General features: G+C 62.4%; 31 protein-coding genes and 1 tRNA gene (2 of these 32 only partly in view). 17 read left to right on the top strand and 15 right to left on the bottom strand.

Annotated features, from left to right (window positions below):
- From CAG02_RS25615 to CAG02_RS25630, 4 genes are all read left to right on the top strand, one after another.
- Window positions 1-1,309, top strand: partial view of a non-ribosomal peptide synthetase gene (locus CAG02_RS25615; RefSeq protein WP_085711959.1) — the 3' end only. It extends 2,093 nt beyond the left edge of the window; 1,309 of the gene's 3,402 nt are visible here — the last part of the coding sequence; its start codon lies off the left edge, out of view; its stop codon occupies window positions 1,307-1,309.
- Window positions 1,306-9,141 carry a non-ribosomal peptide synthetase gene (locus tag CAG02_RS25620; protein WP_085711960.1) on the top strand — a complete coding sequence of 2,612 codons (7,836 nt, stop codon included), beginning with the start codon at window positions 1,306-1,308 and terminating at the stop codon, window positions 9,139-9,141. Before CAG02_RS25615 ends, CAG02_RS25620 begins: the two co-directional genes overlap by 4 nt.
- 13 nt (window positions 9,142-9,154) lie before the next feature.
- Window positions 9,155-21,481, top strand: coding sequence for a non-ribosomal peptide synthetase (locus tag CAG02_RS25625; RefSeq protein ID WP_085711961.1), 12,327 nt, complete (start codon window positions 9,155-9,157; stop codon window positions 21,479-21,481).
- Window positions 21,482-21,556: 75 nt separating this feature from the next.
- Window positions 21,557-22,513, top strand: a complete 957-nt coding sequence (locus CAG02_RS25630; protein WP_085711962.1) for an alpha/beta hydrolase — start codon at window positions 21,557-21,559, stop codon at window positions 22,511-22,513.
- 67 nt (window positions 22,514-22,580) lie between these two features.
- On the opposite strand, the gene CAG02_RS25635 is transcribed toward CAG02_RS25630, so the two are convergent.
- From CAG02_RS25635 to pvdM, 5 genes are all read right to left on the bottom strand, one after another.
- Window positions 22,581-25,061: a TonB-dependent receptor gene (locus tag CAG02_RS25635; protein ID WP_139831913.1), complete on the bottom strand. Its 2,481-nt coding sequence runs from the start codon at window positions 25,059-25,061 to the stop codon at window positions 22,581-22,583.
- Between the two features lie 113 nt (window positions 25,062-25,174).
- Entirely contained in the window at window positions 25,175-26,824 is a 1,650-nt protein-coding gene (locus CAG02_RS25640) for a cyclic peptide export ABC transporter (protein WP_085711964.1), read from the bottom strand.
- 111 nt (window positions 26,825-26,935) lie between these two features.
- Complete coding sequence (locus tag CAG02_RS25645; protein WP_085711965.1) at window positions 26,936-27,823, bottom strand: formylglycine-generating enzyme family protein; 888 nt, start codon at window positions 27,821-27,823, stop codon at window positions 26,936-26,938.
- Between the two features lie 37 nt (window positions 27,824-27,860).
- Window positions 27,861-29,147, bottom strand: a complete 1,287-nt coding sequence (locus CAG02_RS25650) for an aminotransferase class V-fold PLP-dependent enzyme (RefSeq protein WP_085711966.1) — start codon at window positions 29,145-29,147, stop codon at window positions 27,861-27,863.
- On the bottom strand, window positions 29,144-30,514 hold the full coding sequence (gene pvdM / locus CAG02_RS25655) for a pyoverdine-tailoring dipeptidase-like protein PvdM (protein WP_085711967.1): 1,371 nt from the start codon (window positions 30,512-30,514) through the stop codon (window positions 29,144-29,146). The genes CAG02_RS25650 and pvdM overlap by 4 nt, the downstream gene beginning before the upstream one ends.
- 217 nt (window positions 30,515-30,731) lie before the next feature.
- Here pvdM and CAG02_RS25660 point away from each other — a divergent pair, with 217 nt between their 5' ends.
- Window positions 30,732-32,357: a PvdJ/PvdD/PvdP-like protein gene (locus tag CAG02_RS25660; RefSeq protein WP_085711968.1), complete on the top strand. Its 1,626-nt coding sequence runs from the start codon at window positions 30,732-30,734 to the stop codon at window positions 32,355-32,357.
- 58 nt (window positions 32,358-32,415) lie between these two features.
- On the opposite strand, the gene CAG02_RS25665 is transcribed toward CAG02_RS25660, so the two are convergent.
- Genes CAG02_RS25665 through CAG02_RS25675 form a run of 3 tightly spaced genes read right to left on the bottom strand, consistent with a single transcriptional unit; the run spans window position 32,416 to window position 36,955 of the window.
- Window positions 32,416-33,810, bottom strand: coding sequence for an efflux transporter outer membrane subunit (locus tag CAG02_RS25665; protein ID WP_085711969.1), 1,395 nt, complete (start codon window positions 33,808-33,810; stop codon window positions 32,416-32,418).
- Between the two features lie 7 nt (window positions 33,811-33,817).
- Complete coding sequence (locus tag CAG02_RS25670; protein ID WP_085711970.1) at window positions 33,818-35,791, bottom strand: MacB family efflux pump subunit; 1,974 nt, start codon at window positions 35,789-35,791, stop codon at window positions 33,818-33,820.
- Window positions 35,792-36,955 (bottom strand): efflux RND transporter periplasmic adaptor subunit, encoded by a 1,164-nt coding sequence (locus tag CAG02_RS25675; RefSeq protein WP_085711971.1) that lies wholly within the window; start codon window positions 36,953-36,955, stop codon window positions 35,792-35,794.
- 325 nt (window positions 36,956-37,280) lie between these two features.
- Between CAG02_RS25675 and CAG02_RS25680 the strand changes: the two genes are divergently transcribed.
- The 7 genes from CAG02_RS25680 to CAG02_RS25710 all read left to right on the top strand — a co-directional run bounded on the left by CAG02_RS25680 (window position 37,281) and on the right by CAG02_RS25710 (window position 47,777).
- Entirely contained in the window at window positions 37,281-37,763 is a 483-nt protein-coding gene (locus CAG02_RS25680; RefSeq protein WP_085711972.1) for a sigma-70 family RNA polymerase sigma factor, read from the top strand.
- A gap of 133 nt (window positions 37,764-37,896) precedes the next feature.
- Window positions 37,897-39,234 carry a lysine N(6)-hydroxylase/L-ornithine N(5)-oxygenase family protein gene (locus CAG02_RS25685; RefSeq protein ID WP_085711973.1) on the top strand — a complete coding sequence of 446 codons (1,338 nt, stop codon included), beginning with the start codon at window positions 37,897-37,899 and terminating at the stop codon, window positions 39,232-39,234.
- Window positions 39,235-39,726: 492 nt separating this feature from the next.
- A complete protein-coding gene (mgtA, locus tag CAG02_RS25690; RefSeq protein WP_085711974.1) occupies window positions 39,727-42,426 on the top strand; it encodes a magnesium-translocating P-type ATPase in 2,700 nt (899 codons plus the stop codon).
- Between the two features lie 54 nt (window positions 42,427-42,480).
- The gene (locus CAG02_RS25695; RefSeq protein ID WP_085711975.1) at window positions 42,481-43,197 is read left to right on the top strand and encodes an MgtC/SapB family protein; all 717 of its coding nucleotides are present in this window, start codon (window positions 42,481-42,483) and stop codon (window positions 43,195-43,197) included.
- A gap of 145 nt (window positions 43,198-43,342) precedes the next feature.
- On the top strand, window positions 43,343-43,762 hold the full coding sequence (locus CAG02_RS25700; RefSeq protein ID WP_085711976.1) for a chemotaxis protein CheY: 420 nt from the start codon (window positions 43,343-43,345) through the stop codon (window positions 43,760-43,762).
- Window positions 43,763-43,917: 155 nt separating this feature from the next.
- Window positions 43,918-44,544 (top strand): response regulator transcription factor, encoded by a 627-nt coding sequence (locus CAG02_RS25705; protein ID WP_085711977.1) that lies wholly within the window; start codon window positions 43,918-43,920, stop codon window positions 44,542-44,544.
- Between the two features lie 11 nt (window positions 44,545-44,555).
- Window positions 44,556-47,777 carry an ATP-binding protein gene (locus CAG02_RS25710; RefSeq protein ID WP_139831914.1) on the top strand — a complete coding sequence of 1,074 codons (3,222 nt, stop codon included), beginning with the start codon at window positions 44,556-44,558 and terminating at the stop codon, window positions 47,775-47,777.
- Window positions 47,778-47,781: 4 nt separating this feature from the next.
- Here the strand turns inward: CAG02_RS25710 and dkgB are convergent, their stop codons facing one another.
- A complete protein-coding gene (gene dkgB / locus CAG02_RS25715; protein ID WP_085711978.1) occupies window positions 47,782-48,585 on the bottom strand; it encodes a 2,5-didehydrogluconate reductase DkgB in 804 nt (267 codons plus the stop codon).
- 221 nt (window positions 48,586-48,806) lie between these two features.
- On the opposite strand from dkgB, the gene CAG02_RS25720 reads away from it, so the two are divergent.
- Window positions 48,807-49,673: a pirin family protein gene (locus tag CAG02_RS25720; protein ID WP_085712127.1), complete on the top strand. Its 867-nt coding sequence runs from the start codon at window positions 48,807-48,809 to the stop codon at window positions 49,671-49,673.
- Window positions 49,674-49,819: 146 nt separating this feature from the next.
- Window positions 49,820-51,262 (top strand): mechanosensitive ion channel family protein, encoded by a 1,443-nt coding sequence (locus CAG02_RS25725; RefSeq protein ID WP_085711979.1) that lies wholly within the window; start codon window positions 49,820-49,822, stop codon window positions 51,260-51,262.
- A 6-nt stretch (window positions 51,263-51,268) separates the two neighbouring features.
- Here CAG02_RS25725 and CAG02_RS25730 read toward each other — a convergent pair whose 3' ends face one another.
- Window positions 51,269-51,856, bottom strand: coding sequence for a GNAT family N-acetyltransferase (locus CAG02_RS25730; protein ID WP_085711980.1), 588 nt, complete (start codon window positions 51,854-51,856; stop codon window positions 51,269-51,271).
- 183 nt (window positions 51,857-52,039) lie between these two features.
- Here CAG02_RS25730 and CAG02_RS25735 point away from each other — a divergent pair, with 183 nt between their 5' ends.
- The gene (locus tag CAG02_RS25735; RefSeq protein WP_085711981.1) at window positions 52,040-52,867 is read left to right on the top strand and encodes an arylamine N-acetyltransferase; all 828 of its coding nucleotides are present in this window, start codon (window positions 52,040-52,042) and stop codon (window positions 52,865-52,867) included.
- A gap of 3 nt (window positions 52,868-52,870) precedes the next feature.
- Here CAG02_RS25735 and CAG02_RS25740 read toward each other — a convergent pair whose 3' ends face one another.
- Together CAG02_RS25740 and CAG02_RS25745 are read right to left on the bottom strand one after the other, a co-directional pair.
- Window positions 52,871-53,200, bottom strand: coding sequence for a BrnA antitoxin family protein (locus tag CAG02_RS25740; protein WP_085711982.1), 330 nt, complete (start codon window positions 53,198-53,200; stop codon window positions 52,871-52,873).
- Between the two features lie 3 nt (window positions 53,201-53,203).
- Window positions 53,204-53,488, bottom strand: coding sequence for a BrnT family toxin (locus tag CAG02_RS25745; protein WP_085711983.1), 285 nt, complete (start codon window positions 53,486-53,488; stop codon window positions 53,204-53,206).
- 255 nt (window positions 53,489-53,743) lie between these two features.
- On the opposite strand from CAG02_RS25745, the gene CAG02_RS25750 reads away from it, so the two are divergent.
- A complete protein-coding gene (locus tag CAG02_RS25750) occupies window positions 53,744-55,264 on the top strand; it encodes a nucleobase:cation symporter-2 family protein (RefSeq protein ID WP_085711984.1) in 1,521 nt (506 codons plus the stop codon).
- Between the two features lie 123 nt (window positions 55,265-55,387).
- Here the strand turns inward: CAG02_RS25750 and CAG02_RS25755 are convergent.
- The 3 genes from CAG02_RS25755 to CAG02_RS25765 form a co-directional block, all read right to left on the bottom strand.
- Window positions 55,388-55,463: transfer RNA gene (locus tag CAG02_RS25755), tRNA-Asn, on the bottom strand.
- Window positions 55,464-55,533: 70 nt separating this feature from the next.
- Window positions 55,534-55,734 (bottom strand): hypothetical protein, encoded by a 201-nt coding sequence (locus tag CAG02_RS25760; protein ID WP_065257405.1) that lies wholly within the window; start codon window positions 55,732-55,734, stop codon window positions 55,534-55,536.
- A gap of 110 nt (window positions 55,735-55,844) precedes the next feature.
- Window positions 55,845-57,041, bottom strand: coding sequence for an amino acid aminotransferase (locus CAG02_RS25765; protein ID WP_085711985.1), 1,197 nt, complete (start codon window positions 57,039-57,041; stop codon window positions 55,845-55,847).
- Between the two features lie 336 nt (window positions 57,042-57,377).
- Here CAG02_RS25765 and uvrB point away from each other — a divergent pair, with 336 nt between their 5' ends.
- A protein-coding gene (gene uvrB / locus CAG02_RS25770; RefSeq protein ID WP_085711986.1) for an excinuclease ABC subunit UvrB crosses the window boundary here: on the top strand, window positions 57,378-57,671 show its beginning. 1,722 nt of this gene lie beyond the right edge of the window; only the first 294 of its 2,016 coding nucleotides appear in the window; its start codon is at window positions 57,378-57,380; its stop codon lies off the right edge, out of view.

Below are 57,671 nucleotides of genomic sequence, written 5' to 3' on the forward strand. Positions count from 1 at the left end.
AGGCGACCGGGTGCTGCAGTTCGCGACCAGCAGTTTCGACGGCTTCGTCGAGCAGTTCTTCCCGCCGCTGTGCCACGGTGCCGGTGTGGTGCTGCGCGACGCGCGCCTGTGGGACAGCGCGATATTGCATCAAGCCATCCTCGAACACGGCATCACCCTGGCCGATTTGCCGGCGGCGTACTGGTACTGGCTGGTGCAGGAATACGCGGCCAATCCTCCGGCGCATTTCGGTGCGCTGCGCCAGATTCACGTGGGCGGCGAGGCAATGGCGGTGGACGGTCTGCGTCTGTGGCAACAGGCCGGGCTGGGTCATGTGCGCCTGCTCAACACCTACGGGCCGACCGAGGCCACGGTGGTGTCGACCATCCATGACTGCTCGACGCTGACCGCAGACGCCGTGTCGTGGCGTGGCATTCCGATTGGTCATGGCCTGGCCGCCCGTCGCCTGTACGTGCTGGACGATGATTTGAACCTGCTGCCGCAAGGCGCGGTGGGCGAGCTGTATATCGGCGGCCCGGGCCTGGCGCGGGGTTATCACCGCCAGCCGATGCTGAGCGCCGAACGTTTCATCGCCGATCCGTTTGCCCATGGCGAACGCCTGTATCGCACCGGGGATCGTGCCCGTTTGCGCCCCGACGGTGCCGTGGAATACGTCGGTCGTGTCGACCATCAGGTGAAGATCCGCGGCTTCCGCATCGAGCTGGGCGAGATCGAGTCGCGCCTGCAGCAATGCCCGGGCATCCGCGAGGCGGTGGTGCTGGCCTTGCCGCTGAACGGCAGCCAGCAATTGGTGGCGTATCTGGTGGTCGATCAGGACGTGCTGGAGGGCGTGGCGGGGCAGTCGGCGTTCCGTCAGCAGATCAGGACGGCGCTGCAGGCCAGGCTGCCGGACTACATGGTGCCGGGCCATCTGCTGCTGTTGGCGCAATTGCCGCTGACCCCGAGCGGCAAGCTCGACCGCAAGGCCTTGCCGGCGCCGGACGTGGATCAATTGCAGGTCGACTACCGGGCCCCGCAATCGGACATCGAACAAGCCCTGGCGCAGATCTGGGCGGATGTCCTGCAAGTGCCCCGGGTCGGGCTGGACGATCACTTCTTCGAACTCGGCGGCCATTCGCTGCTGGCGGCGCAAGTGATCGGCCGCATCAAGAAACAACTGAACGTGGTGTTGCCGCTGCGCAACCTGTTCGAACAACCGTTGCTCGGTGATCTGGCTCAGGCGGTGGCACAGCTGGCCGAGGGTGCAACGGATAACGACTGGTCCGACATGGACCTGTTCATGAATGAATTGGAAGGAGAAGAAGTATGAGCGGCAGCATGGCGGAACGCATCGCTAAAAGGTTCGTCGGTTTGCCGCTCGAGCAGCGCCGGCAGTTTCTGGCCAAACTGCGCGAGGAAGGCAAGGACTTCAGCCTGTTGCCGCTGCCGGTCAGTCGTCACGACTGTGCGCAGATCCCGTTGTCGTTCGCCCAGCAGCGTCTGCTGTTTCTCTGGCAGCTCGAACCGCAGAGCGCCGCATACAACATGGCGGCCGGCCTGCGCCTGAAAGGGCGGCTGGACGAGTCGGCGCTGACCCGCTCGCTGGATCACCTGATGGCGCGTCATGAAGTACTGCGCACGGTGTTTCGCACCGACGGTGACCAGCCGCATCAGGTGATTCTCGAATCCCAGGGCGTCGCGCTGGAACGCATCGATTTGACCGGTGTTGCCGCGCAGGAGCGTGAGCAGGCGCTGGCCGAGCAAGTGCAGAAGGTGACGGCGCAGCCGTTCGATCTGCGTCATGGTCCGCTGTTGCGCGCCAGTCTGTTTTGCCTGGCCGACGATGAGTTCGTGCTGGTGGTGAGCATGCACCACATCGTCTCCGACGGCTGGTCGATGGACGTGATGGTCAAGGAATTCGTGCAGTGCTACCAGGCGTTCAGCCTGGAACGCGAGCCGCATTTGCCGGAACTGGCCTTGCAATACGCCGACTACGCCATCTGGCAGCGGCGCTGGCTGGAAGCGGGCGAGGGCGAACGCCAGCTCGATTACTGGCGCGGGCAACTGGGCGAGGAACATCCGCTGCTGGAAGTCGCCCCGGACTTCGCCCGGCCGCTGACTCAAAGCTTTGAAGGCCGGACCCTGAGCTTCGATTTCGGCGCGGACCTGTCGCGTCAGCTCAACGGCTTCGCCCGTGCGCAAGGCATCAGTCTGTTCATGCTGGTGCTCGCCGGTTTTTCGCTGTTCCTGTCGCGTCAGGCCGGGGAGCGTGACATCCGCGTCGGCGTGCCCAATGCCAACCGTAGCCGCGCCGAAGTCGAGGGGCTGATCGGTTTCTTCGTCAACACCCAGGTGCTGCGCTGCGAGGTGGACGAGCGGGGCAGTTTCGAGGACCTGCTGGCGCGGGTGCGCGAGGCATCGTTTGGCGCCCAGGCTCATCAGGAGCTGCCGTTCGAACAACTGGTGGACGAACTGATCGCCGAACGCACCCTGGGACATAACCCGTTGTTCCAGGCCAAGTTCAACCAGAACGTCGGCATGCAGAAACAACGCTCGATGGCGCTGCCGGGCCTGAGCGTGGCGGAATACCCGCTGGACAAGGACGGCACCCACTTCGATCTGGCGCTGGACATCACCGACGATGGCACGCTGATCCACGGGCAGATGACCTACGCCAGCGACCTCTATCGGCACGCGACCGTCGAAGGTTTCGTCCCGGCCTTGCTCGGGTTGTTCGGCGCACTGCTGAAGGCGCCGCAAGCGCCATTGCACACCGTGGCGACCGCGTTGCCGAGCGCTCTCGCGGCACCGCGTGAAGCGGCACCGTCGGTGTTGCAGCACTGGGCGCGCGAAGTTGCGCGCCAGCCGCAGGCAATGGCCGCCCGTGACCTGAACGGCGGGCTGAGTTTTCAGGCACTGGATCAGGCTGCCAATCGTCTTGCGCATCATCTGCTGGCCCAAGGCGCAGTTGTCGGTCAACCGGTGGCGGTGTTGATGGAGCGTTCGCTCGACTGGTTGACCTGCGTGCTGGCGATCTTCAAGGCCGGCGCGGTGTACATGCCGCTGGACGTCAAGGCCCCGACGGCACGCTTGCAGCAGATGCTCGGCGCTGCCAAGGCTCGGGCAGTGGTGTGTGCCGAGGGGGATTTGCGGGTTTCGGAACTGGCGGTCGCCGGTTGTCAGGGGCTGGCGTTCGATGCGACGCAATGGCAACAGCAGCCAGTGACGGCCCCGGTCTGCGCGTTGTCGGCTCAATCCCCGGCCTATGTGATTCACACCTCCGGCTCCACCGGCCAGCCCAAGGGCGTGCTGGTCAATCACGGTGCGTTGGCCAGCTATGTGCGCGGGGTGCTGGAGCGTCTCGAACCGGCACCGGACACCAGCATGGCGCTGGTCTCCACCATTGCGGCGGACCTGGGTTTCACCGTGCTGTTCGGCGCGTTGTGTTCCGGCCGCTTGCTGCATGTGTTGCCGGAAGAACTGGGCTTCGATCCGGATCGTTTCGCCGAGTACATGGCCAGCCATCGGGTGGGCATGCTGAAGATCGTACCGGGGCATCTGGCCGCGTTGCTGCAGGCATCTCGCGCAGCCGACGTGCTGCCGGAGCAGGCGCTGATCGTCGGCGGCGAAGCCTGTTCGCCGGCGCTGGTGGAGCGCGTGCGGCAACTCAAGCCGGGCTGCCGGATCATCAACCACTACGGCCCGAGTGAAACCACTGTGGGCGTGCTGGCCCATGAAGTCGGCTCGCTGGAAACCGGTGTGCGCAGCGTGCCGGTCGGCACGGCGCTGGCCGGGGCTCATGTGTATGTGCTCGACGATGTGCTCAACAGCGTGGCCGATCAGGTTGCGGGCGAGCTGTACATCGGCGGCGACAGTGTTGCCCTCGGCTATCTCGGTCAACCGGGGCTGACGGCCGAGCGTTTCGTGCCTGATCCGTTCGGGCCGGCCGGTGCGCGGGTGTATCGCAGTGGCGACCGGGTGCGCCGCAATCGCCGGCAGGCAGTGGAATTCATCGGTCGCGCCGACGATCAGGTCAAGGTGCGCGGCTATCGGGTGGAGCCGGCGGAAGTCGCCCGGGTGCTGCTCGGTCTGGACGGTGTCAGCGAAGCGGCGGTGCTTGCACTGGCGCTGGATGACGACGCGACGCGCCTGCAACTGGTGGCCTGGTGCGTGCCGGCGGCGGGTGCAGCGTTGAAGCCCGAAAACCTGCGCGAACAACTGCAGGCCTGTCTGCCGGATTACATGGTGCCGGCGCAGATTGTCGTGCTGGAGCAATTGCCGCTGACGGCCAACGGCAAACTGGACAAGCGCGCCTTGCCGGTGCCGGGTGTGGTGACGCAGCGTTATGTTGCGCCGGTGGGCGAGGTCGAGGAAAAGCTCGCGGCAATCTGGGCCGACGTGCTCAAGCTGGAGCGCGTGGGCAGCACCGACAACTTCTTCGAATTGGGCGGGGACTCGATCCTCAGCCTGCAAATCATTGCCCGGGCCAAGCGTCAGGGCATCAAGTTGAGCCCCAAGCAACTGTTTGAGAAACAGACCGTCGGCCAATTGGCAGCGGTGGCCAAACTGATCGAAGCCAAACCTGTCGCGGCAGCGCCGAAGAAAGTCGGCGGGCAACTGGCCTTGTTGCCGATTCAGGCACGCTTCTTTGAAACCCCGATTGCCCGGCGCGAGCACTGGAACCAGTCGCTGATGCTGCAACCGCAGGTGCCGCTCGATGCCGGGCATTTGCAAGCCGCCCTGACGGCCGTGGTCGAGCAGCATGATGCGCTGACCTTGAATTTCCAGGCGTCGGGCGATGTGTGGCAGGCCACCTTCCAGACTCAACGCGACCCGGAGCTGTTGTGGGTGCGCGAGCTGGATAACCCGGAGCAACTGACCGAGCTGGCGGATCTGGCGCAGCGCAGCCTGGATCTGCAACAAGGTCGATTGCTGCGTGCGGTGCTGGCGAATCTGCCGGGCGGTGAGCAACGCTTGTTGCTGGTGATCCATCACCTGGTGGTCGATGGCGTGTCCTGGCGCATCCTGCTGGAGGATCTGCAATCCGCTTACACCGCGCTGGCCGCCGGCCAACCGCTGGTGTGGCCGGGCAAGAGCAGCTCGCTGCAGAACTGGGCCGAGCATCTGCATCGTTACGGGCAGAGTGAAGCGCTGAACGCGGAGCGCGCGTACTGGCTGAAAACCCTGAGCGACGGCGACGCCGAGTTGCCACGGGACTTTGCACAAGATGTGCAGACTCAGGAGCAGGCGCAACGCGTCAGCTCGCGCCTGAGCCAGGCGCTGACTCAAAAATTGCTCAAGGTGGCACCGGCGGCCTATCGCACGCAGATCAATGATCTGTTGCTCACTGCGCTGGCGCGGGTGTTGTGCGACTGGAGCCGGCAGCCGTCGGTGCTGATCCAGCTGGAGGGGCATGGTCGCGAAGACCTGTTCGACGATCTCGATCTGAGCCGTACCGTGGGCTGGTTCAGCAGCCTGTTCCCGGTACGCCTGACGCCACAGGCGACGCCGGGCGAATCCTTGTGCGCGATCAAGGAGCAACTGCGCGCTGTGCCGGGCAAAGGCATCGGCTACGGTGTGCTGCGTTACTTGAGTGACTCGACCGAGCTGCGTTCCCTGGCGCCGCCACGGGTGACGTTCAACTACCTGGGGCAGTTCGACGGCGATTTCAGTGCCGCCGAGGGTGCGCTGTTCGTGCCGTCCGGTGACAGCACCGGGGCCAATCAGGACGCCGCAGCGCCATTGGGCAACTGGCTGAGCATTGACGGTCAGGTGTATGGCGGCGAGCTGGAACTGACCTGGACTTTCGGTGCAGACATGTACCGCGTCGAAACGATGCAGGCGCTGGCCGACGCTTACCGGATCGAGCTGGAGCGCCTGATCGAGCACTGCTGTGACAGCAGCCACGCTGGCGTCACACCGTCGGATTTCAGTCTGGCGACCCTGACTCAGGCGCAACTTTCGGCACTGCCGATCCCGGCCCGGGACATCAGCGACCTGTATCCGTTGTCGCCGATGCAGCAGGGCATTCTGTTCCACAGCCTCAACGATCCCGACAGTCCGGCATACACCAATCAGTTGCGGGTCGACGTGCAGCATCTGCAGATCGAGCGCTTCCGTCAGGCCTGGCAGCAGACCCTCGACGCCCACGACATTCTGCGTACGGCGTTTGTCTGGCCGGGCGATGCCGCTGCGGCGGTGCAAGTGGTTCGCCAGAACGTGCAGATGCCATGGAGCGTGCAGGACTGGCGTGGCCGCAACGATCTCGACAGCGCACTGGAGCAACTGGCCGGTGACGATCTGGCCAACGGTTTCGAGCTGACCGATGCGCCGCTGTTGCGGGTGGCCCTGGTGCGTACGGACGAGTCGACGCATCACCTGATCTACACCTGTCACCACATCCTGATGGATGGCTGGAGTACTTCGCAGTTGTTCGGCGAGGTGTTGCAGCGTTACGCGGGCATGACCCCGGCCAGTGCTCAGGGGCGTTACCGCGATTACATCGAATGGCTGGGCCAGCGTGATCAGCCGGCCAGTCAGGCGTTCTGGAAACAGGCGCTGGCCGAGCTTGAAGAGCCGACGCGATTGGCCAGTGCCGTGCCTGCGCCGCTGGCTGGCGCAGGCGGTTATGCCGATCACCAACATGTGTTCAGCGAGCAACTGACAGCGGATCTGAACCGCTTCGCACGGGAGCAGAAAGTCACCTTCAACACCCTGGTGCAAGCGGCGTGGCTGGTGCTGTTGCAGCGTTATACCGGTCAGGATCACGTGGCCTTCGGGGCCACCGTCGCCGGTCGCCCGACCGATTTGCCCGGCGTCGAGCAGCAGATCGGCCTGTTCATCAATACCTTGCCGGTGGTGGCCGCGCCGTCCGCCGACCTGTCGGTGGAACAGTGGTTGCAGCACGTGCAGGGCCTCAACCTGGCGCTGCGTGAACACGAACACACGCCGCTGTATGACATTCAGCGCTGGGCCGGACTCGGCGCCGGGGCGTTGTTCGACAGCATTCTGGTGTTCGAGAACTATCCGATGGCCGAAGCCCTGCAACAGGGGCCGGACACCGGTCTGGTGTTCTCGGCGATCCGCCGGCAGGAGCAGACCAACTACCCGTTGACGCTGGTGGCGGTCACCGGTCGCGAGCTGAGCCTGGGCGTCAGTTACGATCAGGCCCTGTTCCATGCTGCGACGATCGTCGATCTGAGCCAACAACTCGAACGCCTGCTGTGCCAGTTCCTCGACAACGCCACGCAAGCGCTGGGCGCGTTGCATTTGCTCGACGACTCGCAGCGTGAGCAAGCGATTGCCTGGGGCAAGGCTGACGTCACGGCGCTGGCGCCGCGCACGGTGCTGGAGTTCATCGAAGAACGTGTCGCGCAACGACCCGACGCATCGGCGGTGGTGTATGCCGAACAGCAGATCGACTATCGCGCGCTCGACCAGCGGGCCAATCGTCTGGCGCACAAGCTGCAGGCGCTGGGCGTGGGGGCGGAAGTGCGGGTCGGCGTGTGCATGCGCCGTACCCCGGACATGCTGGTGGCACTGCTGGCGATTCTCAAGGCCGGTGGCGCCTATGTGCCGCTGGACCCGGACTACCCGCAGGAACGTTTGCTGCACATGCTCGACGACAGCCGTGCGGCGGTGCTGCTGACCGAGCCGGCGGCGCAGGCGATGCTGCCCGAGACATTGAGTGCCCGGGTGGTGCTGGTGGAGGCGGGCGAGCAGTGGCTGGCCGGTTATCCTTCCACCGCGCCGGTGGCCGGTATCACCGGGCAGAACCTGGCCTATGTCATCTACACCTCCGGTTCCACCGGCAAGCCGAAAGGCGTCGCCATCAGCCACGCCAACCTCTCGGCGTTGATCCAGTGGTCGCAAGGGGTCTATCGCGAGGAACAATTGCGCGGCGTGCTGGCCTCGACGTCGATCTGCTTCGACCTGTCGGTGTGGGAGATCTTTGTCACCCTGGCCAGTGGCGGCTGCATGGTGCTGGCGGACAACGCGCTGGCCCTGGCGGACTTGCCGGCCCGCGAACGGGTCACGCTGATCAACACGGTGCCGTCGGCGATTGCCGCGCTGCAACGGGCGGGGCAGATTCCAACGTCGGTCACGACCATCAATCTGGCCGGTGAACCGCTGAAGCAGAGCCTGGTGGACACCCTGTATGCGACCACGGCGGTCCGGCAGGTCTACGACCTGTACGGGCCGTCGGAGGACACGACCTATTCGACGTTCACCCTGCGCACCGCGCACGGTCAGGCCAATATCGGCCGGCCGCTGGCCAACACCGTGGCGTACCTGCTCGACACTCAGCTGAACGTATTGCCGGCCGGCGTAGCCGCCGAGCTGTACCTGGGCGGTGCCGGCGTGACCCGGGGCTATCTGATGCGACCGGGCCTGACCGCCGAGCGCTTCGTGCCCAACCCGTATGCCGGCAACGGCGAGCGGCTTTACCGCACGGGCGATCTGGTGCGCGAGGGCGCGGATGACAACATCGAGTACCTCGGACGTGCCGACCATCAGGTGAAGATCCGTGGCTTCCGTATCGAACTCAGCGAGGTCGAAGCGCGCTTGCTCGAGCAGGATGAAGTTCGCGAAGCGGTGGTGCTGGCCCAGGACGGCGCGGCGGGCAAGCTCCTGCACGGTTATGTCGTGGCGGCGCAAGCGGTGAGCGATCCGGCGGCGCTGATCGAACGTCTGCGCGGGGCATTGGCCAGTCGTTTGCCGGCGCACATGGTGCCCGGGTATCTGCATGTGATCGAGGCGGTGCCGTTGACCCCGAACGGCAAGCTCGACCGCAAGGCACTGATGGCCCTGGGCGCGAGCCCGGCGCAGCAGCAATACGAAGCGCCGCAGACGGACCTGCAACGGGAAGTGGCGACGGTCTGGCAGGAGGTGCTGGAAGTCGAACGCGTGGGACTGGCGGACAACTTCTTCCAGCTCGGCGGCCATTCGTTGCTGGCGACGCTGGTGGTGACCCGGATCAAGGAGCGTCTGGGCGACAAGGTTCCGCTCAAGGAGCTGTTCGAAGCCGATACGCTGAAAGCGTTCTGCAACCGGATCGAGGCGCTGCGCGTCGAAATGTCGCCGGTTCAGGATGAATTGGCTAAATCCCTGGAGGCCCTCAAACGTCTATCCCTCGATGATCTGGAAAAACTGATTTCTTGAGAGGGAAAAACGCGTGCAAGAGTTAATCGAGTCGGTAGGACAACTTTCGGCTAAGCAAAGAAAGGCTCTGGCGGTTCTGCTCAAGCAGAAAGGCGTCAACCTCTTTGACATTGCCCCGGTTTTCAAGCGCACGGCCGAAGAGCCGCTGCTGCTGTCCTACGCCCAGCAGCGCCAGTGGTTTCTCTGGCAATGGGCGCCGCACAGCGCGGCCTACAACATTCCCACGGCCCTGCGCTTGCAGGGTCCGCTGGATGTGTCCGCGCTGGAGCGCAGCCTTCAGGCGCTGATCGAACGACACGAAACCTTGCGCACGGTGTTCTCCCAGGAATCCGAGCAACCGCTGCAAACGATCCTGCCGGCAGGGTCGTTTGCACTGGAGACTTACCCGCTGAGCCCTGAGCTGGCGAGCGACCCGGATGCCTCGATCCAGGCGTTCGTCCAGACCCAGAGCCAGAAAACTTTCGATCTGCAGCAAGGCCCGCTGTTGCGCGCGGCCCTGTTGCAGGTCAACCCGAACGACCACGTGCTGGTCCTGACCTTGCACCACATCGTCTCCGACGGCTGGTCGCTGCAAGTGATGATCGAAGAGCTGGTGCAGCTGTATGCCGGTTTCAGCCTCGGTCACGACGCCGGCCTGCCGGCGCTGCCGATTCAATATGCCGACTACGCCTTGTGGCAGCGCCAGTGGATGGAGGCCGGCGAGCAGGCGCGGCAACTGGCCTATTGGCAGGAAAAACTCGGTGGCGAACAGCCGGTGCTGGAACTGCCGCTCGACCGCGCCCGCAGTGTCGATCAGAGCTTTGCCGGGGCCAGCCACAACCTGATTCTCGATGCGCAATTGACCCAAGGCCTGAAAGCCTTCGCGCGGCAGGAAAACGTTACCCTGTTCGTCTTGCTGCTGGCGTCGTTCCAGGCGCTTTTGCACCGTTACAGCGGCCAGTCGGACATCCGTGTCGGCGTGCCGGTGGCCAACCGGGGCCGGGTGGAAATCGAGCGTCTGATCGGCTTCTTCGTCAACACCCAGGTGCTCAAGGCCGACATTGACAGCCAGACCCCGTTCATCGAGTTGCTGCGTCAGGTCAAACAGACCGCGCAGGAAGCCCAGGCCCATCAGGACCTGCCGTTCGAGCAACTGGTGGAAGCGCTGGAGCCGGGCCGAAGCCTGAGCCACAGTCCGCTGTTCCAGGTCATGTTCAACCATCAGGCGGAACGTCGCAGCAGTGTCGAAACACGCCTCAACGGCCTGAGCATCGAGCCGCTGGAATGGCAGAGCCAGACCGCCCAGTTCGACCTGACCCTCAACACCACCGAACAGGCCCACGGCATCGAAGCGGTGCTCAAGTACGCCACCGACCTGTTCGACGCCAGCACCATCGAGCGCCTGGCCCAGCACTGGAACGCGCTGTTGCAGGCCATCGTCGAAGATCCGTCGCGCTGCATCGGCCAGTTGCCGATGCTCGATGACGCGCGTCAGCAGCAGTTGTTGATCCAATGGAACCCGGCCCGGGTCGAGCATCCGGTCGAGCAGTGCATCCATCAGGTGATCGAGGCCCAGGCTGAACGGCATCCCGAGGCGGTCGCCGTGACCTGTGCCGGTCAACGGCTGACCTACGCAGAACTCAACCGTCGGGCCAACCGGTGGGCACATCGTTTGATTGCAAACGGGGTCGGTCCGGATGTGCGAGTCGGTGTCGCCGTCGAGCGTTCGTTGGACATGATCGTTGCCATCGTCGCCGTGCTGAAGGCTGGCGGTGCCTACGTGCCGCTGGACCCGAGCTACCCGCAAGACCGTCTGAGCTACATGATCGAAGACAGTGGCATCGCGCTGCTGCTGACCCAGGGGCACTTGCAGGCACAACTGCCGATTCCGCCGGGACTCGCCTGCCTGGACCTGAGCCAGCCGCCGGAGCAGGGCAACAACGAAAATCCGGTCTGCCGAACCACGCCGGACAACCTGGCGTATGTGATCTACACCTCCGGCTCGACCGGCAAACCCAAAGGCGCATTGCTGCCGCACAGCAACGTCATCCGCCTGTTCAGCGCCACCGACCACTGGTTCGGTTTCGGTCCGGACGACAGCTGGACGCTGTTCCATTCCTACGCGTTCGACTTCTCGGTGTGGGAGATTTTCGGTGCGCTGCTGTATGGCGGCAAACTGGTGGTCGTGCCGCACGACATCACCCGCTCGCCGGAAGATTTCTACACGCTGCTGTGCGATGAAAACGTCACGGTTTTGAATCAGACGCCGTCGGCATTCAAACCGTTGATGCAACTGGCCAGTGAGTCCTCGCGCGACAACGCGTTGCGTTATGTGGTGTTCGGCGGCGAAGCCCTGGAAGTGCAGAACCTGCGCCCATGGTTCGAGCGTTTCGGCGACCGCGCACCGACGTTGGTGAACATGTATGGCATCACCGAAACCACGGTGCACGTGACTTATCGTCCGCTGTCCATGGCCGACCTTGAGCAAAGCCACAGCAGCCCGATTGGCGAGCCGATTGTCGACCTGTCGTGGTACTTGCTCGACAGCGCGCTGAACCTGGTGCCGCAAGGCTGCATCGGTGAGTTGTACATTGCCGGTGCCGGCCTGGCCCGGGGTTACCTGAATCAGCCGGGCATGAGCGCCACGCGTTTTGTTCCTGACCCGTTCAACCCGCAGGCCGGCGAGCGTCTGTACCGCACCGGTGACCTGGCGCGCCTGCGGGGCGACGGGGTGATCGAGTACATCGGTCGTATCGACCATCAGGTGAAGATCCGTGGATTCCGCATCGAGCTGGGGGAAATCGAAACCCAACTGCTCAAGCACCCGGCCGTGCGCGAAGCGGTGGTGCTCGCGGTGGAAGGCCCGAGCGGGCAGCAACTGGCGACCTGGATCGTAGCGAACGAGACGCTGGACGCCGATGCCGAGTCGACGTTGCGCGAGTCGATCAAGGCCCGGCTGCGCGATGACTTGCCCGATTACATGGTGCCGGTGAGCTGGGCATTCCTTGAACGCCTGCCGCTGACCGCCAATGGCAAGCTGGATCGCAAGCAACTGCCGCAGCCGCAGGTCGTTCAGTCCCAGGAAGCCTACACCGCGCCGCGCAATGAGCTGGAGCAGCAACTGGCGGCGATCTGGCAGGACGTGCTGAAGGTCGAGCGTGTCGGCCTCAACGACAACTTCTTCGAACTGGGCGGCGATTCGATCATTTCGATTCAGGTGGTCAGCCGCGCCCGTCAGGCGGGCATTCGCTTCACGCCCAAGGACATCTTCCAGCATCAGACCGTGCAGCGTCTGGCCGCGGTCGCGCAGCAGAGCGACGGTGTGCTCGCGACCCAGGGCGAGGTGCTGGGCGAGGCGGTGCTGACGCCGATCCAGCAGTATTTTTTCCACAACGATATTCCGGCGCGTCATCACTGGAACCAGTCGATCCTGCTGACCCCGGCCTCGCCGCTGGCAGCTGCACCGCTGGAGCAGGCGTTGCAGCATCTGCAACGGCACCATGACGCGTTGCGTCTGCGTTATCGCGACACCGGGGACGGCTGGCAACAGACCCACGCTGCAGCCGAACCGAGCGCGGAACTGCTGCGCACGGTCACCTTGCAGGACAGCGCGGCGTTGCCGGCGCTGTGCCAGGAATTGCAACGCAGCCTCGATCTGCTCGACGGTCCGCTGATCCGTGCGGCGCTGGTGGATTTGCCGGACGCCAGTCAGCGCCTGTTGCTGGTGATCCATCACCTGGTGGTCGACGGGGTGTCCTGGCGGATCGTGCTGGAAGACCTGCAAACCGTTTATCAACAACTGACATCGGGCCAGGCCGTGCGCCTGCCGGCCAAGACCACGGCGTACAAGGACTGGGCCGCGCGCCTGCAAAAGCATGCGCACAGTGCCGGGCTGGAAGCCGAGCTGGATTACTGGCGCGGGCAACTGGAAGGGGCCGCTATCGAGCTGCCGCTGGACAACCCGCAAGGTCAGTCGAGCAACCGTTTCGAGCGCAGCGTCGATACCCGTCTGGATGCCGAGCGCACCCGGCAGTTGCTGCAACAGGCGCCGGCGGTCTATCGCACCCAGGTCAACGACCTGTTGCTGACCGCCCTGGCCAAGGTGCTGTGTGAGTGGACCGGCGCCGACAGTGCCCTGGTGCAACTCGAAGGCCACGGCCGTGAGGACCTGTTCGACGATATCGACCTGAGTCGCACGGTGGGCTGGTTCACCAGCATGTTCCCGGTGCGCCTGACCCCGGGCGCCGGTTTCGAAGCCTCGATCAAAGGTATCAAGGAACAACTGCGGGCGATCCCCGACAAGGGCATCGGTTATGGTCTGTTGCGTTATTTGGGCAGCGCCGAAGCACAAGCCGTACTGGGTGGCGCGGCGCAGCCGAAAGTCACGTTCAACTACCTCGGCCAGTTCGACAACAACTTCGATGAGGGCGCGCTGTGGGTGCCGGCCACCGAAGACAAGGGCGCGGGGCAGGACGAACACGCGCCGATGGCCAACACCCTGAGCATCGACGGCCGGGTTTACCAGGGGCAACTGAGTCTGACCTGGACTTACAGCGGCGACGTGTTCGAAGACTCGACGATTCATGCCCTGGCACGGGCTTACGAAGAGGCGCTGGCCGAGCTGATCGAGCATTGCCTGAGTCCTTCGAGCGGCGGCCTCACACCGTCCGACGTGCCGCTGGCCGGGTTGTCCCAGACGCATCTGGACAGCCTGCCGATCACTGCCCAGCGGATCGAAGACATCTATCCGCTGGCGCCGATGCAGCAGGGGATTCTGTTCCACAGTCTCTACGACGCCGATGCCAGCGCTTATGTCTATCAGATGCTGCTGGACATCGAAGGGCTCGACGTGGCGCGTTTCCAGCAAGCCTGGCAGCGGGTCGTCGACCGTCACGAAGTGCTGCGTGCCGGTTTCATCTGGGGCCGCGACGGCCTCGATACGCCGCTGCAAGTCATCCATCGCCAGTTGACTCTGGAAATGCCGGAAGTGGACCTGCGCCACGAGCCGGATCTGGCCGTGGCCATGGAGGCCCGTGCACGGGCCGACCTGGAACGCGGGTTCGATTTGCAGAACCCGCCGCTGCTGCGCCTGTGCCTGTTGCGCACGGCGGATGATCGCCATCGTCTGATCTTCACCTGCCACCACATCCTGATGGATGGCTGGAGCAACTCGCGGATGTTCGGTGAAGTGCTGCAGGATTACGCCGGCCATCCGGTGCCAGGCGCGCAGGGGAGTTATCGCGACTTCCTGGCCTGGCTGCAAGGCCAGGACAAAACCGCCGCACAGGATTTCTGGCGCGGGCAACTGGCCGAACTGGACGAGCCGACGCGACTGGCTTCGGCATGTCCGGGCAAGGTTCAGCCGGGCGCGGGCAAGGGTGTGCATCGCCTCACCTTTGACGCCGCTTTCACTCGTCGCCTGAACAGCTTCTCCCGGCAGCAGCAAGTCACCCTCAACAGCCTGGTGCAGGCGGCGTGGCTGCTGATTCTGCAGCGCTACACCGGTCAGGCCACGGTCGCTTTCGGCGCCACGGTGTCCGGGCGTCCGGTGGACTTGCCGGGCATCGAGCAGCAACTGGGGCTGTTCATCAACACCTTGCCGGTGATCGCCAGCCCGCAGCCGGGCATCAGCGTGTGCGACTGGGTGCGCAGCGTGCAGGACAAGAACCTGCTGCTGCGCGACTTCGAACAGACGCCGCTGCAGGACATTCAGCGTCTGGCCGAACTCACTGGCGAAGCGCTGTTCGATACATTGCTGGTGTTTGAAAACTATCCGGTCTCGGAGACGCTGGAAGCCAACCCGGGCGGCCTGCGCTTCGGTGGTCTGGAACACCGCGAGCAGACCAACTACGGCCTGACCCTGATCGCCGGTGCCGGCGAGGTCCTGAGTCTGGACTTCAACTACCTGACCGAGCAGTTTTCCGAGCGCGGCGTGGTCGGGCTGGCCACGCACCTGGAAACCGTTCTGCAGCAGTTCCTCGATGCACCGCAGCGGTTGCTGGGTGAAGTCGCAATGCTGTCGAGTGCGGAGCACACCACGCTGGCGCAGTGGAACGACAACCACGCCGCGTATCCGTCGCAACGTCTGATTCATCAAAGCTTCGAGGCGCAGGTCCAGGCCCGCCCACAGGCTGTGGCCCTGAGCCATGGCGGTGTGGCCCTGAGTTATGCCGAACTCAATCGCCGGGCCAACCAGTTGGCACGTCATCTGGCGACGCTGGGCGTCGGCGCCGAGGTTCGGGTGGGTGTGGCGATGCCGCGCTCGGCGGAACTGGTGATTGCCTTGATGGCGGTGTTCAAGGCCGGTGGTACCTATGTGCCGCTGGATCCGGACTACCCGGCCGACCGCGTGGCGTACATGCTCGACGACAGTCAGGCGAAGGTCCTGCTGACGCAACAATCGCTGCTGGCGCAACTGCCGCAGACCGACGCGCAGGTGGTGTTGGTGGAGGCGGGCGGCGAGGCTTTTGCCGACAACGCAAGCGACAACCTTGAGGTGCGGGCCGATTCGGCCAGTCTGGCCTACGTCATCTACACCTCCGGCTCCACCGGCAAACCCAAAGGCGTGGCGATTGCCCACCGTAACGTCCAGGCATTGATCCACTGGTCTGCCGGCGTCTACAGCGAGGCTGACCTGCAAGGCGTGCTGGCCTCGACGTCGGTGTGCTTCGACCTGTCGGTGTGGGAGATTTTCGTCACTCTCGCGCGCGGCGGTTCGATCATCATGGCGCGCAATGCCCTGGAACTGCCGGACCTGCCGGAGCGCGATCAGGTGCGCCTGATCAACACCGTGCCTTCGGCCATCGCGGCCCTGCACCGCGCCGGACATATTCCGGGTGGCGTGCGCATCATCAATCTGGCCGGCGAGTCGCTCAAGCAAAGTGTGGTCGACAGCCTGTACCGCGAGACGTCGGTCGATCACGTCTATGACCTGTACGGGCCGTCGGAGGACACCACGTATTCGACCTGGACCCGCCGCGAAGCCGGCGGCCAGGCGAACATTGGCCGCCCGCTGGTCAACACCACGGCGTACCTGCTGGACGGGCAACTGCAAGCGGCGCCGATCGGGGTGGCGGCCGAGCTGTATCTGGCCGGCGACGGTATCACCCGCGGTTACCTGTTCCGTCCGGGCCTGACCGCCGAGCGTTTTGTGCCGAACCCGGCCTCGACAACCGGCGAGCGGATGTACCGCACCGGCGACCTGACGCGCCTGGGCGACGACGGCCGGATCGAATACGTGGGGCGCATCGACCATCAGGTCAAGGTGCGCGGTTTCCGCATCGAACTGGGTGAAATCGAAGCGCGCCTGCTGGCCCATGACAGCGTACGCGAAGGCGTGGTGCTGGCGGTGGACGGCCTCAGCGGCCAGCAGTTGGTGGCGTATGTGGTGCCGACCCGATCCGGCCTCAGCCTTCAGGAGCAGGATGAACTGAGCGAATCGCTGCAGTCCGCCCTCAAGGCGCATCTGCCGGATTACATGGTGCCTGCGCAGTGGCTGTACCTCGACGCGCTGCCGCTGACCCCCAACGGCAAACTGGACCGCAAGGCCCTGCCGGCACCGGACGTCAATCAGTCGGCCCGGGACTATGTCGCCCCGTCCACGGAACTCGAGCAGCAACTGGTCGTGGTCTGGCAAGACATCCTGAAGATTGACCGGGTCGGTGTGACCGATAACTTCTTCAGCCTGGGCGGCGATTCGATCATCTCCATCCAGCTGGTCAGCCGTGCGCGCCAGCAGGGCATCCGCTTTACCCCCAAGGATCTGTTCCAGCAGCAGACCGTGCAGAAACTGGCGATAGTGGCGTCGCTGGAGTCCGCGCAGCAGGCCGAAGGCACGCCAGACAACTACCCGCTGGCGCGTCTGGAGCAGGCGCAGCTCGATGCGTTGCCGGTGCCGGCGGATCTGATCGAGGACGTTTATCCGCTGTCGCCGATGCAGGAGGGCATGCTGTTCCACACGCTCTCGGACAATGGCAGCAGCCTGTACGTCAACCAGGTCAGCCTGCCGATCCAGGGCCTGGATGTGGAGCGCTTCCGGGGTGCCTGGGAGTTTGTGATCGAGCGCCAGGCGATCCTGCGGACCAGTTTTCACTGGCAGGACGGGCTGGCCAAACCGTTGCAAGTGGTCCATCGCCAGGCCCCGCTGCAAATGCAGGTGCTCGACTGGCGCGACCGTGAGGTCAGCGATGAGTTGATCGCCGGGTTCGCCAGCGATGATCGTGCCCTTGGCTTCGACCTGTCCCAGGCACGCCTGCAGCGAGTGACGCTGTTGCGCCTGAGCGATGACCGCTATCAGATGATCTGGACCAGCCACCACATCCTGATGGACGGCTGGAGCAGCTCGCGCCTGTTCGGCGAAGTCTTGCAGTACTACTCCAAGGGCAAGGTCAGCGGTGAGAACGGTCGTTACCGCGACTTCATCGCCTGGTTGCAGGCACAGGACCAGGACGCGCAGGAGCTGTTCTGGAAAGCGCGTCTGGCGGCGGTCAACGAGCCGACGGCGTTGAGCCAGGCGATTCATCCGCGCCATTCGGCCGATGTCTCCGGCCACGATGCGATCTACTCGAACTGGGATCAGGCGCAAACCGCACGCCTGCTGCAGTTCTGCCGCGACCTGCGCATCACCCCCAATACCTTGATTCAGGGTGCCTGGCTGCTGCTGTTGCAGCGCTACACCGGGCAGCGCACGGTCACGTTCGGTGCCACGGTTTCGGGACGTCCCGAAGGGCTGGCGAACGTCGGCAACATGCTCGGGCTGTTCATCAACACCTTGCCGATCATCCAGACGCCGCAGGCCGATCAGCGTCTGGCGGACTGGCTGGGCGACGTGCAGGCCTACAACCTGGACATTCGTGACTATTCCCAGGCGCCGCTGGCCGATGTGCAGCGCTGGTCCAACCTCGGTGGCCAGGCGTTGTTCGACAGCATCATCGTGTTCGAGAACTTCCCGATCGATGATCGCCTGCAAGAAGAAAACGACACCGACCTGACCTTCGGTAAATCCATCGGCCACGGCGTGACCAACGTACCGATGGACCTGGCGGTGATGCTCGGTGACGAGCTGTCGATCGAGTACCTGTACCTGCGCAGCCACTTCAGCGCCGAGGCCGTGGAAGGCATTCGCCTGACGCTGGAAAACACCCTCGAAGCGATGATGCGTGCGCCTTACGAGCGACTGGGCAATCTGCAGCGCCTGTCGCACGAGCAGTGGCAGGCGATCCAGGCCTGGAGTGCCGAACCGGTCTCCCGCCACGAGCCGGTGCTGCTGCCGCAGCTGATCAGCCGGCATGCACAGCAGCAGCCAGAGGCTATCGCCCTGCAGTGCGCCGGAGTGAGCCTTAGCTATGCCGAACTCGAACAGCGGGCCAATCGTCTGGCCCACTGCCTGACCGAACACGGGGCGGGCCCGGAAGTGGTGATCGGCGTGGCCCTGCCGCGCTCGCTGGAAATGGTCGTCAGCTTCCTCGCCGTGCTCAAGAGCGGTGCGGCGTACGTGCCGCTGGACATCGATTATCCGCCTGAGCGACTGGCGTACATGATCGAGGATTCGGGCATGGCCCTGTTGCTGACCCAGAGCAGCCTGCGCGCCACGTTGCCGGCGCCCGAGGGACTGCTGCGCCTGGAGATCGATCATCTCGACGAGACCCGTTACCCCGATCACGCGCCGGTCTGCCGCGTTCAGGAGCAGGGGCTGGCGTATCTGGTCTACACCTCCGGTTCCACCGGTCGGCCAAAGGGTGTTGCGGTCACGCAAGGGCCGTTGAGCATGCACTGTCAGGCCATCGCCGAACTGTATGAAATGGACGCCAGCAGCTGCGAGCTGCACTTCATGTCATTCGCCTTCGACGGTGCCCATGAGCGCTGGTTGAGCACGCTCTACAGCGGTGGCCGTCTGGTGATTCGCGACGGTTGCCTGTGGACGCCGGAGCAGACCTACGCTGCCCTGCACGAGTATGGCGTCACCATCGCCTGCTTCCCGCCGGCCTATCTCAAACAGTTGGCGGAGTACGCGGCGGCCAGCGGCATCGCGCCGCCACCGGTGCGCATCTACTGCTTCGGCGGCGATGCGGTGCCGGACCAGACCTTCGAACAGGTGAAAGCGGCCCTGCGTCCCGAATACTTCACCAACGGTTATGGCCCGACGGAAACCGTGGTCACGCCGATGCTCTGGAAGGTACCGGTCAGCCAGCATTGTGAAGCGGCCTATGCACCGATCGGGCGTGCCGTCGGCGCACGTTCGCTGTACGTGCTGGACGAAGATCTGAACCCGCTGCCGCCAGGTTTTGCCGGTGAGCTGTACATCGGCGGTTACGGGGTTGCCCGTGGTTACCACGGCCGTGCGGATCTGACCGGCGAGCGCTTCGTGCCCAATCCGTTCGCGGCCGGCGAGCGCCTGTATCGCAGCGGTGACCTGGTGCGTTTGCGTCAGGACGGCGTGGTCGATTACGTCGGGCGCATCGACCATCAGGTCAAGGTGCGCGGTTTCCGCATCGAGCTGGGTGAAGTCGAGGCCAGCCTGCGTCAACTGGAGGGGGTGACTGATGCGCTGGTGATCGCCCGGGACAATGCGTCCGGCAAGCAACTGATCGGTTATGTCGTGACGCCAACCGGAGAAGATGTGGGCGATGAGCTGAAGGCCGGGCTACGCGCCTCGCTGCCGGAGTACATGGTGCCGGCGCAGATTGTCTGCCTGAGCGCTTTCCCGGTCACGCCCAACGGCAAACTCGACCGCAAGGCGCTGCCGGAGCCGGACTTCAAGAGCGAGGAATATGTCGCCCCGCGCAACGAGCAGGAAACACTGCTGGCCGAGATCTGGGCCCAGGTGCTGCAAGTCGAGCAGGTGGGCATCACGGATAACTTCTTCGAACTGGGCGGCGACTCGATCCTCAGCCTGCAGGTCATTTCCCGGGTCAGGAACCACTCGACCTTGCAGATGGAACTGAAGCTGCGCGATCTGATGCGCTATCAGACCATCGCCGGCATCGTCGAACAGAACGTGACGAAGGAGGGCGCCGGACAGCCGCTGGTGGACGTCACGCAAGTGGCGGGCGAGGGGTTGTTCAATCTGTTGCCGATCCAGGAGTGGTTCTTCGCCGAAGGCATGTCCGAAGCCCATCACTACAACCAGTCACTGCTGTTGAGTGCGCGTCAGCCACTGGATCTGGATGCGCTCGAACAGGCCCTGGGCTGGATCGAGCAACACCACGACTCGCTGCGCCTGCGCTTCACTCAGGAGGGCGGGCGCTGGCTGCAGCGTTACTGCACCGCCAGCGAACAGGGGGATGCGGTGCTCTGGCGCCGTGAAGCCGAAAACAGCGAACAGGTTGAAGCGCTGGCCAACTCCGCCCAGCGCAGTCTGAAGCTGGACGACGGACCGGTCTGGCGGGTGATGCATGTCGCCCTGCCTGACGGCCAGGCGCGACTGCTGGTGGTGATTCATCACCTGGTGGTCGACACCGTGTCCTGGCGGATCCTGCTCGATGACCTGAAAACCGCTTATGAAGCGTGTGTGCGGGGTCTGGCGCCGCAACTGCCGATTCGTACCAGCAGCTACCGTTCGTTTGCCGAAGCCTTGCAGGCCCGGGCCCCGGCGATTGCCGAGCAGGAACTGGCGTACTGGCTGGAGCAGCTGGATCAGCCGGGCGTCGACCTGCCGTGCGACAACTACCGTGGCAAAAACCAGGTGCGCCAGCAGGCGCAGGCGCGGCTCAAGTTGTCCCGCGAGCACACCGAACAATTGCTCAAGCAGGCACCGGCGGTCTATCGCACGCAAATCAACGACCTGCTGCTGTCGGCACTCGGTCGGGCGCTGTGCCGCTGGAGCGGCCAGCCATCGGCGCTGATTCTGCTGGAAGGTCACGGCCGTGAGGATCTGTTCGAGTCCATCGATCTGAGCCGCAGCCTTGGCTGGTTCACCAGCATGTTCCCGGTACGGTTGCGTCCGGACAGCGACGATATCGGACGTTCGATCATCGACGTACAGGCGCAACTGGCGGCGGTGCCGCAGAAGGGCATCGGGTATGGCGTGCTGCGTCATCTGGCGGGCGCCGAAGTGTCCCGGCAACTGGCGGACCTGCCGCAGGCGCGGGTGACGTTCAACTACCTGGGGCAGTTCGACCAGAGCTTCGACGAGCAGGCCCTGCTGGTGCCGGCGCTGGAAGAAACCGGTGACAACTACAGCCTGAAGGCGAATCTGGGCAACTGGCTGGAAATCGTCGGCCAGGTGTATGACGGCCAGTTGGCGTTGCGCTGCATCTACAGCAGCCAGCGTTACCGGGCCGGCACCATGGACGCACTGATGCAGGACTACCAGCGTGAACTGGAAGCGCTGATCGAGCATTGCATGGCGCGTGTGGGCTGACCCTCGCACGCTGGATCATTTTTGGGGGGCGTTGCCGAGGCGCGCCCCTTTTTTGCTGATACAAGGATCTTCGCGATGTCGTTACACCCTGATCTGGAAGCCTTTCTCGACCTGGCTCAAGACAGCCAGGAGGCCGGTCTGCCGGCGCTGCACCAAATGACCCCGGCCCAGGCCCGGGATACCTTCGAACAGACCACCGCGCAGTTGCGATGGGCGGCGCCCGAAGACCTGGACGTGCAAGCCATCAGCGCGACCGCTCGGGACGGCGCGCCTTTGGCGCTGCGCCTGTATCGCCCGCACGGTGAGTCAGCGCCAATGCCGGTGCTGGTGTATTTCCACGGTGGCGGGTTTGTGGTCGGGAGCCTGGACTCCCATGACGGCGTGTGCCGCGAGTTCTGCCGGCGCACGCCGTGCGCGGTGCTCTCGGTGGGCTATCGACTGGCGCCGGAACACCGTTTCCCGACGGCGCTGGAAGACGGTGAGGACGCCTTGTCGTGGCTGGCCGAACACGCGGCGTCGTTGGGCCTGGACCCGGGCCGGGTCGCGTTCGGCGGTGACAGCGCCGGGGCCACGCTGGCCACCGTGCTGGCGGTGCAAGCGGTGGTCCAGCCGCATACCGTGGCCATCGCGCCCAAGGCTCAGTTGTTGTGCTATCCGGTCACTGACGCCTCGCGTGCCCATGATTCGCGGGCCTTGTTCAGCGAAGGCTATCTGCTCGAAGACGAGACGCTGGACTGGTTTTATGGGCATTACGCGCGCACTCCGGAAGATTATCTGGACTGGCGTTTCTCGCCGTTGCTGGCCGACGATTTGCGGGGTGTCGCCCCGGCCATTGTGGTGCTGGCCGGGTTCGATCCGCTGCTCGATGAGGGGCAGGCGTACGCCGACAAGTTGCGTGAGCACGGTGTGAGCGTCGAACTCGAGCATTGCCCGGGGCTGACGCACGACTTGCTCAGGCTGGCGTCGGTGATGCCCGATGTCCTGCAGGTACACGAAACCCTGAGCCGGGCGCTGCATCGCGCCTTGAACTGAGTCACAGGCCAGATCGCAGGCCAAAAAAAAAACCCCGCAATGCGGGGTTTTTTCATGGGCGCTGCAATCAGAAGTCGGCTTTGACCGACATTACGAAGTTGCGCGGATCGCCGTAGAAGTTACCGAAACCTTCGGTGCCCACAGTGGCGTAGTAGCGTTTGTCGAACAGGTTGTTACCGTTGAGGGCGACGGACCAGGTGTCATCGATGCGGTAGCCGATGCGACCGTTCCACACCGCGTAACCCGACTGGGTGATGTTGTCACCGCCCAGTGGCGAGGTGCGGTAGTTACCGCTCTGGGCGTTGACGCCGGCACCGATGGTAACGCGATCCAGAGGGCCGCTCAGGCTGTAGTCACCCCAGACGCGTAGCAGGTGGCGCGGCACGTAGGAGTTGTAGACCACGCCGTCCTGGGTGGCGTCGGCATCTTCCAGCACTTTGGTCTGGGTGTAGGTGTAGCCGGCCAGCAGTTGCAGGCGATCGATCACTTCACCGCTGACTTCCGCTTCGAAGCCCTGGGCGCGGACCTTGCCGGAGTTCAGCGAGCAGGAACTGTCTTCACAGCGCGGGTCATCCTGGGCCGCATCTTTCTGAATGGTGCGGAACAGGTTGAAGGAGCTGTTCAGGCGACCGTCGAACCACTCGCCCTTGATCCCCAGCTCGTAGCTCTGGCCGATCAGCGGTTTGAGGGTGCCGCCGTCGATGGTCTTGTAGCCGCCCTGCGGGGTGAAGATATCGGTGTAGCTGGCATAAGCGGTCAGGTTGTCGTTGAGATCGAACAACAGCCCGGCAAACGGGGTGACCTGTCCGGTTTCGGTGGACTTGGTGTTGACCGGGGTGCCTTCGCCGCGGAAGTACTGCACGGAGTCGGAGTCGGACTTGTACCAGCTGACACGGCTGCCCAGTACGAAGGTCAGTGGGTCGGCCAGTTTCAGGCGGGCGGTGGAGTAAACGCCGTATTGCTTGATGCTGATGTCTACCGGACCGCCCCGGGAGGCATTGGCCAGGTAGTAGCTTTCGTCAGGCTTGGGCAGGTGATGGTTCGGGTCCAGCACGTTCTGGCGCTGTGGCAGGGCCGCCACGGCGTAGAAGTCATCCTTGCGGGAGCGGCTGGCGTTGGCGCCGACGGTGATTTCGTGCTGCTGGCCGAACGCGTCGAATTTGCCGTCCACGTAGGCATCGAAGCCGTAGTCGGTCTGCTCGTAGTCGTAGATGCTCCCCAGCATCAGCGTGTTGGAGCTGGTGGCGCCGACCGGCACCGCGCCGCTCGGGAACGCGTATTCCATGTCCTGGGTGTTGCGCGAGAAGACCCCGGCCACTTTCAGGGACCAGTCGTCGTTGAACTGGTGTTTCACGTCGCCGAAGTAGGTGGCGCGTTTGCTGCGCTGATTGTTCCACGAGGTGTTCAGGCAGGTGGAGCGCTTGAGGTGCAGGTCGGAGCCATCGGCGTAGCGCGGCAGACCGCCCCAGCAAGGTGTGGCGTCGACGTCTTCATAGGCCATACCCAGGCCCAGGGTGGTGTCGGGGTTGAGGTCGAAGTCCAGGGCGCCGTAGTAGATCTGGTCCTTGCGGCTGGCCACGTCATAAAAGTACTGACGGGTCTGCTGGGTGACCACGGCGCGGCCACGGATGGTGCCGGCGTCGTTCAGCGGGCCGCCGGTGTCGACCTGACCGCGATAGTTGTCCCACGAGCCTGCCGAAAGCGACAGTTGGGTGTGCGGGGTGTTTTGGCCGCGCTTGCGCACGAAGTTGACGCCACCGGCCGTACCGCCTGCGCCTTTCATCATGCCGGCAGCACCGCGCAGCACTTCGACGCGGTCATAAATGGCCATGTCGCTGTTGAAGCTGTCGGCCTGTACGTAGCTGCTGCCGATGTCCAGCGGTACGCCGTCGTACTGGTACTGGCCGCTCATGCGGAAACCGCGGGAGTAGAAATACTTGCCGCCCATGGGCGAATCGTAAACGGTGATGCCCGGGGTCTTTTCCATCACTTGTTCGATGGTGTTGAGGTTCTGGTCATCCAGCATCTTGCGGGTCATGACCGTGACCGACTGCGGGGTCTCCTTCAGCGAGTGCACGCCCTTGCCGATGGTCACGCCGCCGGTGGTGTAGGAGTTGCTGCCTTCGGTGGTCTCTGTCAGGCGCTGGCCGTTGATGTTGGTCGGTGCCAGTTCCATCGCGCTGCCGGTGGCGGGTGCCAGCAGGGTCACGGTGTTGCCGTCACGCTGATGACGGATGCCGGTGCCCTTGAGCATGGCCGCGATTGCGCTGTCGTCTGCGTATCGGCCGCTGAGGGCGGTGGAACGCAGGCCTTGCAGGCTTTCCGGGCTGTAGATGATCTGCAGGCTGGTCTGTTGACCGAGCGATTGCAGGGCCTGGGCCAGTGGCTGCGCCGGGATGTTCAGGGTCCACTCCTGGGCCTGGACATACGGAGTGACGGCCATTGTCATTGCCAGTCCCAGGCCGGTGGTGGCCAGGCGAGAGCGGGTGGCACCGTGCATGAGCAGGGCTCGGGTCAGTGGTCGAAGCATGAAGCGGGATGCGGACATGTGATTAAGACCTTGGCAGGTATAGTTGTTAATGGTTCTTATTTGTCTGATTGAGACGAGGAAGCCGCGGTAAACCGGAAATATTTTTTCCGGTCTGGCCGCGGCTTCATCGATCAAGCGGTTTGCAGTTCGCTTTTGACCTTCCCGGCCTCCATGCGCACCAGTTGATCGGCGACGTCGAAGTAACGGTCATCGTGGGAAATCACGATGATGGTCTTGCCCAGCCGTTTCAGGTCGGGCAGCAGTTCGGTGTAGAAAATCCGCCGGAATGTCGGGTCCTGATCGGCCGCCCATTCGTCGAACACCAGCACCGGACGCTCTTCGAGCCAGGCATTGACCAGCGCCAGGCGCTTGCGCTGACCGGTAGACAGGTCGGTGGTGCTGAAGGCGCCGTCACGCACGCTGACCTTGTGCGCGATCTCCAGCCGTTCGAGGTAGCGGGTGGCGTCCTGCGGGACTTCGCGGTCACCCTGGATCAGGTCGTCGAACAGGTAGTAGTCGGCAAAGATCGTGGTGAAGTTCTGTCGATAGTCGTCGCGGTTCAGGGCGGTGATCGGCTGGCCGTTGACCCGGATTTCACCTTCGGTGGGCGCATACAGGCCCAGCAGGAGTTTGATCAGGGTGGTCTTGCCACAACCGTTCTCACCGACGATGAACACGATGTCGCCTTGCTCGATGCGCAGGTTGACCGGCCCGAGGCGGAACGGCTCGCTGCCGGGGACGGGCGGGAAGGCGTAGCGCACGTTGTTCAGTTCCAGGTGGCTGACCACACCGGGTTTGCTGCCGTGATCCTCCAGCAACAGGTGGGGCTCGGGCGAAGAGAACTGCTCGCTCAGTTCGGCAATCCGGCGGAACGCGATCTGTGCACGGCTGATGATCGGCAGCGTGCCGACCAGATGTTCCAGCGGGCCTTTCATGTACAGCAGCACCAGCACGAAACCGCTCATCACCGCCTGGTCACCGCTCGGCCAGAACGATTGCAGGGCCAGCGCCATGCCGATCACCACGAAGAACAGCATCGAGCCGAACGACTTGGCGATCACGAAGGTGTTGATGGAGCGGATCTGGGTGTCGCAGATCTTTTCCGCGGTTTTCTGGATGCCCGAGACAAACATGCGCTGGCGGCGCGGACGGTGGATGCGCAGTTCCTTGGCGCCTTCGGCAATCGCGTTGTAGTGCTTTTGCAGTTCGTCCTCGGAGTCGCGCGCGGCGTAGAAACCGCGCATGCCCTTGGCCCGGGCAATCGCCTGGATGGTGGTGCCGATGGCAATCGCCACCAGCATCATCAGGAACATCGGCCAGGACAGCATGGCCAGGTAGCCGAGACAGCCCAGGGTCACCGTCATGGAAATGGCCAGCGGTGCGAATGCAAAAGCGAAGTCGCTGATGGTGTCCACGTCATGGGTCAGCACGGGGATCAGGCGGTGGCTGCGGTAGCGCTCGATCTGGTCGATCGGCGCCGACAGCACCTTCTCCCCCAGCTCCTTGCGCAGGCGGGCGATGATGTGTTGACCGACATAGTTGGTGCCGATGTCGGACAGGATTGTGGTCAGCAAGGCCAGGGCGCACAGCCCGGCGAAAATCATCACCACGGTGCGGGTCAGTCCGTCGGACGAGTGCAAGGCGTTGTTGATGGTCGCCAGCAGCACGGTGACGCTCAGGCCGCCGATCATGCCGAGCACGATGGACACGCAGACAATCAGGCGGAAGGGCTTGAGCAGGGCGAACAATTCGTTGATCGCCCCACGCGTTGGCTTGGTCATGGAGGAATCCTGCTTCGGTGCGGAGGGAGTGCCGGTATGTAAGGAAAACGAATGGTCACGGGGTTTCTTTAACAACGACCGCAGACGGGCTGCGGTCGCTGACAGGCCGGATCAGAGGTCGCGCACTACGCGAAAACCGAGCCAGTCGCCCTTGCTGGTCGGCCAGCTGCTGTTGCGGTTGCCCGAGCGGGAAAACACCGGTGCTTCGCCCCAGTCGTTGCCGCGCATGACCTGGCGTTCGCAGTTCTCCTGGGTCCATGGACGACCGTCATCGGGCACGCCGGAGTAATCCTTGTGATAGCAGTCGGCGGTCCACTCGTAGACGTTGCCGTGGGCGTCGTACACACCAAAGGCGTTGGCCGGAAAGGTGCCGGCCGGGGAGGTGAAGTTGTAACCGTCGGCGGCGCCGTAAGTGTTGGCATGCTTGGAGATCTGGTAATCGCTGCCTTCATCGAACGGGAAGGGGAACGGGCCGGTGCTGCCGCCACGGGCTGCGTATTCGCGGATCGACTCGCTCGGCAGGCGATAGCTGTGGCCGGTCTTTTTCGACAGCCAGTCGATGTAGCCCTGGGCTTCGGCCACGTTCATGCACACGGCCGGATCGCGTTTTGTCTGCTTGAATTCCGGCTTGCCAGCGGTGCAGCGACGGCCCGGGCGATCATCGAAGTCATAGGGCTTGGCGCCGGTCTCGCGGACGTAGGCGTCCCACTCGCCGACCAGCACTTGAAAGCGGCTGATGGCGAACGGTCGGGTGAAGGTCACTTGATGGCGCGGGCCTTCGTCGGGTTCGCGGCCGACTTCGTCGTCCGGTGTGCCCATGGTGAAACTGCCGGTCGGCAGGACCACCATTTCCGGGCAGTCCTTGCAGTCCTTGAACACCTTGCCGGGGGCCGGCGGGGTGGCGGCCGAGGCAGTGCCGGGCAGAAGGGCCGCGCACAGGGCGGTCAGGGCCAGGGCGGGCAACGCCTTGAAGGCGGTTGAGGCATGAGGCTTTTTCATGGGTCGTCTCTGTGTAAAGGAAACCGGGGCGCAGGGTTCAGGCGCGCAGCGTCTTGCCCAGCAAATCGAGGAAACGGTCTACTTCGGCTTCAGTGTTGAGCAGGCCGGGCGCGGTACGGATCACCGGGCCGACGTCGCGGCTGACCGCATCGCAGACCACGCGGTTTTTCATCAGGCGGGCGGCGATGTCATCGCTGTCGCGACCCTTGACCCGGAAGAAACTGAAACCGGCGGAGAACTTCGGATCGACCGGCGTCACCAGTTCGATTCCTGGCTGTTCCTGCAAACGCTGTTTCAGGTAGCTGTTGAGCTGATGGATGCGGGCCTGCACGTCGGCCTTGCCCAGTTGCAGGTGCAGCTTGAACGCTTCGTCCACCGCCCAGCGGTGTTCGAAGGCGTGATAGCCGCCCGGCGTCATGGTGTTGGCGAAGGTCGTGGCTTCGGAAAAAGTCGGCACGCTAGGGCTGACGTATTTCACTTGGTCGCTGCGACTGCAGACGATCCCGGTGCCGCGCGGGCCGAACATCCATTTGTGCGTGCCGGCGATGAAGAAGTCGCAATTCATCTGCGGGAAATCCAGGTCTTCGACGCCGAAACCGTGCACGCCGTCGACCACGTAAATGATCCGGTCCTTGTCGTCCCGATTCCGGTTGTGTTCATCGACGAGGCGGGCGATGTCGCCGATCGGCAGTTTCACGCCGCTGCCCGAATGCACCCAGGTCATGCCGAGGACGCGGGTTTCGGGGCGGATATTGCGATTGATAGTGTCGAGCACCTGATCCATCGACACGTCTTGCGGGTTCTCGAACAACTTGAGTTTGCGCACCCGGGTGCCGTCGCGGGCGGTGCGGAAATCGAGGATGTTGCGGGTCGAGTAATGCTCGTGAACCGTGGTCAGGATTTCCTGGTCCGGACGCACCTGCACGCTGCCGTAGATCATTGCCAGACCTTCGGTGGTGCTGCCGGTGAGGGCGATCTGGCTCGGCCTGGCCTGCAGGTATTTGCCGGCCCAGACCCGCACGTTCTCCTCGCGTTTTTCGGTGACGCCCAGATCCCAATCCATGGCCAGGCCCGGATTGCGGTCGATGTCTGCACGGTAACGAGCGATGGCTTCACGCACGGGTCTTGGGTGTGAGGTGACGAGGAAGTTGGCGAAGTGGATCGACTGCGGATCCTGTTCGAACATCCCGCGCAGGGTCGTCCATTTGTCCTGCGGCGAGGCCTGCGGATCGGCCGCCCGGGCCGGTGCAGCCAGGCTGACGCCCAGCGGCAGGGTGGCCGCCAGTACGCCGGCCTGTTTCAGGAAAGTGCGGCGGTCGGTCATGGTCGGGTCGTGTCCTGGCGCGAGAGCAGCGCGGGTTTGGCGGCTTTCTGTACCTGTTCCCAGACCCGCAGGAAGTTGCCGCCCCACAGCTTGGCGATGTCCGCTTCGGAGTAACCGCGCTGGATCAGTTCGGCGGTGACGTTGCGGATCTCGCCGACGTTCTCCCAACCTTTGATGCCGCCGCCGTCGTTGAAGTCGGAAGCGATGCCGACGTGGTCGATGCCGATCTTGCGCACGGTGTAGTCGATGGCGTCGCCAAGATCCTTGAGGGTGGCTTTCGGCTCTTCTTCGAGAATCCCGTACAGGCCGCTGGCGTACTGACCAAGTTTCTGTTCCGACCAGGCAGTGATGATCGGGTCGCCCGGCATCAGGGCCATGGCCAGGTTCGGCAGTGGCGGCAGGTCGAAACGCGCACGCAGCGCGTTGAGCTTGTCCTGGGTGCCCTGGGTCAGTGGTTTGAGATATTGCGAGAAACCGACCACCTGCACCACGCCGCCGCTGTTCTTGATCAGCTGCAATTCCTTGTCGCTGAGGTTGCGCGGAATGTCCACGGCCGCTCTCGGCGCCGAGTGCGAAGCCACCAGCGGGGTGCGGCTCAGTTGCGCGACCTGTTCCAGGCCCTTGGTCGACATCTGCGAGACATCGATGATCACGCCCAGGTCATTGAGGCGGTGCACGGCCTGTTTGCCGATATCGGAGAGACCGTCGAGCGCATCCGGGGAGTCATTGAAAAACGGCAGCGGGCGCGAAGAGTCCGCCCAGCTGTTGTTGCCGATGTAGCTGAAGCCGAACATACGCATGCCGCGACCGGCCCACAGGTCCAGTTTGCTCAGGTCGTTGCCCAGCGGGTAGGCGTTGAGCATGCTGATGAAGATCGCAAACTTGCCTTCGCCGTGCAGTCGGCGGAAATCGTCAGGGGTGTAGGCGATGCCGACCTGATTGGGAAAGTCGCGCACCAGTCCGGAAATGATCTTGTAACGCACTTCCTGCTGATTGCGCGCCTCTTCGACGAAACCGTCGGTAGGGCGGTGTGGCGCGTTCGGGCCGTTCCACATTTCCGGCCAGCCGAACACGGTCAGTGCCGCGCCGGACAACCGCCCACGATTGGCCTTGATCAGGTCGAACTGCCCGGAGCCATCCTTGTCGGCTTCATTGCCGTGAGCGCCGAAACTCAGGGGCACGGTGATGTGGCTGTCGAAGGACAGGATCCGGTCCTGGAGTTCGGTGGCCTGTTTCATCACCTTGACCGGGTAGCCGGGGTTGTCCCTGAACCAGTAATCCCAGGCCAGGAAGCCTGCGCCGGCACTGATTGCCATGGCCAGCGGCAGGCCAATGTATAGAGCCTTTTTCGAACGCGGTTTTGTCATTGCCATCTCATTCAGGTTCGCCGTCGAGTTACAGGCGCAGGGGCCTTTGCTATCTGGGAGGAACGACTGAGGCGACAAAGAATTTAGCGTGGCGGCAAAACAACGGGCGAAGACAGCCGGGCATGACGAGGTTCTTTTCGGACAGCGATAAATTTACCGATCCAGCAAACGTTCTAGCTTGGATAAAGCCTGCTTCATGGCTGACACAGGTAGGGCAATGACGATCTCTCGACGCTGGTTCATGGCGGGCATGGCACTCACGGGCGCTGCGCTGCCTGCCGCTTTTTATGCACATCGTGAGCTGACCCGCGAGGAGGAGCCGATCACGCCGGGCGAGGCTACGGTCGATCTGGCGGACACCGCCGGGCAGCAACTGGCCGACAACCTGCGCGGGATCTGGGACATCCGCTTCACGGGGGCCAATGCCGGACTCGACGGCCTGCCCCGTGAAGGCCTGGAGTTGTTTCTCGATATTGCCCAGCGCGGGCGTGGTTTGCGCGGGTGTCTCGATACCGGCCCGCGCTTGCGCACCGACGCTTCGCCGCACTATGAAGTCATTGGCGATCTGGCCCCTGGCAATGGCGCGGAGCTTTACTGGCGCCTGATGCGTACGGACATGCCGCAAGCGCCGGCAGTCTATGAGTTCAGGGTCAAGCTGGACGAAGTCTGGGCGGCCTTCGGCAATGCCGGCAGCGGCACGTTTACCGGGCAGGTGCTGCGGCTGGACCGACCGCTGGCTCTGCCGGAACTCGACAATCGTTTCATCGCCATCAAGCGCCGCTTCCCCGAGGCCCGCGAGCGGACCGGCCTGAACCCGACATTGCTGGCGTGGCTGGTGTCGCCCGAGCATCGCCTGTTTCACCAGCTCTGGCATGCCTCGCGGGACAAGTGGCACAAACTGTCGGAGAAAAAACGCGACGCGTTGCGTGGCATCGGCTGGCAACCCGGCCCTCGGGACAAGGAGCGCGACGCGCGTGGCCCGCGCAAGGATCGCAACGGCTCGGGCGTCGACTTTTTCTTCATGCATCGGCACATGCTGGGCGTCGCCCGTTCGATGCAGGATCTGCCGTCGTGGTCGAGATTCCCCGCGCCGCAACCGGAGCTGGAACGTGACCGTCAGGGCTTTGCCCGCTACTTCGACAACCACGACGGCAACGCCTTGCCACCGACCTGGCTGGCGGAGGGCGATGACGAATACACAAAGTGGGTCAGTGACATCAAGGCCGCCGAGACCTATCACAGCAACTTCCAGGTCTGGGAGTCGCAGTACACCGATCCGCGCTATCTTTCGAAACTGACCCTCGGCCAGTTCGGCTCGGAAGTCGAACTGGGCCTGCACGACTGGCTGCACATGCGCTGGGCGTCAGTGGCGCGCGATCCTTCCAACGATATTCCGCTGCCGATGGCCCGGGATCAGGCGGATTTCGCGGCCCGTTGGTACGCCGCCGAAAACGACTTCCTCGGCGACCCGTTTTCCTCCCATGTGAACCCGGTGTTCTGGCGTTTCCATGGCTGGATCGACGACCGCATCGAGGACTGGTATCGCGCTCACGAACGCTTCCATCCGGGTGAAGTGAGCCGTCTGCAGGTCAATGGCGTGCCATGGTTTGCGCCGGGGCGATGGGTCGAGGTCGATGACCCGTGGCTCGGCCCGGACACCCATGGTTGCAGCACCGTTCCCGGCCTGCAGGTGGGGCGCTCGGTGGAGATGGATCCGGAAACCATGAAACTGGCGTTGCGCATCACTTTCGGCGATGAAAACAACATGGCCGATCTGTTCCGCAGGATTCCGCAGCGGCCGTGGTACGCCAGGCACCTGAAGGTCAAAGGGCGACAGCTCTGAAGACAAAAAAATCGCAGCCACCGGGCTGCGATTTTTTTTGCCTTGAACAGGGCTGTTTTCAGATCACTTGCCAGCCCCCGCCCAGTGCCTTGTACAGCGCAATGCTGGCCTGCAGGCGTGACAGCCGCAGTTGCACGTTCAAGTCCTGGGCGGCGTACAGCGTGCGTTGAGTCTGCAGCACCGTCAGCAGATCCTCGGCGCCGGCCTGATAGCGGCTCTGGGCAATATCGAACGCGGTCTGTGCCTGGCGCAGTTCTTCGCTTTGCCACTGACGTTGCTCATCGAGACCGCGAATGCTCGTCAGGGCTTTCTCGACGTCCGCAAAGCCATTGATGATCGCGCCGCGATAGGTCTCCAGCAGCTCTTCCTGGCGCGCCGTGGCCTTGTCGCGTTCGGCGCCGAGGCGACCGTTGTTGAAGATTGGCGCCACCAGGCCCGACGTCAGATTGTAGAAAGTGGTGCGCAGCAGATCCGCCGCGAGGTCGGCGCCGGTGCCCAGGCTGGCCGTCAGTGTCAGCTTGGGCAGCATGGCGGCGCGGGCAACGGTGACATCCGCCTGGGCGGCGGCCAGTTTTGCTTCGGCGCTGGCGATGTCCGGGCGTCGTTGCAGCAGGTCGCTGGGCACGCCGCTGGCAATGTCCGGCCATTGCAATTGGGCGAACGACTGCTTGGGCGATGGCAATTCCTGCACGGGTTGGCCGAGCAGTGCAGCCAGGGTGATCAGGGCTTCGCGCGCTTGTTGCTGCGTCAACGGCAGTTTGCGTTGTTGCTCGGCGACCAGGCTTTTTTGCTGGGCCAGCTCCAGCGCAGTGGCGCCGCCGGCGTCGTAACGGGTCTGCACCAGATGCATCACGCTCTGCGCATTGGCCAGGTTGAGTTCGGCAATCCGCGCCTGCTCACGCAGCGCCAAAGCCTGGGTGTAGCTGTTGGCAACGGCGCTTTGCAGGGTCAGTTCCACGGTTGAACGATCGAACTCACTGGCCTGCACGGCGAACACCGCGCTGTCCCGGGCGGCACGTTTGCCACCCCAGAAATCGATTTCGTAACTGGCGCTCAACTCGGCATCGTAATAATCCAGCGAGCGTTTGTTCGGGTTCACATCGAGTTGGCTGTAGCCTTTACCGTGCAGGAGTTTCTGCCGGTTGGCATTCAGACCGGCCTTGATTTCCGGCAGCAGCGGGGCGCCGGCGATGGTCGCACCGGCCTGGGCCTGGCGGACCCGGGCGACGGCGGCAGCCAGGTCATGGCTGCCCAGTCTTGCCTGATCAATCAGTTGATCGAGCTCCGAGCTGCCGAAGTGCGTCCACCATTGTCGATCGCTCTGGCTGGCGCCCGGATGTTCCGGCGATTGCCAGGTTGGCGGTGGTTGCAGGCCGCTGTCGGGGCGCGGCGCGGGGCTGCCGCAGGCCGCCAGCAAAACGCTGGCGGCGAGAAGTGTCAGGTGGGCTTTCATAGGTCGATCATTCACTGGTGAGGGCCTTGACCGGGTCGAGCCGGGCGGCCTTGCGGGCCGGCATGAAGCCGAAGATGACGCCGGTGGCCAGCGCGCAACCGAAGGCGCCGATCACGGCGATCCACTGGAACGCCATGGCCACACCGCTGAGTTGCAGCACACCGCCGACCAGCATCGCCAGACTGATACCGGCAATGCCGCCGACCACCGAGAGCATCACGGCTTCGGTCAGGAACTGGCGCAGGATGTCGCGCTGGCGGGCGCCGGTGGCCATGCGTATGCCGATTTCCCGGGTACGCTCGCGCACGGTCATGAGCATGATGTTCATCACGCCGATACCACCCACCAACAGGGAAATGGCGGCAATCGCCCCGAGCATCAGCGACAGCGTGCCCTGGGTGCGTGCCTCGGCCTGGATCATCGCGGCGTTGTTGGTCAGCTCGAAATCCTTCTTCCCGTTGTGCCGGCGCAGCATCGCTTGTTCGATGGCGTGCTCGGCTTCCTTGACCCGGCGCGCATCCCGCGCGGCAATCACCACGTATTCGGGATTGCGGCTGCCGAACAGGCGCATGCTGGCGGCGGAGTAGGGCACGGCGATCCGGTTGTCACTGTCCGAGTCGCCAGAGCTGGAGCCTTTTTCCGCGAGTACCCCGAGGACCTGGAACGGCACGTTTTCGATCAGGATGTACTGACCGACAGGATCGGCGACATCCTTGAGCAGCTTGTCGCGTACCTTGGTCCCGATCACCGCGACGGCCGCGGCGCTGTCTTCATCGGCCTGGGTGAAATAGCTGCCCTGGATCACTGGCCAGTTGAAGATGGTCGGGAAGTTGGTGTCGTTGCCGCCCACGTAACTGGTGTGGTCGGCATTGCCGAAACGCACGCCGGCGGTCGCACCGTTGACCGGCATGATGCGTTCAACCTGAGGCAGGGCGGCCAGTTCGGCGACGTCATCGAGGGTGATGATGCCCGGCGGTGTGCGCGGGTTGGGCGCCGCGCCACTGAGATAGATGATGTTGGAGCCGAATGCCCCCATCTGCGCCATCACCTGGCGTTTGCTGCCTTCGCCCACCGCCAGCATGACCACCACGGACGCGACGCCGATGACGATCCCCAGCAGGGTCAGTGCGGTGCGGAAGCGGTTGACCCACATGACGCGCCAGGCCGCTTGCACGGCATCCACCAGTTCGCCTTTCCAGGCGCCGCTCTGGGTGCTGCCGGTGGTCAGACGCTCGCGCAGATCCACGGCTTGCAATGTGCCGGAGCCGGCGGAGGATGCGGCAGGTGATTGCGGGTCGGCGGTATCGCTGATGATCAGGCCATCGCGGACTTCGATGATGCGCTTGGCGCGTTGCGCGACTTCGCGGTCGTGGGTGATGAGAATCACCACGTGGCCCTGATCCGCCAGTTCGTCGAGCAGGGTCATGACCTCGGCGCCACTATGGCTGTCCAGCGCACCGGTGGGTTCGTCGGCAAGAATGATATGGCCGCCATTCATCAGTGCGCGGGCAATCGACACCCGTTGCTGTTGTCCGCCGGAGAGCTGGTGCGGGCGGTTGCCAGTGCGGCTGCCGAGGCCCAGGCGGGTGAGCAGGGCGTGGGCCCGGGCGTGACGTTCTGCGGCGGGAGTGCCGGCGTAGATCGCCGGCATTTCGACGTTTTCCTGGGCTGAGCCGGACGGAATCAGGTGATAGCCCTGGAACACGAAACCGAACGCTTCGCGGCGCAGCCAGGCCAGGGCGTCGGTGTCCAGCCGGGCGACATTTTCCCCGGCAAACAGGTACTCGCCGCTGCTGGGACGGTCGAGGCAGCCGAGGATGTTCATCAGTGTCGATTTGCCGGAGCCGGAGGCGCCGACGATCGCCACGAATTCGCCGGCATGAATCGACAGATCAATGCCGCGCAGCACTTCCACCAGCGGGCTGTCGCCGCCGCCGTAGGCTTTGCGGATCTGCCGCAGGTCAATCAGGGGCGTTTGCATTCAGCCTCCGTTGCCGGTGGCCGGACTGCTCAGGACGTGATCGCCTTCGACAAGCCCTTCGAGGATTTGCGTGCGCAAGCGGTCGCGGATGCCGATCCGGACTTCCCGGGATTGAATCTCGCCATTGGCGGCGACGACCTGCGCCGATTGCCAGTCTGCACGGGCGCTGCGTTGCAGGGCGGCGGTGGGCACGGTCAGGGTGTTTTGTGCCTGCTGTGAAACGAAGAACACCTGGGCCGTCATGTCGGTCATCAGGCTGTTGTCGGTGTTTTCGACATCCAGCAATACCGTGTAAAGCACCACCCGTTCGCTGCCGCTGCGACCACTGGTGGGACTGGCGCCCTGACTCTGTTCGAGCGGACGCGGCGGCACCGGCAGGATCTGCCGCACGGTGCTGCTCCAGCGCCGGCTGCCGCCACTGAGGGTCGTGAAGTAAGCCGTCATGCCCGGCTTGACGTGACCGATGTCGGCTTCGGAAACCTCGGCCCACACGGTCATCGGGGAAAGCCGTGCGATCCGCAGAATCAGCGGGGTCTGCTGTTGCGCGTTGAGTGTCTGGCCTTCCCGGGCGCCCACGGCCACCACGGTGCCGGACATCGGCGCGTAGATGCGTGTGTAGCCAAGCTCGGCCTCGTCACTGCGCAGACTGGCCTGGGCCTGACGGATCTGGGCCTGGAACATGTCGATCCGGGCCTGGGTGGCGCGTACTTCGGCCCGGGCGGTCTGGACGTCTTCCTCGCGGGTAGCGCCCCCGGCGGCGAGTTTCTGCTGACGCTGGTACTTCTGCTGCGCCAGCTCATGCTGGGCGCGTTGTTCCTGCAACTGCGCCTTCAGGTTCTCGATGGAGAACCGGCCGGCGTCGAGCTTGGCCTTTTGCGTGGAGGGATCGATTTCCACGAGCAACTGGCCTTCCTTGACCACATCACCGGCCTCGACGTGAATTTTCTGGATCTGTCCGGACGCCTGCGCACCGACATCCACATAGCGACGTGGCTGCAGGGTGCCCAGGGCGGTCACGCTGTTTTCGATGTCGCCACGGGTCACTTGAACGGTGGCAAGCGTTTCACGACCGGGCGGCAGTACTTGCCACGCGGCAACCGCGATGACGGGGATCAGGCAAAGGGCAACGAACAGGGCACGGCGGGCGGGGAGGGGACGTTTCATGCAGGGTTCCGGCCAGTGGAATTCGGCCCGTCGTTCAGCAGGTGAACAGGTTCGGTCGGTCGCTGAACGCTGTCGCAAGGCACGACAGACACGGGGGAGCTGTCCTGTAAACGATGCATATGCAAGGGAATTTAACTGTTCACACACGAAGTTACAGGTTGCCGGAACGGGCTATTTGTCAGCGAAGGAGAATCACTACTTTAAATCTATATGAGAATTACTATAAATTACGCGCCTCACGTTGCCACCATCGTGCTACCGCTTCGCGGGGCCCGGAAAAACGGTGTGCTCAAGGACAGGACCCGCATTCAAGCGGCCGGGAGTCATGTTGGAAAACTACTATCGCGAGCTGGTGTGTTTCCTGAACGCCAAGCTCGGCAACCGACAGGTGGCCGAAGATGTGGTGCATGACGCCTATGTGCGGGTACTGGAGCGTTCCAGCGATACGCCGATCGAACAACCCCGGGCCTTCCTCTATCGCACCGCGCTGAATCTGGTGATCGACGATCATCGACGTAATGCCCTGCGTCAGGTTGAATCGCTGGAAGTGCTCGACAGCGAAGAGCGCTATTTCACCCCGTCCCCCCACAGCACCCTCGACCACGGCCAACGCCTGGACATGTTGCAACGCGCATTGGCCGAGCTTGCGCCGTTGTGCCGCGAAAGTTTTCTGCTGCGCAAGATCGAAGGCATGTCCCATCCCGAGATCGCCGAACGCCTTGGCATTTCCAAGGCCCTGGTGGAAAAGCACATCGTCAACGCCATGAAGCATTGCCGCCAGCGAATCAAGCAATGGGATGCCCACTGAAGCACCTGCGTTAAATTTTATTTCACTGTCCTCGTTCCTACTCAACAGACGACCTGTTGTCCTGTCCCGGGCCGGCCGGTCACCCAAGCTCTTCCTCCGCGCTGTTCGGGGGTTCATCCAGAGGACACTGGAAATGACACAGGCAATTGCATCGCCCATCGTTCACGATCTGATCGGCGTCGGTTTCGGCCCTTCGAACCTGGCGCTGGCCATCGCTCTGCAGGAGCGTGCCCCGACCTTCGGCGAGCTGGATGTGCTGTTTCTCGACAAGCAACCGACCTACAGCTGGCACGGCAATACGCTGTCGACCCAGAGTGAATTGCAGATTTCCTTCCTCAAGGATCTGGTGACCCTGCGCAATCCGACCAGCCCGTACTCGTTCGTCAATTACCTCAAGCACCACGGGCGTCTGGTGGACTTCATCAACCTCGGCACCTTCTACCCGTGCCGCATGGAGTACAACGACTACCTGCGCTGGGTCGCCGCGCAGTTCACCGAACAGAGCCGTTATGGCGAAGAAGTGCTGACCATTGAGCCGGTGCTGCACAACCATCAGGTCGAAGCGTTGCGGGTGATTTCCCGTGGCACCGACGGCCAGCAATTTGTGCGCACTGCGCGCTCGGTGGTGGTCAGCGCCGGTGGCACCCCGCGCATTCCCGAATCGTTCAAGGCGCTCAAGGGCGATGCCCGGGTATTCCATCACTCGCAATACCTGGCCGAGATGGCCAAACAACCGTGCGTCAACAACCAGCCGATGAGCATCGCGATCATCGGCGGCGGCCAGAGCGCGGCAGAAGCCTTCATCGATCTGAACGATTCGTTCCCGTCCGTGCAGGTCGACATGATCCTGCGCGGTTCGGCGTTGAAACCGGCGGACGACAGCCCGTTCGTCAACGAGGTGTTCTCGCCGGAATTCACCGACCTGATCTTCCAGCAGCAGAGCAGCGAGCGTGAGCGTCTGGTCAACGAGTACCACAACACCAACTACTCGGTGGTCGATATCGACCTGATCGAGCGCATCTACGGCATCTTCTACCGCCAGAAAGTCTCGGGCGTGGCACGCCACGCGTTCCGCACCCTGACCACTGTCGAGAAAGCCACCGCTACCGAACGCGGCATCGAACTGGCGGTGCGCAACAACGCCACGGGCGAAGTTACCGTGCGCATCTACGACGCCGTGGTGCTGGCCACCGGTTACGAGCGTCAGATGCACCGCAAACTGCTGGCGCCGCTGGAAGAGTACCTGGGCGACTTCGAGGTCGATCGCAACTACAAACTGATCACCGACGAGCGCTGCAAGGCCGGTCTGTACATGCAGGGCTTCTGCCAGGCCAGCCACGGTCTGAGCGATACGCTGCTGTCGATCCTGCCGATCCGTGCGGACGAGATTGCCGGCTCGCTGTATGAACATGGCAAGAACCGTGGGCACAGCCGTTCGGTGATGGATTTGTTGTTGGCCACTGCCAGCTGATGACTTCCTGACGACTCCCGCGCCGAGCGCGGGAGTCGTTTCCGGGTCAATCCTGAACCCTTCCTGAATGACCTCCACATCCCCCAACCTCATTCCTTTTACGGGTTTACTCTCCAGGCATCGGGGCGTAAGCTTCGCGCGTTTTCATCAATAGCGGAGACCCACAGTGGGTACTTGTTCGAGTGACAGTTGTCGGCCGGTCCTTGTAACCGGCAGATTCTCGGCAAGATAACGCGCATTCCTTTGTGCCGTTGTCTCGCCGAACAGCGAGCAGCGGCATCCCGATCATGGTCAGCTGAGACCATGTCCCGACGTCCTTCTCATCGACGCTGAACAGAGCGTGGTTTCGACTTCATTGTCGCAATCGCAGCCCTATCGACACGCCTGTCTTTTTTGACCGGCGCGCCAACCCTTGCCGTGCCGGATTTTTCGGTGCAGAGGGCTGGACGTACCTGCTTGACGGTTTCCCGGCTGACCATAGGGGCAACAGCCATGAAACTTACGCTCAAGGAATTTTTCGCAGGCTTCCTGCGGACCCGTCACATCGCCCGGCACTTCCGTCGTCTGGCCGTGCTGGAAAGTCTTCGCGACACCACGGTCAGCCGTGAAGTGCCGCCCACCCTGGCCAATACGCTGGTGGATGCCGCCCATTGCGACAGCGGCGTGCTGCTGTCGAACCTCGGCACTCACACCGACGGACTCACCGATTTCGAAGTCGATGTGCTGCGTGCACAGCATGGCCTCAACGAAGTCGAGCATGAGCAACCGCTGCCGTGGTGGACCCACCTGTGGCACTGCTACAAAAACCCGTTCAACCTGCTGCTGACCCTGTTGGCGGTGATCTCGTGGCTGACCGATGACCTGAAAGCCGCCACGGTGATCTTCTCCATGGTGGTGCTCTCGACCCTGCTGCGTTTCTGGCAGGAAAGCAAATCCAACCAGGCGGCCGATGCGCTCAAGGCGATGGTCAGCAACACCGCCACCGTGCTGCGCCGGGATGCACCGCGCACTGAACTGCCGATCAAGCAACTGGTGCCCGGCGATCTGATCGTGCTCTCGGCCGGCGACATGATTCCTGCCGATTGCCGGGTGCTCAGCGCCAAGGATCTGTTCGTCAGCCAGGCGGCAATGACCGGCGAATCGATGCCGGTGGAGAAATTCCCCCGTCAGGCGGATCGCGACACGCGCAACCCGCTGGAGCTGGACAACATCCTGTTCATGGGCACCAACGTGGTGTCCGGCACGGCGGTGGCGGTGATTCTCACCACCGGCAACAGCACCTATTTCGGTGCGCTGGCGCTGCGGGTCGGGGCAACCGATCGGGCGGTGACTTCGTTCCAGCAAGGCGTGAACAAAGTCAGCTGGCTGTTGATCCGCTTCATGTTCGTCATGGCGCCGCTGGTGTTGTTCATCAACGGTTTCACCAAGGGTGACTGGACCGAAGCACTGCTGTTCGCACTGTCGATCGCCGTAGGCCTGACCCCGGAAATGCTGCCGATGATCGTCACCTCGACGCTGGCCAAGGGCGCGGTGTTCCTGTCGCGCAAGAAAGTGATCGTCAAACGCCTGGACGCGATCCAGAACTTCGGCGCCATGGACGTGCTGTGCACCGACAAGACCGGCACGTTGACTCAGGACAAGATCTTCCTGGCACGCAATGTCGATGTCTGGGGTGAGGATTCCGATGACGTGCTGGAAATGGCCTATCTGAACAGCTACTACCAGACCGGCCTGAAAAACCTGCTCGACGTGGCGGTGCTAGAACACGTGGAAGTCCACCGTGAGCTGAAAGTCGGGACGGCGTATCGCAAGGTCGACGAGATTCCGTTCGACTTCAATCGCCGGCGCATGTCGGTGGTGGTCGAAGGCCACGGGCAACCGCATCAATTGATCTGCAAAGGCGCGGTGGAAGAAGTGTTGTCGGTGTGCACCCGGGTTCGTCACGGTGAAGTCGACGAAGCCTTGAGCGATGAATTGCTGGCGAGAATTCGTCAGGTAACAGCAGCATTCAACGCTGAAGGCTTGCGCGTGGTAGCGGTGGCGGCACGGTCGATGCCTGAAGGTCGCGACACTTACAGCCTGGGCGACGAGCAGGAACTGACGCTGATCGGTTACGTGGCATTCCTCGATCCACCGAAGGAAAGCACCGCGCCGGCGCTCAAGGCGCTGGCCGAACACGGCGTGGCCGTGAAAGTGCTGACCGGCGACAACGAGCTGGTGACTGCCAAGATCTGCCGCGAAGTGGGCCTGGCCCAGCAAGGCCTGTTGATGGGCAACGACATTGAACGCATGAGCGACGCGCAACTGGCGGTGGCCGTTGAAACCACTAACGTGTTCGCCAAACTGACGCCAACCCACAAGGAGCGCATCGTGCGCATCCTCAAGGGCAACGGTCATGTGGTCGGGTTCATGGGCGACGGCATCAACGACGCACCGGCATTGCGCACCGCGGACATCGGTATTTCCGTGGACAGCGCGGTGGACATCGCCAAGGAAGCGGCCGACATCATCCTGCTGGAAAAGAGCCTGATGGTGCTGGAAGAGGGCGTGCTGGAAGGGCGCCGGACCTTCGCCAACATGCTCAAGTACATCAAGATGACCGCCAGCTCGAACTTCGGCAACGTGTTCTCGGTACTGGTCGCCAGTGCGTTCATTCCGTTCCTGCCGATGCTGCCGATGCACCTGCTGGTGCAAAACCTGCTGTATGACATTTCGCAGATCGCGATCCCGTTCGACAACGTCGACGACGAAATGCTGAAACAGCCACAGCGCTGGCAGCCAGGGGATGTCGGACGCTTCATGCTGTTCTTCGGTCCGATCAGTTCGATCTTCGACATCACAACGTTCGCCTTGATGTGGTACGTGTTCGATGCCAACACCCCGGATCACCAGACCCTGTTCCAGTCCGGCTGGTTCGTAGTGGGGCTGCTGACCCAGACGCTGATCGTGCACATGATCCGCACGCCGAAGATTCCGTTCCTGCAAAGCCGCGCGGCCATGCCGCTGCTGGTGATGACCGGAATCATCATGGCCGTGGGCATCTTCCTGCCGATGGGGCCGCTGGCGCACTACTTCAAACTGCAGGCGCTGCCGTCGATGTACTTCGTGTTCCTGCCGGTGATCCTGCTGGCGTACATGGCACTGACCCAGGCCGTGAAAGGCTTCTACATCCGCCGTTTCGGCTGGCAGTAACAGGAAAAATTCCCCCCTTGTGGGAGCAAGGGGGGGCGTTTCAAGGAGTTCAACATGCAAGCCATCAACAACATCAACCTCGATTCGCTGCTCGATACGCTGGTCAGCCTCAGCGCGGCGTTCATTCTCGGCGGCCTGATCGGTTTCGAGCGCCAGTACCGGCAACGCACGGCCGGCTTGCGCACCAATGTGCTGGTGGCGGTCGGTGCAGCGATTTTCGTCGACATGGCCAACCGTCTCGGCGGGGCGGAAGGCGCGGTGCGGGTGGTCGCCTACGTGGTGTCCGGGATCGGCTTTCTCGGCGCCGGTGTGATCATGCGTGAAGAGGGCAACGTGCGCGGTCTCAACACCGCCGCCACACTCTGGACCTCGGCAGCGGTCGGCGCCTGTGCCGGCGCCGACTTGCTGGCCGAAGCCGTGCTCGGTACGTTATTCGTGCTCGCTGCCAACACGTTGCTGCGGCCGATCGTCAACAACATCAACCGCCAGCCGCTGGATGTGGTTTCGGCGGAAGTCACCAACATCGTCTACGTGATCGCCCGGCGCTCGCAGCAGACCGCCGTGTTCGCCTTGCTTGAAGCCGAGCTCGAACGCAGCAACTACCCGGCCAGTGACGTCGATGTACACGCCTTCGGTGCCGACGAAATCGAGATCGAAGCCACGCTCGCAACGACCTCGGTGGACGGCGATGAACTGGACGCACTGGTGAAGCGGATTTCAACGTCGAACCTGGTGGTGCAGGCGTTCTGGAGTCCGAGTACCACGGAGTAACCTGGCGAACGCCCATCGTCCGGCAATGGCATGGGTGGCCGTCAATCCGGATGAGTGACGGTTATTTTCGGAATAGTCCTACAGAGCATGCCTCGATGCTTGGGTAGTCTTGCCGCCACTTGAAGCGACTGGCGGGACTTCCACGATGGCCGACAAAACCTTGCGTATTTTGATCGCCGACACCCGGCACTTTCACCGGATGAAGATCGAGCGGATGTTCAATGCTCTCGATTACTACCGCATTGCGCCGGTGCAGAACTTCACCGAACTGCTGACACTGATCGATTATGGTCGCGAGCCGTTCGATGTACTGGTGACCGACTCTCAACTGGCAGGCGGAATGCCGGATCTGCACGGTTTCCTGTTCGATCTGGCGCAGGTCCGGCATGCGCTGGTCTACGGCGAAGCGCTGAACCCATCGGATGTTCCCGGATACTTTCGGCCAAAGATCACCAGCTGCAACGCCGCGCTGCCCTCAATGAGCGCCATCTCGCAATTGATGGCGTCGGTCGATGCTTCACGTAAGCGTTCATTGTGTATGTGTCCGGCAAAATCCCTTGCGTGATGGCGCGCCAAATCACAGATCGCCCGATGGCGCAACTGTCAGGTCTGACAGGTGTTTCGCCATGCGTCCCGTGCAACAGTTGTAGCGCAGCTACCCGTCGTCCCGTTCATGCAGGATCGGTGGCGTCATCGTCATGTATTCGCCCGGGAGTGGTCATGGATTCAGCATTGATCGTCGACGATCACCCGGTGGTTGTCGGTGCCGTCAGAATGGTTCTGGAGTCGCTGGGCTATAAACCGATTCATGTCGCTTCGAGTGGCGTCGACGTGGTGCCGATGATCCGTGCGCACGCGCCGAAACTGATCGTGCTCGATTTAAAGCTCAAGGGCATGGGCGGCCTCGAAGTGCTGGACCGGATCAACGCCCTCGGGCTGGTCTGCAAAATCGTGATTTTTTCATCGGCCGACCCGAACAGCTACCTGGTGCGTTGCCGACGTGCAGGTGCAATGGCTTTTGTGGCCAAGTCTGCCGAGTTGCAGCAGTTGCAGAGTGCGATCAAGGCTGTCCGTTCGGGTTACAGCTATTTCCAGGAATTGCCTGAAGTCAACGCAGGGCAATCCGGTGTGCACAGTGACGAGCGACAGCAGATCGAAGGATTGTCCAATCGCGAGTTACACATTCTCGTGCAATTGGCGCATGGCAAGCCCAACAAGGACATCGCCCAGGAGATGAACCTGAGCCACAAAACCATCAGTACCTACAAGACTCGCCTGATGCTCAAGCTCGGGGTCAGCTCACTGGTGGTGTTGCGCGAGTTTGCCAGACGCAACCATCTGCTGTGAGAGGCTGCGCCATGATGAGGCCGCTGCAATTCATTCTTCTGTTGATCCTCATTTTGGCAAATACAGTGCAGGCAGCCGGGACCGCGCAAAAACTGGAAATCATCTCTCGCACCCGGCTGGAGGGCGTGCAGGTTCGCCTTGACGAGCAGGATCGCCAGTGGCTTCGGGCACACCCGGTATTGCGCATCGGCGCCTCCGGGCCGGACTATCCTCCCTTTGAATTGACCCGCAACCGGCATGAACTGGAAGGCCTCACGGCCGAGTACGCCGACGCGATCGCACAAGTGCTGAATGTCCGGATCGAGGTCTGGTGCTACCCCGACCGCGAAAGCGCCATGGCCGCGCTCAAGGCCGGCGAACTGGATTTGCTGGGCACCTCGAACAACTATGAGATTGCCGATCCCGAGCTGATGCTGTCTCGCGCCTATGCCGAAGATCAGCCGATGTGGGTGACCCGGCTCGACGAACCGTTGCCCGATGATCTGGCAGGCAAGCGCATCGCCATGGTGGATGACTACCTGCCGGTTTCGACCATCCAGAAGGCTTACCCGCAAGCCACCTTGCAGCGTTATCGCTCGATTCTCGATGCCCTCGGCGCCGTGGCATTCGGGCGAGATGATCTGTACCTCGGCGATCTCATCAGTGCCAGCTATCTGATCAACATCAACTTCCATAACGACCTGCAACTGGCCGGCCCTTCGGGCCTCGACGCCAACCCGTTTGCCTTTGCCCTGACTCGCAGTAATACCCGTTTGAAACGTCTGGTCGACAAGGCCTTGCTGGCCATTCCCATGGAGCAGCGCCTGGCCATGGAACTGCGCTGGAGTGCCGGGCGTGCGGACATGACGGGGCAAGCGCGGGTAAGTCTCAGCAGCAGTGAACAGGCGTGGCTCGACCGGCATCCGAGCGTACGTGTCGGTGCGATCGAGGATTTCGCCCCGTTGACGTTCTTTGATGCCGAGGGAAAAGTGCAGGGGCTTACGGCGCAGTTGTTGAGCCTGATCAGTCAGCGCAGCGGCCTGAAGTTCGAGATCGCACGGGGGCAGTCACTGGACCGACAGATCAAACAATTGAAGGCCGGGGAACTTGATCTGCTGCCCGTGGTGACACCCAGCAGCGAGCGTGAACTCGAAATGCGCTTCTCACGGGCCTATCTGAACAATCCGTTCGTGCTGGTCAGCGGTGTATCGGCGTCGGGCGTAAGAACCCTGGACGACATGGCCGGCAAACGGCTGGCAATCTATCGCGGTCACCCGTTGCGCGATTACCTGCTGGAGCGAGTACCGCAGCTCAAATTGGTCGAAGTATCAAGCCCGGCAGCCGGGATGGAAGCGATTGTCAGCGGGCAGGCCGATGCCACGCTGAGTTCGTTGATGGTGGCGCGTTATCTGATTTCCCGTCAGTACCGGGGGCGTACCCGGATCGTCGGTACGGTGGGGGATCAGCCCGCCCGGATTGCATTGGCCACCGCACCGGATGCCGTGGTGTTGCATTCGATTCTGAACAAGGCGCTGTTGAGCATCGCCCCCAAGGAGCTCGACGATCTGGTCGAGCGCTGGGGCCGTGACGCGGTTGCCGATGACAGTTACTGGCAGCGCCATCGACGGGAGATCCTGCTTGGATTCGCCGGTGCGTCCGGGCTGTTGCTGCTGGCGTTGGGCTGGATCGCCTTTCAGCGTCGGCAGATTCGCCAGCGCCAGCAATGGCTGCTTCAACTGCAGGAAGCCAAGGACGCGGCGGATGAAGCCAACCGGGCCAAGAGCACCTTTCTGGCTGTCATGAGCCACGAAATCCGTACGCCCATGAATGCCTTGCTGGGCATGCTCGAACTGGCGCTCAAACATGCCGATGAAGGCGTGACCGACCGTGGGGCTATCCAGGTGGCGTCCACGGCGGGGCAGCAACTGCTGGCATTGATCGGCGATATTCTCGACATTGCACGCATTGAATCCGGTCAACTGTCACTGGCCCCCGAACGCACCCATCTGCGTGAGTCGGTGTTGTCGGTGTGTCGGATTTTCGAAGGCGTGGCGCGCCAGAAGCAGTTGTCGTGGCATGTCGAACTGGATGAGCGCAGCAATGTCGAGGTGCTGCTCGACGCCCTGCGTTTCAAACAGGTGTTGTCGAATCTGCTGAGCAATGCGATCAAGTTTACCGATGAAGGCGATGTGAGCCTGCGATTGCAAGTGTTCGCCGTGCGGGACGGGCTACTGGAAATCGGCGTTGTCATCGAGGACAGCGGCCGGGGCATCAGCGCCGAAGATCAGCAACGCTTGTTCAGCCCCTTTGTGCAGGTCGGCAACCAGTCGTTGTCGGCCCGCAGCGGTTCCGGTCTGGGGCTGGTGATCAGCCGCAGCCTGTGCCGGATGATGGGCGGCGACCTGTGGATGACCAGTGAACCCGGACGAGGTACACAAGTCATGCTGCGCCTTGAAGTGCCCGTGCTGGAGTCGCCCGCTCAGGAGGACGTTGCGACGCCGACAGTGACGGCGGCAAAGCCGCTGGACGTATTGGTGGTGGACGACCATCCGGTGAATCGTCTGCTGCTGTGTCGGCAGTTGAGTGAGCTCGGGCATCGCTTTGTCGACATCGGGAGTGGTGAACAGGCGCTGGATCTGTGGCGCGGTCAATCTTTCGATGCGCTGATCACCGACATCAACTTGCCCGGGCTCAACGGTTATGACCTGGCGCGAGCGATTCGCAAAGAAGAGACGGCGGCGAGCAGGACGCCTTGTCTGATTCTGGGGTATACCGCCAATGCACAGCTGGAGGAAAAGCAGCGATGCCTGGCAGCCGGAATGGATGATTGTCTGTTCAAACCGGTTTTGCTGCGGGAGCTGAACCTGGCGCTGATGGCCGCAGTGCCTGACGAAACAAAAGTCGGAGGAATGGACGATCGGGTATTGCCCGGTTTCAATCTGAGCTCGCTCTTGCAACTGGCGGGAGCGGACAACCCGCTTATCGGGCAGTTGCGTGAGGAGGTGCTGAGTAGTCTGCGTACCGACCTGGAACGTCTGGAGGAATCAGGGCGGGAAGGTGATCGTGCAGGCTTGAAGGATCTGGCACATCACATTACAGGCGGGGCGCATGTGATCGGTGCCGAGCGCGTGGTTTCGGCGTGCCGGATACTTGAACAGGCCTGCGGGGACGGTGAACCCGAGGCCGCATTGAACGTTGCAATCGAATTGCTGCGCGTGGCCATGCACGACCTCGCGCAGCAACTTCAGGCCTGAGCGGTCAGTCCCACTGCGGCGCGATGCCTTGGGGGCTGGTCAGGCGCTGGCCGCGCTCCAGTGTGCCGATCAGCGCCATATCGGCGTCGCTCAGCGTCAGCGCGGTGGCACCGAGGTTACTTTGCAGGTTGGCGCGCTTGGTCGACGACGGAATCACCGCGTAGCCCGATTGCATCGCCCACGCCAGAGTGACCTGCGCCGGAGTCGCTTGCAGGCGCTCGGCAATCTGCACGATCAACGGATCCTTCAGCACTTCGCCATAGGCCAGGGTCATGTACGAGGTGATCTGAATACCCTGGCTCTGGGCAAATTCCACGACCTTGCGGTTTTGCAGGTACGGGTGCAGCTCGATCTGGTTGGTGGCGATGTTCTCTGCGCCAACCGCTGCAATGGCTTGTTTCATCAGGTCGATGGTGAAGTTGGACACACCGATCTGCCGGGTCAGGCCCAGGCGTTTGGCTTCCAGCAGGGCGCCCATGAACTCTTCCACCGGCACCTGATCTTCCGGCGACGGCCAGTGGATCAGCGTCAGGTCGAGGTAATCGGTCCGCAGTTTTTGCAGGCTCTCCTTGAGGCTTTCGATCAGACGATCCTTGGCGAAGTTGGCGATCCAGATCTTGCTGGTGATGAACAGCTCTTCGCGGGCGATGCCGCTGGCGGCGATAGCCTGGCCGACCTCGGCTTCGTTCTCGTAGATTTGCGCGGTGTCGACGACCCGGTAGCCCAGTTCGAGGGCGGTGCTCACCGAATCGATGACCACCTGACCTTGCAGGCGAAACGTACCAAGACCGAAAGCGGGAACAGACATCTAGAACTCCAGGGTTGCAGTGAGAATGGACGGAAGTATCCGCTGCTGCTTCCTTGAGAAAAACCGCTGTCGGGGCAAAGTACTGTTGACTGAAAGTCACGAATCACTGTGATGCGGTATCGTTCCATCAGTAGAACGATGAGGCCGATTTTGGCTGACTAGTGCTAAATACGTGGTGAATTTATGATCAGTCCATGATCAACCTCAATTCGGAGCCCACCATGAAAAACCTCATCGGTATCTACACCAGCCCTCGCGGCCACTGGGTCGGCGATGGGTTTCCGGTTCGTACACTGTTTTCCTACGACAACCTGGGCAAGCACATCAGCCCGTTCCTGCTGCTTGACCATGCAGGTCCCGCGCATTTCACCCCGACCACTGAACGACGTGGCGTGGGGCAGCACCCGCATCGTGGTTTCGAAACCGTGACCATCGTTTATGACGGCGAAGTGGAGCACCGCGATTCCACCGGCAGTGGCGGCAAGATCGGCCCCGGCGACGTGCAATGGATGACGGCTGCTTCCGGAATCCTGCACGAGGAGTTTCACTCCGCAGATTTCGCCAGAACGGGTGGCAACCTGGAAATGGTGCAGCTGTGGGTCAACCTGCCGGCCAAAGACAAAATGGCTGAACCGGGTTACCAGACCATTCTCGACAGCGATATCCCGAACGTCGCCCTCCGGGACGGTGCCGGCAACCTGCGTCTGATCGCGGGTGAATTCGACGGTCACAAGGGGCCTTCCCGGACCTTCACGCCCATCGATGTCTGGGACCTGCGCCTCAATGCCGGCAAGTTGCTGACGCTGGAGCTGCACGAAGGCCGCAACACTGCGCTGGTGGTGCTGCGTGGCTCGGTCCGGATCAACGGCGAGGAGTCGGCGGGGGTAGGGCAACTGGCGTTATTCGAGCGTGAGGGTGACCGCCTGACGCTTGAGGCCAGCGAGGACGCGATGGTGTTACTGCTCAGTGGCGAACCGATCGATGAGCCGATCGTCGGTCATGGCCCGTTCGTGATGAATACCGAGCAGGAAATTCATCAGGCGTTCGTTGATTTCCAGTCTGGCCGGTTTGGACGGATGCCCGCGTAGATCGACATTGTGGGAGCCAGCGTGCTGGCTCCCACAGCTTTTTTTCAGAGGGCCTTCAATAGCCCTTATCCCGCCAAATCAATTGCTCCTACACTAAGCCCAATCTGTGCGATCTTCTCGCGATTGACCTCTGTCGGAGTTGTTTGATGCTGTCACTGCTGACTGAACATCCGTTGTTCTGCGCGTTGATCCTGATCCTGCTCGACCTGGGACTGTGGCGCCTGATCAGTTCCCACGGCAGCGAATGGAAGCTGCTGGTGCGGGTGCTGATTTTCAGCCTGTTCAGCGTGCTGCTGTTCAACGAAGGTCTCAATCCTATGGAGCCGGCGCCGTGGGCCGACAATGTGCCGCTGCATCTGGCGGCAACCGGGTTGCAGATCGGCTGGTGGCTGTTTGGCGCGCGCACGCTGACGGTGTTAATCGGCGCGGTGATGATGCAGCGGGTCGGTCACACCGGACGGCTGCTGCAGGATCTGCTCGGCGCAGTGATTTTCCTGATTGCCATCATTGCAGCGCTGGCCTATGTTCTGGACCTGCCGGTCAAGGGCGTGCTGGCCACGTCCGGAGCGCTGGCAATCATCGTCGGTCTGGCATTGCAGAGCACCCTGAGCGATGTGTTCTCCGGGATCGTCCTGAATACCACCAAGCCCTATCAACTCGATGACTGGATTTCCATCGACGGCACGGAAGGGCGGGTCACCGACATCGACTGGCGCGCTACGCGCCTGCAAACCTCACAGGGCAGCATGGCGGTGATTCCCAACTCGCTGGCGGCCAAGGCCAAGATCATCAACTTCAGCCGCCCGAGCAACATGTTCGGTGTTGCCGTCAGTGTGCAGGTCAGCCCCCATGCGCGGCCGAACTCGGTGATCGATGCCCTGGAGCGGGCGATGCAAGGCTGCCGCCCATTGCTGGACAACCCGGCGCCAAGCGTCGCGTTGAAGAGTTCGAGCAGTGCCGGCGCGGAATATGAAATCAGTGGTTTCGTGGCGTCGATGAGTGAGAAGCGTGCGGTACGCAATCAGTTGTTCGATCTGGCTTACCGGCATCTGCAAGCGTCCGGAGTCAATCTGCTGTCGAGCGACGAACCCGCCGCTCCGGCCCACCTCTCACGGCCACGGGCGCTGCTTGACAGCTCGCCGATTTTCTCCACCCTGCGTCAGGAAGAAAAAGAGACTTTCAGCCAGAACATGGCCCTGCAAACCTTCCGTGCCGGCGAGATCATTCTGGCGGGCGGGGAGGTCAGCGATCATTTGTTCATCATCGAGTCCGGTGTGGTTTCGGTGACGTTGAACCGGCACGGCGTACCGTTCGAATCAGGACGCATGGGGCCGGGGGAGGTGATCGGTGAGGCCGGGATCCTTTCCGATACCTCGTTGCCGGCCGACTTTTCCGCCAAGACGTTCTGCGCCCTGTACCGCATCGAGAAGTCGTATCTCAAGCCTTGCCTGGATGCCCGTCATGACATCAACGATGCAATGAAGGCGCTGCTCGATTTCCGCCTGCTCAAGGCGCAGGCGCTGACTCAGGAAACGCCGGTAGCCGTGCCGAAAAGAGGTTTCCTGCAGTGGCTGCGCCATCGCGCCTGAGCCGGATCAGCGGCGTTCGTATCCAGCGAGTTTCTGTTCGAGGTTCTGGCGCACCTGCGGCCATTCGTCATCGATGATGCTGAAACGCACCGAGTTGCGCTTGCGGCCGTCGGGCATGATCCGTTCGTGTCGCACGATGCCTTCTTGCTGTGCGCCCAGACGCAGGATCGCGTTGCGTGATTTCTGGTTGTTTTCGTCGGTGGTGAATTGCACGCGCACGCAATCGAGCACTTCGAAGGCGTGGCGCAGCATCAGGTACTTGGCTTCGGTGTTGACGAAGGTTTTCTGGAAGCGCGCCGAGATCCAGCTACTGCCGATCTCCAGCTTGCGATTGAGCGGATCTATCTTCCAGAAACGGGTCGAGCCGATCACCTCGCCGGTTTCCTTCAGCACGATGGCAAACGGCATGACCGTGCCGGCCTCACGCCCGTCGAGGGCCTTTTTCAGATAGCTGTCGACGGTGGTCGCCGACGGCACCACAGTGACGGTGAGATTCCACAGTTCGCCGTCCGCGGCGGCGTGGAGCAGGGCGTCGGCATCGGAATATTGCAGGGGGCGCAGGACGATGCCCTGGCCTTCCAGTGTGATGTGCATGGGGCGTGGCTCTCGGCAGTTCGGGCGAGGGCTTATTACGCCGCATCGGGCAGAGTCGTTGCAACCGCCGGTTCAGGCGGCAAGGCCGATTGGTGAAATCAATTGTCGATTCAATGCCCGGATCCCGTATACATGGCGACCATCGGCGGAACGATCCGCGTCTCCATGCATAAGGACCGAGCAATGAGCGAGCCACGCCTGACGAATCTGAAACAGTATCTGCAACGATTGGGGTTCGACACGCCCCCGGCGCCGACCCTTGAGACCCTGCGACTGTTGCAGTTGCGTCATACCGGCGCCTTTCCTTTCGAGAATCTGTCGACCCTCTCTGGCGAGCCCGTGCTGATCGATCTGCCATCCATCCAGCGCAAGGTCCTGGACGATGCTCGTGGCGGTTACTGCTACGAACTCAACAATCTGTTTCTGGCCTTGTTGCTGGAGCTGGGGTTCGATGCGCGGGGCATCAGCGGCCGCGTGGTCATGAATCAGCCTGAAGGCAGCTGGACGGCGCGGACTCACCGACTGAGCCTGGTGACCCTCGACGGCGTGCGATACATCACCGACGTCGGCTTCGGCGGCATGGTACCGACCGCGCCGCTGGTGCTCGATACCGAAGCCGAACAACCCACGCCCCATGAACCCTATCGCATCGAAGTGCAAGCCGATGGCTACATGCTGCGGGCCAGAGTCGCCGGCGAATGGCGGCCGATGTATCTGTTCGATCTGCAACGCCAGGAAGACATCGATTACACCCTTGGCAACTGGTACGTCTCGACGCACCCGGACTCCCCGTTTGCCCAGCGCCTGATGGTCGCGCGTACGGGCGACGGCTGGCGGCGCACGTTGAACAACGGCAGTTTCGCGATCCATCGCATCGGCGCCGAGAGCGAGCGGCGCGAGGTGACGGATGTCGATGAGCTGATCGAATTGCTGGAACGGGAGTTCGGCCTGCGCTTGCCGCACCAGCCTGGTGCGCGTCTGGCGCTGGCGCGCTTGATTCAGCCGAACTGAAACCTATGGTTTTACATCCGGCTCCAGTACTCGCCGGATTTCGTTCACGGCCGCCGACAGTTTTTTCTCAAGACTCTTGAGGTCGGTGGCGGTGATGCCTTTCTTGAATTGACCGATGGAATGCTCGAGTTCATCGGCATCGCCACGGCTGTTAAGCAGTGCGTGGCGCAGCGTATTGTTGATTACCGTCTGATAGCCATACCCCTCGCTTTCAGCGACCTCGCGCGCGGCCTCGATGACCGCGTCATCGAGCATGATGGTGATGCGGGTCTTGCCCTTGTTGGAGGCGACGGCGCCGCGTTTACCTTGGCTGAAATCGTACTCATCCTTCATTGATCAAGTCTCCGGAAAGTATTGGCGTCGCTCGCTGGGTGTTGCGGTGCGCGCGGAAATGATTCGAACAATATTCGGCTCCCGATAGCTGTAAACAACGACCAGCAAACGTCCCTTGCCGTCGGTGCCGAGTGTGATCCAGCGTTGCTCGTCATGGTCGTTGTCTTCAATGGTCAGTGCTCGTTCGTCGTAGAACACCGGTTCGGCCTCGGCGAGGCTGATCCCTCTGTGCTTGAGTTTGTTGGCAGCATTCTTGCTTTTGTCGAACTGAATCTTGAATGACTTCATTATGCATACTTTATATGTATAAAAAAGAGCGCGGCCGCACCGTCGGTCGCCATGAACACTTCAGCCTAGGTGGATAAAACGCGGGGCCAGTTAACGATGTGTTGCCGGATTTGTGGGGGGATGGATGCGGCGGGATAGAAGGTTGGGTGGCTACCTATCCATAATGTGACTGATAAGTTGTATACAACTCTATGGACATTTGTCACAACTATTGAATACAGTGTGCGCATAACAAAAACCAGGGAACCCCCCACCATGAAAACGCCCCATGTTTCACACCAACGGCCCGAGGACGAAAACCTCGGGGTCGGCGCGAATATGGCTTACGGCCTGCAACATGTTCTGACCATGTATGGCGGTATCGTCGCGGTGCCGCTGATCATCGGTCAGGCTGCCGGGTTGTCGCCGGCGGACATTGGTCTGTTGATTGCTGCTTCATTGTTTGCGGGGGGGCTGGCCACGTTGCTGCAAACCCTGGGTCTGCCGTTTTTCGGATGTCAGTTGCCGCTGGTGCAGGGCGTGTCGTTCTCCGGTGTTGCCACGATGGTGGCGATTGTCAGCAGTGGCGGGGAGGGCGGCTTTCAATCGGTGCTCGGGGCGGTGATTGCCGCGTCGTTGATCGGTTTACTGATCACGCCGGTGTTCTCGCGAATCACCAAGTTCTTTCCACCGCTGGTTACCGGCATCGTGATCACCACCATCGGCCTGACGCTGATGCCGGTGGCCGCACGCTGGGCCATGGGTGGCAACAGTCATGCTCCGGACTTCGGCAGCATGCAGAACATCGGTCTGGCGGCGGTCACGCTGGTGCTGGTGCTGCTGCTGAGCAAGGTCGGCAGCTCCACTATCTCGCGTCTGTCGATTCTGTTGGCGATGGTGATCGGCACGGTACTGGCGGTGTTCCTTGGCATGGCGGATTTCTCCAGTGTCACCCAAGGGCCGATGTTCGGCTTCCCGACACCGTTCCATTTCGGCATGCCGACCTTCCACTTCGCTGCGATCCTGTCGATGTGCATCGTGGTCATGGTGACGCTGGTGGAAACCTCGGCGGACATCCTGGCGGTCGGTGAAATCATCGGCACCAAGGTCGATTCCAAGCGTCTGGGCAACGGCCTGCGGGCGGACATGCTGTCGAGCATGTTTGCACCGATCTTCGGCTCGTTCACCCAGAGCGCCTTTGCCCAGAACGTCGGGCTGGTGGCGGTGACCGGAATCAAGAGCCGTTATGTGGTGGCGACCGGCGGTATCTTCCTGGTGATCCTCGGCCTGCTGCCGTTCATGGGCCGGGTGATTGCGGCGGTGCCGACTTCGGTACTCGGCGGCGCCGGTATCGTGCTGTTCGGCACCGTGGCGGCGAGCGGCATCCGTACGCTGTCCAAGGTCGATTACCGCAACAACGTCAACCTGATCATCGTTGCGACCTCAATCGGTTTCGGCATGATCCCGATTGCCGCGCCGAATTTCTACGATCACTTCCCGAGCTGGTTCGCGACCATTTTCCATTCGGGCATCAGTTCGTCGGCGATCATGGCGATCCTGCTGAACCTGGCGTTCAACCACTTCACGGCGGGTAACTCGGATCAGCAGTCGGTATTCGCGGCGGCAGAAGAGCGGACCCTGCGTTATCGGGATCTGGCGGCGCTGCGCGAGGGCGACTACTTCAGCGACGGCAAGCTGCATGACTGCGATGGCAATGAAGTGCCGGTGATCGATCCGGATTCGGATCACGGTCATGGCGCACCGAAAGTGCATGCCAAGAGCAGCGAGCACGTCTGACTGCTGTTTCTGAAACAGAAAAGGGCCGATCAGTTGAGAAACTGATCGGCCCTTTTTATGGCACGCACTTTTTCAACGCCCACAAAAAAGCCCCTGAATCTTTCGATTCAGGGGCTCTGTATTTGGCTCCACAACCTGGACTCGAACCAGGGACCCAGTGATTAACAGTCACTTGCTCTACCAACTGAGCTATTGCGGAATTGGTGCGTATGTTACTGATTTAAAAAGACTAGTCAAGCTTTGCCGGATATTTTTTTGCTGAACGGTTTTCAGCCGCCGAATGTGAAGGTGCCCATCAGCAGTTTTGCGTACAACGCTGTGGCCGCCAGTTGCACCAGCCAAAGGGCCAGTCCACCGAGAAACACGCCGGCCGCCACTTGCAGTACCAGGCTCTTTTCGCGTTTGCCCGAGGTGCGGGGCGGATAGTAGTCCAGCTCATCGCGGTCGGCGCGCAGGTCATCGTTTTTCATGTCGGTTCTCTGAAATATCGTCTGTGTGCAGTCTAGAGGGTGTTGCGGCTTTTCTTCAGACAAATAAAAACGGGAAGCCCGAAAGCTTCCCGTTTCAGTGCTGCGCCGGATCAGATGACCTGAACGATGGCGTCCGTCACGACTTCGATGTTGCTCTGGTTCAGCGCGGCGACGCAGATGCGGCCGGTGTCCAGGGCGTAGATGCCGAACTCGTTGCGCAGGCGGTGAACCTGCTCGGTGGTCAGGCCGGAGTAGGAGAACATGCCGCGCTGACGGCCAACGAAGCTGAAATCACGCTGCGGGGCTTTCTTCGCCAGCAGAGCAACCATCTGCTCGCGCATGCCGCGAATGCGCAGGCGCATTTCGGCCAGTTCCGCTTCCCACTGGGCGCGCAGTTCCGGGCTGTTCAACACAGCGGCGACAACGCTTGCACCGTGAGTCGGCGGGTTGGAGTAGTTGGTGCGGATCACGCGCTTGACCTGCGACAGGACGCGGGCGCTTTCTTCTTTCGATTCGCTGACGATCGACAGCGCGCCGACGCGCTCGCCGTACAGCGAGAACGACTTGGAGAACGAGCTCGACACGAAGAAGGTCAGGCCGGACTCGGCGAACAGACGCACGGCAGCGGCGTCTTCGGCGATGCCGTCACCGAAACCCTGGTAAGCCATGTCGAGGAACGGCACGTGACCTTTGGCCTTGACCGCTTCCAGCACGTTGTTCCAGTCCGCCGGGCTCAGGTCGACGCCGGTCGGGTTGTGGCAGCAAGCGTGCAGCACGATGATCGAGCCGTTCGGCAGGGCGTTGAGGTCTTCGAGCAGGCCGGCACGGTTCACGTCGTGGGTGGCGGCGTCGTAGTAACGGTAGTTCTGCACCGGGAAACCGGCGGTTTCGAACAGCGCGCGGTGGTTTTCCCAGCTCGGGTCGCTGATCGCCACAACGGCATTCGGCAGCAGTTGCTTGAGGAAGTCGGCACCGATTTTCAGTGCGCCGGTCCCGCCGACGGCCTGAGTGGTGACCACGCGGCCAGCGGCCAGCAGTGGCGAATCATTGCCGAACAGCAGCTTTTGCACAGCCTGATCGTAAGCAGCGATGCCGTCGATCGGCAGGTAGCCACGGGAGGCGTGCTGAGCAGCACGAATGGTTTCGGCTTCGATGACGGCGCGCAGGAGTGGAATTCGCCCCTCTTCGTTGCAGTACACACCCACCCCGAGGTTGACCTTATTGGTCCGGGTATCGGCGTTGAATGCTTCGTTGAGGCCCAGGATTGGATCGCGGGGTGCCATTTCGACAGCGGAGAACAGGCTCATTTTTACGGCAGCTCTAATGGAGAGTGGAGGGACGTGTGGCGCTCCAGCCGAATGCACTAGAGCGGTGCACAAACGGGGAGCTAGTATAGAGGCCATCATCGATCAATGGCGACAGGCGAATCGGATTTTCAGGTAAGTTTTTCCGATTATTTCTCGACCGTTAGTCGAATGGACTTGTCGGAGACTTTACCGGATGTAGGACGTTTGCCTTGAAAGGAGAGGCAATCGGCTCCACATTCAGCACAATCTTCGTTTTTCCTTGCGCGACATCGGTCGTTTGCGGTCTTTCTCGTGGTGCTGCGGTTTGCCGCCGGCGTCGCGATTCCAGAGGTGTTTATGTCTGAATTCCAGCTCGTCACCCGATTCGACCCTGCCGGCGATCAGCCTGAAGCCATTCGCCAGATGGTCGAGGGCATTGAAGCCGGGCTGGCGCACCAGACCCTGCTCGGTGTGACCGGTTCGGGCAAGACCTTCAGCATCGCCAACGTGATTGCCCAGGTGCAGCGTCCGACCCTGGTGCTGGCGCCGAACAAGACCCTGGCCGCGCAGCTTTATGGCGAATTCAAGTCGTTCTTCCCGAACAACGCCGTCGAATACTTCGTTTCCTACTATGACTACTACCAGCCCGAA

Source organism: Pseudomonas sp. R43(2017) (assembly GCF_002112345.1).
GTDB classification, from domain to species: Bacteria; Pseudomonadota; Gammaproteobacteria; order Pseudomonadales; family Pseudomonadaceae; genus Aquipseudomonas; species Aquipseudomonas kribbensis.

Bases quoted from the DNA above. Each gene is read 5' to 3' on its own strand.
- CAG02_RS25765 (WP_085711985.1), bottom strand. From the start codon at position 57,041: ATGAGCCTGTTCTCCGCTGTCGAAATGGCACCCCGCGATCCAATCCTG.
- CAG02_RS25705 (WP_085711977.1), top strand. From the start codon at position 43,918: ATGGATTCAGCATTGATCGTCGACGATCACCCGGTGGTTGTCGGTGCC.
- CAG02_RS25740 (WP_085711982.1), bottom strand. From the start codon at position 53,200: ATGAAGGATGAGTACGATTTCAGCCAAGGTAAACGCGGCGCCGTCGCC.
- CAG02_RS25660 (WP_085711968.1), top strand. From the start codon at position 30,732: ATGACGATCTCTCGACGCTGGTTCATGGCGGGCATGGCACTCACGGGC.
- CAG02_RS25725 (WP_085711979.1), top strand. From the start codon at position 49,820: ATGCTGTCACTGCTGACTGAACATCCGTTGTTCTGCGCGTTGATCCTG.
- CAG02_RS25645 (WP_085711965.1), bottom strand. From the start codon at position 27,823: ATGAAAAAGCCTCATGCCTCAACCGCCTTCAAGGCGTTGCCCGCCCTG.
- CAG02_RS25695 (WP_085711975.1), top strand. From the start codon at position 42,481: ATGCAAGCCATCAACAACATCAACCTCGATTCGCTGCTCGATACGCTG.
- CAG02_RS25675 (WP_085711971.1), bottom strand. From the start codon at position 36,955: ATGAAACGTCCCCTCCCCGCCCGCCGTGCCCTGTTCGTTGCCCTTTGC.
- CAG02_RS25680 (WP_085711972.1), top strand. From the start codon at position 37,281: ATGTTGGAAAACTACTATCGCGAGCTGGTGTGTTTCCTGAACGCCAAG.
- mgtA (WP_085711974.1), top strand. From the start codon at position 39,727: ATGAAACTTACGCTCAAGGAATTTTTCGCAGGCTTCCTGCGGACCCGT.
- CAG02_RS25635 (WP_139831913.1), bottom strand. From the start codon at position 25,061: ATGTCCGCATCCCGCTTCATGCTTCGACCACTGACCCGAGCCCTGCTC.
- CAG02_RS25630 (WP_085711962.1), top strand. From the start codon at position 21,557: ATGTCGTTACACCCTGATCTGGAAGCCTTTCTCGACCTGGCTCAAGAC.
- CAG02_RS25650 (WP_085711966.1), bottom strand. From the start codon at position 29,147: ATGACCGACCGCCGCACTTTCCTGAAACAGGCCGGCGTACTGGCGGCC.
- CAG02_RS25685 (WP_085711973.1), top strand. From the start codon at position 37,897: ATGACACAGGCAATTGCATCGCCCATCGTTCACGATCTGATCGGCGTC.
- CAG02_RS25720 (WP_085712127.1), top strand. From the start codon at position 48,807: ATGAAAAACCTCATCGGTATCTACACCAGCCCTCGCGGCCACTGGGTC.
- dkgB (WP_085711978.1), bottom strand. From the start codon at position 48,585: ATGTCTGTTCCCGCTTTCGGTCTTGGTACGTTTCGCCTGCAAGGTCAG.
- CAG02_RS25620 (WP_085711960.1), top strand. From the start codon at position 1,306: ATGAGCGGCAGCATGGCGGAACGCATCGCTAAAAGGTTCGTCGGTTTG.
- CAG02_RS25750 (WP_085711984.1), top strand. From the start codon at position 53,744: ATGAAAACGCCCCATGTTTCACACCAACGGCCCGAGGACGAAAACCTC.
- CAG02_RS25760 (WP_065257405.1), bottom strand. From the start codon at position 55,734: ATGAAAAACGATGACCTGCGCGCCGACCGCGATGAGCTGGACTACTAT.
- CAG02_RS25710 (WP_139831914.1), top strand. From the start codon at position 44,556: ATGATGAGGCCGCTGCAATTCATTCTTCTGTTGATCCTCATTTTGGCA.
- CAG02_RS25735 (WP_085711981.1), top strand. From the start codon at position 52,040: ATGAGCGAGCCACGCCTGACGAATCTGAAACAGTATCTGCAACGATTG.
- CAG02_RS25665 (WP_085711969.1), bottom strand. From the start codon at position 33,810: ATGAAAGCCCACCTGACACTTCTCGCCGCCAGCGTTTTGCTGGCGGCC.
- CAG02_RS25745 (WP_085711983.1), bottom strand. From the start codon at position 53,488: ATGAAGTCATTCAAGATTCAGTTCGACAAAAGCAAGAATGCTGCCAAC.
- CAG02_RS25700 (WP_085711976.1), top strand. From the start codon at position 43,343: ATGGCCGACAAAACCTTGCGTATTTTGATCGCCGACACCCGGCACTTT.
- CAG02_RS25640 (WP_085711964.1), bottom strand. From the start codon at position 26,824: ATGACCAAGCCAACGCGTGGGGCGATCAACGAATTGTTCGCCCTGCTC.
- CAG02_RS25670 (WP_085711970.1), bottom strand. From the start codon at position 35,791: ATGCAAACGCCCCTGATTGACCTGCGGCAGATCCGCAAAGCCTACGGC.
- CAG02_RS25730 (WP_085711980.1), bottom strand. From the start codon at position 51,856: ATGCACATCACACTGGAAGGCCAGGGCATCGTCCTGCGCCCCCTGCAA.
- pvdM (WP_085711967.1), bottom strand. From the start codon at position 30,514: ATGACAAAACCGCGTTCGAAAAAGGCTCTATACATTGGCCTGCCGCTG.